The organism is Mycobacterium sp. NGS64 (assembly GCF_059812245.1).
Genome location: NZ_JCALCI010000008.1, coordinates 1 through 57,671 on the forward strand (window position 1 = coordinate 1; position 57,671 = coordinate 57,671).

43 protein-coding genes are annotated in these 57,671 nt (G+C 67.4%); 15 read left to right on the forward strand and 28 right to left on the reverse strand.

The features are described 5' to 3' along the window. The 11 genes from AC5Y4S_RS25030 to AC5Y4S_RS25080 form a co-directional block, all read right to left on the reverse strand. Window positions 1-1,033, reverse strand: a 1,033-nt coding sequence (locus tag AC5Y4S_RS25030; protein ID WP_500035280.1) for a PE family protein, incomplete at its 3' end; no start/stop codon positions are given. A gap of 607 nt (window positions 1,034-1,640) precedes the next feature. After that, on the reverse strand, window positions 1,641-3,056 hold the full coding sequence (locus AC5Y4S_RS25035; protein WP_500035281.1) for a PE family protein: 1,416 nt from the start codon (window positions 3,054-3,056) through the stop codon (window positions 1,641-1,643). A 328-nt stretch (window positions 3,057-3,384) separates the two neighbouring features. Next, complete coding sequence (locus AC5Y4S_RS25040) at window positions 3,385-4,416, reverse strand: PE family protein (RefSeq protein ID WP_500035282.1); 1,032 nt, start codon at window positions 4,414-4,416, stop codon at window positions 3,385-3,387. Window positions 4,417-4,771: 355 nt separating this feature from the next. Then, entirely contained in the window at window positions 4,772-6,298 is a 1,527-nt protein-coding gene (locus AC5Y4S_RS25045) for a PE family protein (protein WP_500035283.1), read from the reverse strand. A 348-nt stretch (window positions 6,299-6,646) separates the two neighbouring features. Further along, complete coding sequence (locus AC5Y4S_RS25050) at window positions 6,647-8,197, reverse strand: PE family protein (protein ID WP_500035284.1); 1,551 nt, start codon at window positions 8,195-8,197, stop codon at window positions 6,647-6,649. Window positions 8,198-8,476: 279 nt separating this feature from the next. After that, the gene (locus AC5Y4S_RS25055) at window positions 8,477-9,868 is read right to left on the reverse strand and encodes a PE family protein (RefSeq protein WP_500035285.1); all 1,392 of its coding nucleotides are present in this window, start codon (window positions 9,866-9,868) and stop codon (window positions 8,477-8,479) included. 138 nt (window positions 9,869-10,006) lie between these two features. Beyond that, complete coding sequence (gene pheT, locus AC5Y4S_RS25060; protein WP_500035286.1) at window positions 10,007-12,493, reverse strand: phenylalanine--tRNA ligase subunit beta; 2,487 nt, start codon at window positions 12,491-12,493, stop codon at window positions 10,007-10,009. Beyond that, complete coding sequence (pheS, locus tag AC5Y4S_RS25065; RefSeq protein WP_500035287.1) at window positions 12,493-13,536, reverse strand: phenylalanine--tRNA ligase subunit alpha; 1,044 nt, start codon at window positions 13,534-13,536, stop codon at window positions 12,493-12,495. Before pheS ends, pheT begins: the two co-directional genes overlap by 1 nt. Window positions 13,537-13,660: 124 nt before the next feature. Beyond that, window positions 13,661-14,467 (reverse strand): rhomboid-like protein, encoded by an 807-nt coding sequence (locus tag AC5Y4S_RS25070; protein ID WP_500035288.1) that lies wholly within the window; start codon window positions 14,465-14,467, stop codon window positions 13,661-13,663. A gap of 18 nt (window positions 14,468-14,485) precedes the next feature. Further along, on the reverse strand, window positions 14,486-15,409 hold the full coding sequence (locus AC5Y4S_RS25075; RefSeq protein WP_500035289.1) for an adenylate/guanylate cyclase domain-containing protein: 924 nt from the start codon (window positions 15,407-15,409) through the stop codon (window positions 14,486-14,488). A 100-nt stretch (window positions 15,410-15,509) separates the two neighbouring features. Further along, entirely contained in the window at window positions 15,510-16,457 is a 948-nt protein-coding gene (locus AC5Y4S_RS25080; RefSeq protein WP_500035290.1) for a PE family protein, read from the reverse strand. A 320-nt stretch (window positions 16,458-16,777) separates the two neighbouring features. Here AC5Y4S_RS25080 and AC5Y4S_RS25085 point away from each other — a divergent pair, with 320 nt between their 5' ends. Continuing rightward, window positions 16,778-17,836, forward strand: coding sequence for an oxygenase MpaB family protein (locus AC5Y4S_RS25085; protein WP_500035291.1), 1,059 nt, complete (start codon window positions 16,778-16,780; stop codon window positions 17,834-17,836). Between the two features lie 104 nt (window positions 17,837-17,940). Here AC5Y4S_RS25085 and AC5Y4S_RS25090 read toward each other — a convergent pair whose 3' ends face one another. From AC5Y4S_RS25090 to infC, 5 genes are all read right to left on the reverse strand, one after another. After that, entirely contained in the window at window positions 17,941-18,846 is a 906-nt protein-coding gene (locus AC5Y4S_RS25090) for a PE family protein (protein ID WP_500035292.1), read from the reverse strand. A gap of 207 nt (window positions 18,847-19,053) precedes the next feature. Continuing rightward, window positions 19,054-19,842, reverse strand: coding sequence for a TrmH family RNA methyltransferase (locus tag AC5Y4S_RS25095; protein ID WP_500035293.1), 789 nt, complete (start codon window positions 19,840-19,842; stop codon window positions 19,054-19,056). 9 nt (window positions 19,843-19,851) lie between these two features. Next, window positions 19,852-20,247, reverse strand: a complete 396-nt coding sequence (gene rplT / locus AC5Y4S_RS25100) for a 50S ribosomal protein L20 (RefSeq protein WP_068111278.1) — start codon at window positions 20,245-20,247, stop codon at window positions 19,852-19,854. A 57-nt stretch (window positions 20,248-20,304) separates the two neighbouring features. Beyond that, window positions 20,305-20,499: a 50S ribosomal protein L35 gene (gene rpmI / locus AC5Y4S_RS25105; RefSeq protein ID WP_067012098.1), complete on the reverse strand. Its 195-nt coding sequence runs from the start codon at window positions 20,497-20,499 to the stop codon at window positions 20,305-20,307. Window positions 20,500-20,562: 63 nt separating this feature from the next. After that, window positions 20,563-21,171 carry a translation initiation factor IF-3 gene (gene infC, locus AC5Y4S_RS25110; protein WP_081665070.1) on the reverse strand — a complete coding sequence of 203 codons (609 nt, stop codon included), beginning with the start codon at window positions 21,169-21,171 and terminating at the stop codon, window positions 20,563-20,565. 404 nt (window positions 21,172-21,575) lie between these two features. Here infC and lysX point away from each other — a divergent pair, with 404 nt between their 5' ends. Both lysX and AC5Y4S_RS25120 read left to right on the forward strand, forming a co-directional pair. Continuing rightward, the gene (lysX, locus tag AC5Y4S_RS25115) at window positions 21,576-24,911 is read left to right on the forward strand and encodes a bifunctional lysylphosphatidylglycerol synthetase/lysine--tRNA ligase LysX (RefSeq protein WP_500035294.1); all 3,336 of its coding nucleotides are present in this window, start codon (window positions 21,576-21,578) and stop codon (window positions 24,909-24,911) included. A 79-nt stretch (window positions 24,912-24,990) separates the two neighbouring features. Continuing rightward, window positions 24,991-26,463, forward strand: a complete 1,473-nt coding sequence (locus AC5Y4S_RS25120) for an alpha/beta hydrolase (RefSeq protein ID WP_500035295.1) — start codon at window positions 24,991-24,993, stop codon at window positions 26,461-26,463. On the opposite strand, the gene AC5Y4S_RS25125 is transcribed toward AC5Y4S_RS25120, so the two are convergent. Beyond that, window positions 26,444-27,148 carry a dienelactone hydrolase family protein gene (locus tag AC5Y4S_RS25125; RefSeq protein ID WP_500035296.1) on the reverse strand — a complete coding sequence of 235 codons (705 nt, stop codon included), beginning with the start codon at window positions 27,146-27,148 and terminating at the stop codon, window positions 26,444-26,446. The genes AC5Y4S_RS25120 and AC5Y4S_RS25125 overlap by 20 nt on opposite strands. A gap of 128 nt (window positions 27,149-27,276) precedes the next feature. Here AC5Y4S_RS25125 and AC5Y4S_RS25130 point away from each other — a divergent pair, with 128 nt between their 5' ends. Next, entirely contained in the window at window positions 27,277-27,942 is a 666-nt protein-coding gene (locus AC5Y4S_RS25130) for a TetR/AcrR family transcriptional regulator (protein ID WP_500035297.1), read from the forward strand. A 65-nt stretch (window positions 27,943-28,007) separates the two neighbouring features. Next, a complete protein-coding gene (locus tag AC5Y4S_RS25135) occupies window positions 28,008-30,137 on the forward strand; it encodes an Rv1355c family protein (protein WP_500035298.1) in 2,130 nt (709 codons plus the stop codon). 5 nt (window positions 30,138-30,142) lie between these two features. Here the strand turns inward: AC5Y4S_RS25135 and AC5Y4S_RS25140 are convergent, their stop codons facing one another. Next, window positions 30,143-30,994 carry a class I SAM-dependent methyltransferase gene (locus tag AC5Y4S_RS25140; RefSeq protein ID WP_500035299.1) on the reverse strand — a complete coding sequence of 284 codons (852 nt, stop codon included), beginning with the start codon at window positions 30,992-30,994 and terminating at the stop codon, window positions 30,143-30,145. Window positions 30,995-31,220: 226 nt separating this feature from the next. On the opposite strand from AC5Y4S_RS25140, the gene AC5Y4S_RS25145 reads away from it, so the two are divergent. After that, complete coding sequence (locus tag AC5Y4S_RS25145) at window positions 31,221-32,591, forward strand: cytochrome P450 (RefSeq protein ID WP_500035300.1); 1,371 nt, start codon at window positions 31,221-31,223, stop codon at window positions 32,589-32,591. Between the two features lie 568 nt (window positions 32,592-33,159). After that, the gene (locus AC5Y4S_RS25150; protein WP_500035301.1) at window positions 33,160-35,067 is read left to right on the forward strand and encodes a putative bifunctional diguanylate cyclase/phosphodiesterase; all 1,908 of its coding nucleotides are present in this window, start codon (window positions 33,160-33,162) and stop codon (window positions 35,065-35,067) included. Window positions 35,068-35,074: 7 nt separating this feature from the next. Here the strand turns inward: AC5Y4S_RS25150 and AC5Y4S_RS25155 are convergent, their stop codons facing one another. Continuing rightward, the gene (locus tag AC5Y4S_RS25155; RefSeq protein ID WP_500035302.1) at window positions 35,075-35,674 is read right to left on the reverse strand and encodes a class I SAM-dependent methyltransferase; all 600 of its coding nucleotides are present in this window, start codon (window positions 35,672-35,674) and stop codon (window positions 35,075-35,077) included. Window positions 35,675-35,902: 228 nt separating this feature from the next. After that, window positions 35,903-36,619, reverse strand: coding sequence for a hypothetical protein (locus AC5Y4S_RS25160; protein ID WP_500035303.1), 717 nt, complete (start codon window positions 36,617-36,619; stop codon window positions 35,903-35,905). Between the two features lie 613 nt (window positions 36,620-37,232). Between AC5Y4S_RS25160 and AC5Y4S_RS25165 the strand changes: the two genes are divergently transcribed. Genes AC5Y4S_RS25165 through AC5Y4S_RS25175 form a run of 3 tightly spaced genes read left to right on the forward strand, consistent with a single transcriptional unit; the run spans window position 37,233 to window position 39,102 of the window. Next, window positions 37,233-37,661, forward strand: a complete 429-nt coding sequence (locus tag AC5Y4S_RS25165) for a DUF6653 family protein (RefSeq protein ID WP_500035304.1) — start codon at window positions 37,233-37,235, stop codon at window positions 37,659-37,661. A 9-nt stretch (window positions 37,662-37,670) separates the two neighbouring features. Then, the gene (locus AC5Y4S_RS25170) at window positions 37,671-37,910 is read left to right on the forward strand and encodes a PspA/IM30 family protein (RefSeq protein ID WP_500035305.1); all 240 of its coding nucleotides are present in this window, start codon (window positions 37,671-37,673) and stop codon (window positions 37,908-37,910) included. 1 nt (window position 37,911) lies between these two features. Continuing rightward, the gene (locus AC5Y4S_RS25175; RefSeq protein WP_500035306.1) at window positions 37,912-39,102 is read left to right on the forward strand and encodes a winged helix DNA-binding domain-containing protein; all 1,191 of its coding nucleotides are present in this window, start codon (window positions 37,912-37,914) and stop codon (window positions 39,100-39,102) included. Between the two features lie 41 nt (window positions 39,103-39,143). Here the strand turns inward: AC5Y4S_RS25175 and uvrA are convergent, their stop codons facing one another. Continuing rightward, window positions 39,144-42,047, reverse strand: a complete 2,904-nt coding sequence (uvrA, locus tag AC5Y4S_RS25180; RefSeq protein WP_085191146.1) for an excinuclease ABC subunit UvrA — start codon at window positions 42,045-42,047, stop codon at window positions 39,144-39,146. Window positions 42,048-42,166: 119 nt separating this feature from the next. Between uvrA and AC5Y4S_RS25185 the strand changes: the two genes are divergently transcribed. Continuing rightward, window positions 42,167-42,853, forward strand: a complete 687-nt coding sequence (locus AC5Y4S_RS25185; protein ID WP_500035307.1) for an MBL fold metallo-hydrolase — start codon at window positions 42,167-42,169, stop codon at window positions 42,851-42,853. A gap of 120 nt (window positions 42,854-42,973) precedes the next feature. Here AC5Y4S_RS25185 and AC5Y4S_RS25190 read toward each other — a convergent pair whose 3' ends face one another. Next, window positions 42,974-43,414, reverse strand: coding sequence for a universal stress protein (locus AC5Y4S_RS25190; RefSeq protein ID WP_068107190.1), 441 nt, complete (start codon window positions 43,412-43,414; stop codon window positions 42,974-42,976). Between the two features lie 308 nt (window positions 43,415-43,722). Here AC5Y4S_RS25190 and AC5Y4S_RS25195 point away from each other — a divergent pair, with 308 nt between their 5' ends. Together AC5Y4S_RS25195 and AC5Y4S_RS25200 are read left to right on the forward strand one after the other, a co-directional pair. Then, a complete protein-coding gene (locus AC5Y4S_RS25195; protein ID WP_500035308.1) occupies window positions 43,723-45,306 on the forward strand; it encodes a mannosyltransferase in 1,584 nt (527 codons plus the stop codon). 39 nt (window positions 45,307-45,345) lie between these two features. Next, on the forward strand, window positions 45,346-46,065 hold the full coding sequence (locus AC5Y4S_RS25200; protein ID WP_500035309.1) for an MgtC/SapB family protein: 720 nt from the start codon (window positions 45,346-45,348) through the stop codon (window positions 46,063-46,065). A gap of 2 nt (window positions 46,066-46,067) precedes the next feature. Here the strand turns inward: AC5Y4S_RS25200 and AC5Y4S_RS25205 are convergent, their stop codons facing one another. Beyond that, window positions 46,068-47,465, reverse strand: a complete 1,398-nt coding sequence (locus AC5Y4S_RS25205) for an MFS transporter (protein ID WP_500035310.1) — start codon at window positions 47,463-47,465, stop codon at window positions 46,068-46,070. Further along, window positions 47,462-49,630, reverse strand: coding sequence for an excinuclease ABC subunit UvrB (gene uvrB / locus AC5Y4S_RS25210; protein WP_500035311.1), 2,169 nt, complete (start codon window positions 49,628-49,630; stop codon window positions 47,462-47,464). Before uvrB ends, AC5Y4S_RS25205 begins: the two co-directional genes overlap by 4 nt. Before the next feature lie 60 nt (window positions 49,631-49,690). Between uvrB and AC5Y4S_RS25215 the strand changes: the two genes are divergently transcribed. Further along, entirely contained in the window at window positions 49,691-50,164 is a 474-nt protein-coding gene (locus AC5Y4S_RS25215; RefSeq protein ID WP_500035312.1) for a hypothetical protein, read from the forward strand. A 63-nt stretch (window positions 50,165-50,227) separates the two neighbouring features. Here AC5Y4S_RS25215 and AC5Y4S_RS25220 read toward each other — a convergent pair whose 3' ends face one another. The 3 genes from AC5Y4S_RS25220 to AC5Y4S_RS25230 form a co-directional block, all read right to left on the reverse strand. Beyond that, window positions 50,228-51,451 carry a hypothetical protein gene (locus AC5Y4S_RS25220; protein ID WP_500035313.1) on the reverse strand — a complete coding sequence of 408 codons (1,224 nt, stop codon included), beginning with the start codon at window positions 51,449-51,451 and terminating at the stop codon, window positions 50,228-50,230. A 3-nt stretch (window positions 51,452-51,454) separates the two neighbouring features. After that, window positions 51,455-51,730 (reverse strand): hypothetical protein, encoded by a 276-nt coding sequence (locus tag AC5Y4S_RS25225; protein WP_500035314.1) that lies wholly within the window; start codon window positions 51,728-51,730, stop codon window positions 51,455-51,457. 122 nt (window positions 51,731-51,852) lie between these two features. Then, the gene (locus AC5Y4S_RS25230; RefSeq protein ID WP_500035315.1) at window positions 51,853-53,910 is read right to left on the reverse strand and encodes a serine/threonine-protein kinase; all 2,058 of its coding nucleotides are present in this window, start codon (window positions 53,908-53,910) and stop codon (window positions 51,853-51,855) included. A gap of 176 nt (window positions 53,911-54,086) precedes the next feature. On the opposite strand from AC5Y4S_RS25230, the gene AC5Y4S_RS25235 reads away from it, so the two are divergent. Next, window positions 54,087-56,777 (forward strand): ATP-binding cassette domain-containing protein, encoded by a 2,691-nt coding sequence (locus AC5Y4S_RS25235; RefSeq protein ID WP_500035316.1) that lies wholly within the window; start codon window positions 54,087-54,089, stop codon window positions 56,775-56,777. Window positions 56,778-56,784: 7 nt separating this feature from the next. Here the strand turns inward: AC5Y4S_RS25235 and AC5Y4S_RS25240 are convergent, their stop codons facing one another. Next, on the reverse strand, window positions 56,785-57,531 hold the full coding sequence (locus AC5Y4S_RS25240) for an SDR family oxidoreductase (RefSeq protein WP_500035317.1): 747 nt from the start codon (window positions 57,529-57,531) through the stop codon (window positions 56,785-56,787). Between the last annotated feature and the right edge of the window lie 140 nt (window positions 57,532-57,671).

Sequence of the window (57,671 nt, forward strand, 5' to 3'; positions counted from 1 at the left end):
GCAGCGTCAAATTCAGCGCCGCATTCAAGGCCGCGTTGATGTCCGCCCCCAAATTGGGCAGCGTGATCGCCGGCAACCCCGGGAACGGCGGCAACGTGAAGCTCGGCAACCCCGGCAGCGTCAAGTTGATCGGCGGCAGCGTCAACGCCCCGGACAACACCGCGTTCAACGCGGCGTTGATGTCCGCACCCAGGTTCGGAATCGTCAGGGCCGGCAGACCCGGCAGCGACGCAAGGAAGTTCGCCGCCAGCGTCTCACCGGTCTGAAGCGCCCCGTTGAGACCCACCCCGAGGTTGCCGGCCAAATTACCCAGTCCGTTAATTCCAGCGGCGAGGTTGGCGGCCAACCCATTCAGGCTGCCGCCCAGGCTGGCCGACAAGGCCGCGTTGAGGTCAAGGCCGAAGTTGGCGTTCAGCAGCGCCTGAAGGGCGGCGTTGGCCTGAGCAATGAGCGGACCACCCATGGCCGACAGGGCAGCGCCAGCATTTTCAAGGGCGACTCCGGCCTGGACGATGGCGTTGCCGGTTTGGACTAGCCCGTTGCCGAGACCCGACAGGAACAGGCCACCGGTCTGGAAAGCGATTCCGCTGAGCCCGGCGCCGAAGAGCGTTTCGACGGTGCCACCAAGCCCGGCTCCCAGGCTGCTGGTCAAGCCGGCCGACAGCGACGCGTTGATCGCGGCACCCAAACCCGAAATCGCGCCACCGATCTCGGCGGCAAAGTTCCCGCCGCCCGAGAGCATCGCGGCGCTGTTGGCAACCTCGGCCGTCGCATATGCGGCCGCCCCACCGCCCAACGTGTTGACGAACGCGTTGTGAAACGCCGCCGCCTGGGCGCTGAGCGCTTGGTACTCCTTACCGAAGTTCCCGAAAAGCGCGGCGATGGCGGCCGATACCTCGTCGCCCGCTGCGGGCGCCAAGCTTGTGGTCGGGGCGATTATCGCCTGGGTGACCTCATCCAGGGACGAGCGAATACCCGCAAGATCTTGGGCTGCCACCTCGACAAGATCGGGAACTGCAACGACGAAAGACATGTTCATCTCCCCACGCGAATGAACGACATATACGTTTGTAAGCCTGAATTATCGAGGCAAGGCGAGCGTAATGGTGTGCCACACAAGCACATTCGAGAATGACTGTTTTCAACAGGGTCTGGCGCGTCTATTTATGGTTATGCGCGACCCGAATGCCCCCGATGTCTGGTCCGAACGAAACTTAGCATACCGTAGGCGCGGCGGTCGCGATACTTAAGGTACAAAGCCCTTGCTATTGAACAATTTTCAGTCCGTTCGCCCCTCCCTCGTCGTTGCATTTGGGCTGCAGCTCACCACGTTTGGCGTGTGCCGAATAAGGAGGTTTCCGGACGGCGACTGTTTTAAACATCGCAACGCGATTTTATCCATTATTGGTATTCGCGTACCGAAAACAAGAGAATGACAAGCCGTTTCCGCGACCGTCCGTCGCGACGTTCGGTTGAACAGGGGCACGCCGAATTGTCCGGTCGAGCGGTAGGGAACCGCCGGACCACCGGCAGGGGCCAGGCGTGCCGCCGCACGTCAAGGTAGACCAAACTGGTATCCGCGTACCGAAAATGCTGGAACGACAGGGGCTTTCCGCCAACACCCGTCCCGGGACCCCGAACTAGAAGGTTGGGAGAGTGATCGAGATCACCGGCGGGGGCGACGCGGGCGCGCCGATCGCCTGGGCGAGCTGTTGCGGTGCGTAATTCACAAGGAAGGGCAGCAGACCGCTGAAGGGCGTGCTGCCGCCCCCGATGCTGACGTTAACGGGGGGCAGAACGGTGTTGCCGAGCAGCGTCACCGTCGCCGTCACGGGGTAGTAGCCGGGCGCGTGAAGTATTCCGTCGAGCGGGAAGTCGGCGACCACCGTGACGTTTGCGATGTTTCCGATGGCGGCCCCGGTGAGACTGGATAGGTTGAGCGCGTAGGGATATGTCGCCTGGCCGTTCAAGAAACCGTTGAGGATGAAGGCGGGTGCATCAACGAGCGCCGCGAATGCCGCGGGGGCGTTCCCAGCCTGGACGGCCATCGCGAACGTCGCCACACTGTAGGCGGCAGCATCGATCGTGGCGGCGGGCGGTCCCATCAGGCTGGCGGCGAACACCATCGGCAGCCCGACGGCGTTGTCCAGCGTCACGTCGGTCGGGACCGTGAGCGACTGCACCACCAGTGATGAAGTGACGCCGGTATTCGTCAGCGTCCCAACGACATTGGCGACGTTCTGGGCGATATGACTGGGTATGGCAGCCACGGACTGGTAGTCGCCGGTCTGCAGTGCCGTCGCAATAGTCTGGCCGTAGCTCATCTGGTTGGCGACGACCTGCCGCAGGAACGGAAATGGATCGGCCAACCAACCGCCCACCAGACTCTGAAGGTTGTTCGCCGTGTTGTAGACGAGCGCTTCGTATGGTCCCGCGATCCCGGTGAAGTAGGGGCCCGAGCTAGCTTGGATGTTCAACAGCCCTGGAAGTAGCGAATTCGCAACGCCGGCCAAGGGATTCGTAGCGCCGGTAAGTGTTGTGGGCAGCGCGGGAAGGGCGCTCGTCAAGAGGGTTCCCAGACTGCTTCCGAGTGAGCCCTGGTTTCCTAGCGGGCCCACGACGCCGCCGAGTGAACCCACGCCGCCCAAGAGCGGCCCGCCCGACGTTCCACCGCCAAGGATTCCGCCCAGCAGGCCGGCGGCGCCGACGCTCTCGGCACCGCCGACCCCTGCCTCCACGGGCGCGGTGACGGCGTTGCCCACAGCCTGTTCGGCGTTGGCGAGCTCGGCGCCCGCATAGGCGGCCGAGCTCGTGTTCATCAGTTTGACGAACTCAGCATGAAACGCTTGGGCCTGGGCGCCAAGCCCTTGAAATTGCTGGCCCACCTTGGCGAACATCGCGCAGACGAGAGCCGATACCTCGTCCGCCGCGGCGGGCTGTATCGCCGTCGTGGGGCCCGCAGCCCACGCCGTCGCGTCGACCACCGAGGCCCGGATACCCGCCAAATCACCGGCCGCCGCCTCAACTGCCTCCGGCACCGCGATCACAAACGACATGCCCTGCCACCTCGATTCATCGGCACGGGCTACCCGGGGAAACGCAAAGTAAACACGAGTTGAATAGCCGATTTGATTCGGCAAACCAAAAATTTGTGTTGACGTCAATAAATTGAGGACGCCCCGCTCCCTGGAGCGAGCGACCAGTGCAGCGTGGCGTCAGCTCAACGCGGCATGGCCGAAACCGGTTCCGCGACAACATGGTCCAAGAGCCGGACGATCCTCTTCCGGTGGCGAGTCATGCGCCGCTGACGCCGCGGAAGCAACCCGCCAAATTCGGGCCGCCGAACATAGACGTGCGTTCGGCATGCGCCGGGAGGCACGTCAATTAGCCGCCGAAGGACGACGCAAGCAGTTGGGGCGCGTAATCCAGCAGGGCGGGAATGATTCCGCCGACGGGCGGGCCGCTGACGCTGATCGAAGTCCCGAGGAGCGACGCCGTCGTCGTAAACGGTTGCACGGGCACGAGGAGCCCGGAGAAGGGGACGTCGGCCGTCAGGCCAGGCGCCAGCAGCACGGGCAGCGTCTGCTCGCCGTTGAGGAAAGCGTTGGCGATGTTGGCGGGGGCGTCGACGAACGCGGTGAACGCCGCCAGTGGGTTGCCCGTGCCAACGGCCTCGAGAAACGCTGCGCCGCTTAGTGATGCCGCGAGGCCGGCGTTGACCGGCGCGCCCAACGCGTCAAAAGCCAGCAACTCCGGCAGTCCCAGGCCGACGGCAAACGATGGCGGATTAATGGACGTCACGGTCAGCGAGACGGGAACGATCAGGTCGCGGAAAAGGTTGGCGGAGCCCAGCGCGAACTGCCCGCCCGTGCTCAGCACGGGCAGCGGGTTGCCGGTCTGCAACGCCCCGAGGAACAGCTGCGGGTTGACGTAGGTGCTCATCGCCTTGAACACGGCGGGCGCAGTGACGGTGGTCCAGGTGTTGCCGATGCCCTGCAGATTGGCGGCCGTATTCGCGGCCAGGCTTTCGTACGGGCCCGCGATTCCGAGCGCGTCGCTAGTCGCGGCGGCCGCGCCTCCCCCGATCAGCCCCTGCACCGGAGCGTTCACTGCGCTCGCCAGGGCCTGCTCCGCGTTGGCTGCTTCCGTGGTGAGGTAAGCCCCCGCGCCGGCGTTCATCAGGTTGACGAACTGGGCGTGAAACGTCTGCGCTTGCGCATTGATGGCTTGATACTCCTGGCCGAAGCTGTCGAACAGCGCCGCGATGGCGCCCGACACCTCATCCTGGGCCGCAGGCACCACCCCGGTCGTCGGGCCGGCGGCGGCGGCGCTCGCCTCGCTGAGCGCTGAGCGGATTCCCGCCAGGTTCTGGGCGGCCGCCTGGACTAATTCCGGCTGCGCAATGACAAACGACATCGCCGTCTCCCATCGGCTCATCAGGAGGATCACCAAATGGTGACCAAGATAAACATGAGGTTAAAGGGACCAGTGTGCGAGCGGAGGAAATTGCGCATTTTCGTGGCATGTGTGGCGTCACGATTTCGCCACGAAAGCGCCCCACCCGAGCCGAGCGGCGCCGATCGAGGGGTGATCGCGAAGTGCGAGTTGCTGGGGCGCGTCGATCAGCAGGCCGGTCCCCCACCGCTTCATACGACGGTCGCCCGACGGCCATCGAGATGATTCTGGGCTTAGTCGCACCCCATTCACCACGCCGAGAAACGGCGGTTTTAGTGCGGCTATACCGCCGAAAGGCCGGCTCGCGACGGCGACGTCAGGGGGTGATGACCGCCGCGAGTTGCGACCTGAAGCTAAGCAGGCCCGGGATGAGGCCACCGATTTGAGTGCCCGGAAGCGGGCCCCCACCCCCGCCGAGCTGAATGGGGCTGAGCGGAGTGAGAAGCCCACCCAAGGGGACCTCGGCCACCGAGTTGAGGGTCAAGAGCGGCTGGCCGGCAACCGTCACCGTGACGGGCAGCGTCGGCAGGCTGATGAACGTCTGTCCATTCAGGAAGCCGTTCGCGATGGCGCCCGGAGCACCAATCAGCGCCGCCGCGGCCCCCAGCGGGTCGCCCGTCTGCACCGCCGTGACAATCGCGAGCGCACTGGAGTTCAGCGCGCTCAGCGCGTTGGCCGGCGCGCCGATCGCGTCTAGCAGGAACTGCAAGGGCAAGCCGAACGTGATGCCGAGGTCCCCTGGGTTAAAGGTCGCCCCGAAGTTGGTGAGTGTCTCAACCACGTTGGTGAAGTTCTGCGCCATCTGCGCGGGGATGGAGCCCGGGGGGAACAGGTTGGCGACGTTCTGCGCCATCTGTCCGGGGATGGCGAGGATCGGTGCGAGGTCTCCCAGCGGGCCGAGCGGGGTGACTGGTAGGAGCGTCGCGGTGGGCGACCCCAGTTGGCTGATGTCGAAGCTGATGGGCTGGAAACCGGGCAGCACGACATTTTCCAAGCCCTGCGCGACGGCGTTCACCGCGCCCTGGATGTCGCCGCCGGCGAGGGCCTGACCGGCCGCCTGGAAGCTGGCGGGCAAGCCGCTCAGCCCGGTGACGAGGTCGGTGCCGGCATTCTGCAGCCCCGTGACGACGGTCTGGGCGTTGCCGATCTGGTTGGTGACCAATTGCTGCAGCAGCGCACCGGGGTTCACCGTCGAAAGGCCCTGGATGCCGGTCTGGATGGCCGCCGGCAAGCTGGCCAGCTCGGCGGGCAGGTTTTGGATGCCGGTCACGATCGACGATCCGATCGTTTGCGCGTAGCCGATCTGGTTGTTGGCGAGCTGGTGCAGGAACGGGAACGGGTTGGCGGTGAAGGTGCTTCCGATCGCCTGCAGGTTCGTGACCGTGTTAGAGACCAGCGCCTGGTACGGCGCCGCCACCGCGGCGCCGAACGAGTTGAGGCCGGTGATCGCCGCGGAGGCACCGCCCGTGGGGAGCGAACCCAGACCGATGGGCGAGCTGGCGATCGCGTTCGAAATCGCTTGCGCGCCAGACTGAATCTCGCCAGCGACGACCTGGGCGGCGTTGGCGGCCTCTGCACTCGCGTAGGCGCCCGCCCCGGCGTTCATCAAGGAGACGAACTGCTGATGAAAGGCCTGCGCCTGGACGGTCAGCGCCTGAAATTCCTGGCCGAAGTTGCCGAACATCGATGCGATCGCGACCGATACCTCGTCCTGGGCGGCCGTGGCGATGCCGGTCGTGGGACCGGCCGCCGACGCCGCGGCCTCCGCAAGCGACGAACGAATACCGGCGAGATCCTGGGCCGCGGTCTGCACCAGGTCCGGCGTTGCGATCACAAACGACATTTCCACTCTCTCCTCGGGCACTAGCTGGATGACCCGTGGTCATCCGATATTCAGTACGAGACCACCGAGGACCCCGCGCCGGCGCGGCGCGAAACCCCACATGAGTCATTCGCTGCCGGTTACCGGCCGGGAACTTACCCAGCAGTAACCCTTGACAGACACGAGCCTAATAAGCCCCCGGCCGCAACGAAAAAGACAATTTGCGTTTTCACAGCTTTCGCTACGGTTGGCGATGTTCTCGGGGTGACGCGCCAAATCCGCAGCTCGAGAGGCCCGCCGGGATGCGACGAAGGGCGGGACGCCGGCCAACTCCGACGCCCCGCCCCTCAACGAATGGGTGACGGCCGATCAGGATGCGGCGATGTCCGCCGCCAGCTGGGCTGGGAAGCTGAGCAGCCCGGGAATCAGCCCACCGATCGGGGTTCCACCTGTGAGTTGGAGCTGCAACGGGAATCCATCCAGATCAACCAAGACCTCGGGGGTAGTGAGCGGAGCGAGGATCCCGCCGAGGGTCAGGTAGGTCGTCGAGGGGAGGGAAAGGCCGAGCAGCGAAACGGTCGCCGGAGGCAACGTCACGACGGTGGTGCCGTTGAGGAAGGCGTTGGCGACGACGGCCGGGGCGTCCAGGAAGGTGGCGGCGAACGCCGACGCGTTCCCGGCCTGCGCCGCGCCGACCAGCGCCGCGCCGGTCGAGTTGAGCGCGCTGAGCGCATTCGCTGGCCCGCCGATCCCGTCCAAGATCAGTTGCAGCGGGATCCCAAAGCTCAGCTCGGCCGTGTTCGAGATGGTCAGCGTTGTCCCCAGGTTGGTGAAGGCGCTGATCAGATTCGTCGCGTGCTGCGCAATTTGCGCGGGAATGGTTCCGGCGGGGAACAGGTTGGCGACGTTCTGCGCCATCTGTCCGGGGATGGCCACGATGGGCGCCAAGTCCCCCAACGGACCTATCGGCACGATATCGGTAACGAGCGTCGATGGATCCGACCCGACCTGAACGCCGTTGAAGCCCGGGAGGAAGGCATTGATGAGGGCTTGGTTGATTGCGCCGTATGCGCCACCGTTGTCCCCGGCGAGGAGGTCCTGGGCGGCCGTCTGGAAGCCCCCCGGCAGTGTTTGGATTCCGGTGACGAGATCATGGGCGGCGCTTTGCAGACCCGTGACGACGGTCTGCCCGTAGCCGATCTGGTTGCTGATCAGCTGCTGTAGCACTGCACCGGGATTGACCGTCGAAAGGCCTTGCAGCGCAGTCTGAATCGTCGCCGGCAAATTGGCCAACGTGGCGGGCAGGTTTTGAATACCGGTCGCGATCGTCTGCCCGTAGAAGATCTGGTTATTGACGAGTTGGTGCAGGAAAGGGAACGGATTGCTCGCCACGGTGTTGCCGATGGCCTGCACGTTGGTGACGGTATTCGAGACCAGCGTCTGGTACGGCGCGGCCACCGCGGCGCCAAACGATCCGATTCCGCTCATCAGCGCGGACGCCCCGCCCGTCGGAAGCGAACCCAAACCAATCGGCGAGCCGGCGATCACTTTCGAAATCGCTTGTGCGCCAGACTGAATCTCCCCGGCGACCCCACCGAGGCTCTGCTCGATCCCGCCGCCCAGCACCGTCTGCGCGGCGTTCTCGGCCTCGGCGCTGGCGTAGGCGCCCGCGCCGGCATTCATCAACGAGACGAACTGCTGATGAAAGGCGTGCGCCTGCGCGCTGACCGCCTGGAATTGCTCGCCGAAGTTGCCGAACATCGATGCGATCGCAAGCGAAACCTCGTCCTGGGCCGCGGTCACGATCCCGGTCGTGGGAGCCGCCGCGGTCGCTGCCGCCTCGACCAGCGACGAACGAATCCCCGCCAAATCCGTGGCCGCGCTTTCGACCAGGTCCGGCGTTGCGATCACAAATGACATATCCACCCTCTCCTCGGCCACTGGACGATGACCAGTGGTCACCCACATGGACACAGCCGAATAAGGCCCCGCGCACGGACGTGCACGAGGCCCCCCTCGACTCTTCTTGCTGTCGCTTACCGAGCAGTAAACTTACCCGCGGGTAAGCAAGACAGACGTGAGTCTAATAAGGCGTCACCTTTTGTCAATACGGGCGCAAGGATTTCCCGAAAATCGTTACGCTTGCGAACCGTTTCGGACGCGGTGCGCCCAACACCGCAGCTCAAGGTAGCCGCACGGCTATCCGAGCGGCGGCGCGCCGATCGCCTGCGCGAGGGTTTCGGGAAGGAAGACCAGCAGGCCCGGCAGGATCCCCCCGAAGGCTGTGCCGCTCAGCGTGATGGATCCTGGCCCGAACGCCGGGATGCTGAGCGAGGCGAACTGCAGGGGCGTGAGAACCCCACCGACCGGGATCGCGGTGATCGTTTCGAAGCCGCCGGGACCGCCGAGCAGGGACGGCAGCGGCAGCGCTGCCTGGCCGTTGAGGAAGCCGTTGGCGATGACGGCGGGGGCATCGATCAGTGCGGCGACCGCCCCCAGCCCATCGCCGGTTTGCACCGCGCCGATGAACGCGCTCGCACTCGATCCGACCGCCTGCAGCGTGGTGATCGGCGGGCCCAGCGCGTCAAGTGCGAGCACCACGGGCAACCCGATGTGCAGGTTGCCGGTGTTGAGATCCAGGGTCTGGGACACATCCGTCAGCGTTGCGAACAAATTGGTCGCATGCTGCGCCACCGTTGCCGGAATCGTCCCGGCCGGAAGCAGATTCGTGAAATTCTGCGCCATCTGCGCGGGGATGCCGAGGATGGGTAGCAGGTCCCCCAACGCGCCGCCGGGCACGATATCAAGGAGCCCGGTGACGGGGTCCACGTTGACGTTGAGGTCCGTGAAGACGGGGGCCAAGAAGGCGCCGCCGACTTGGAGCAGGCCTCCGGTGACGTCCCCGGACATGATGGTTTGAAGACCGGTCTGCAGGTTCGCCGGCAGCGCGGTCAAACCTGCCATGAAATCGTTGTCGGCGTTCTGCAGCGAGGTGGCGATCAACTGGACATAGCCGATTTGTTGGTCCACGACCTGCTGCGCGAGGGACACCGGGTTGATCGACGAGAACGCCGAGATGTTTGCCGGCAAATTGGCCAGCTCGGCGGGCAGGTTCGCCACCGCGCTCTGGAATCCCGTCGCGACGGCCCGGCCATACCCGAGTTGGTTGCTGAGGAACTGGTTCAGGAGCGGCGCGGGGTTCGCGCTGATCACGCTTCCGAGGCTTTGCAAATTGTTCGCCGTGTTCGCGACCAACGCCTGATACGGGGCCGCGACAGTGGCGCCGAAGTCCAGCAGGACTTGCTCGACGTTGGCCGCCTCCGCACTCGCATAGGCGCCAGCCCCAGCGTCCATCATCGAGACGAACTCCGAGTGAAAGGCCTTGGCCTGTGCGCTCATCGCCTGGAATTCCCGCCCGGCATTGCCGAACATCGCGGCGATCGCGACCGACACCTCGTCGCCGGCGGCGGCGGCGATCTCGGTGGTGGGACCCGTCGCGGTCGCGGCGGCCTCGGCCAGCGACGAACCAACACCCGCCAACTGCTGTGCGGCTCCCTGCAGCAGCTCCGGCGCCACGCTCACAAACGACATACCAATCCCCTCGACTGTTTGCCCGATCACCAGTTCTTACTGGCAAGTAAGAACTTTTCGGCGTCGGCCGACGAAGACCATCGGCCAAATGGCGTAGAAAACCGCGCGAGGGGGTCGTAGATCCGGCGGGCGCCGGTCTCAAGCGCGCAGTTCGGCGCCGACCACCTCGGCGGCGCGTCGCACGGCGGCGTCGCGGGCCGAGCTCGCGTCGTCCTCGGTCAGCGTGCGATCCGGTGCCCGGAAGCGCAGTGCGAAGGTCAGGGATTTGCGGTTCTCGCCGATCTGCGGACCGGTGAACACGTCGAACAGCTGCAGGTCTTCGAGCAGTTCGCCGGCCCCCTCGCGAACGGCGTCCGCCACGGCCTGGGCCGGCACGTGCGCCGCCACCACCAGGCTGACGTCCTGGAACACGGCCGGAAACGGCGACACCCGCGGCGCCGGCAGCACGTCGACGATGGGGATCGCGTCGAGGTTCAGCTCCATCGCGCAGGTGCCCTTCGGTAGCGCGGAGCGCTCGATCACCGCGGGGTGCAGCTGGCCCGCATAACCCACGCACGTCTGCCCGACGAGCACCTCGGCGCACCGGCCCGGGTGCCACGGCAGGTGCTGGGCCGCCCGCAAGCGAACGTCAATCCCACTGGCCCGCGCCACGATTCGCACCGCCTCGAACGCGTCCGCGGCTTCCACTCGGCGGCCGGGACCCCAGGGGCCGCGCGGTTCGCGCAGGCCGGCCAGCACCGCGGCGACGTGCTGCGGTTGTCGCGGCAGGGATGCGTCCAGCATCGCGATCTCGGCGTCGGTGGGCCGACGGTCGACCGGGATGAGCTCGACGCCGCGGGTCTCTTCGGTCGGCTGAACAACCTGCGCCAGGGCGAACAGCGCGGCGTCGACGATGCCGCGAGATACGTTGCGCCCCAAGGCTTCCAACAGCGCCGGCAGCAGCGTGGTGGCCAGCGCCGGGCGGTCGGCTTCCAGCGGGTTGAGCACATGCGTGGTCGCGCGCCGCGGGTCGTCGGCGGGCAGGCCCCACAGGTCGAAGATGCCGGCGGGCAAGAACGGCGTCGGCAGAATCTCCACGTAACCGGATTGAGCCAGCGACTTGCCGATCGCGCGGCGCCGCTTCTGGGCCGCGGTGAGGCCCCGCCCTGCCGGGGCCGCCGGCAGCACCGACGGGATGACTTCCAGCCCCTCCAGCCGCATGACCTCCTCGACGAGGTCGGCGGGCTGCAACAGGTCGGGGCGCCAACTCGGCGGCGTCACGATCAGGGTGTCGTCGTTTTCGGCCACCACCGCGCCGATCTGGGTGAGGCGCCGGGCCGTCGTGCCCGGGGCGTAGGCCACCCCGGCTATGCGGTCCGGCAGGTCGACGCTGATCCGGATCCGTGGGAGCGACCAGTCCTCGCGCGGCGGATCGCCCCGCCAATCGGTCAGCGTCGGCGACACCACACCCCCGGCGATCTCGGCGAGCAGCGCGGCGCACCGGTCCAGGGCGGCGACCGAGATGGCCGGGTCGACGGAGCGCTCGTAGCGGCGGGCCGCCTCGCTGGGCAGGTGGAGCCGTCGCTGGGTGCGCGACACGCCCGCCGGGTCCCACACGGCCGCCTCCAGCAGCACGTCGGTGGAGTCGTCGCGCACCTCGGTGGTGGCCGCGCCCATGACGCCGCCGATCGCCGCGGTCGCCTGGTCATCGACGATGAGAACGTCGGCCGGATCGAGCCGCCGCTCGATGTCGTCCAGCGTGACGACGGTCTCGCCGGGCCGCGCGAACCGCACCGCGAGGCCCCCGGTGATGCGATTGCGGTCGTGCGCGTGCATGGGGTGGCCGAGCTCGAGCATCACGTAGTTGGTGACGTCCACCGCGGGCGACGTCGCGCGGATGCCGGCCAGCAGCAGCCGGCGCTGCAGCCACCACGGCGACACGGCGGTCGGGTCGATCCCGGTGACCGGGCGCAGCGCGAACCGGCGCACGCCCGTCTCGGGGTCCACCGTGAGCGGCCACGCCTCCCCCTCGGCCGGCAGCGGTTTGATGTCGGCCGGGTCGACGAAGTTGAGGTCGTAGGCGCACGCGATCTCGCGCGCCACGCCCCGCACCGACATGCAGTAGCCGCGATCGGGAGTGATCGCCAGGTGGAAAACGACGTCGTCGAGGCCGAGCACGTCGGCGCCCGAGTCGCCCGGCGCGGCGGTTTCGGGTGGCAGCACCAGGATCCCGGAATGGTCTGCGCCCATGCCGAGTTCGGCGGCCGAGCAGATCATGCCGTCGGAGCTGCGGCCGTAGGTCTTGCGGGCGGTGATGGCAAAGCCGCCGGGCAGCGTGGTGCCGGGCAACGCCACCACCACCAGATCGCCGACCGTAAAGTTGGTTGCCCCGCAGACGATCTCGCGTGGCTTGTCCTCGCCGACGTCCACCAGGCAGGCGCGGATGGGCTTCTTGAATTCGGTGAGCTCTTCGATGGAGGTGACGCGCCCGACGGTCAGCGGGCCGTCGACCGGGCCGAGGGTGACGACCTCTTCGACCTCGTGGCCGATGCGCACCAGGGTCTGCTCGATGTCGCCGGGGGTCGCGTCCCAGCCCGGGGCGCCGGCCGTCACGACCTCGCGGAGCCAGCTCAAGGGGACGCGCATCAGGCACCCACGCCGAACGGCAGCGAAAACCGGACGTCGCCCTCGACCATGTCGCGCATGTCCGGGATCCCGTTGCGGAATTGCAGGGTGCGTTCCAGGCCCATGCCGAAGGCGAAGCCGGAGTAGACGTCGGGGTCAATTCCGGCGGCGCGCAACACGTTTGGATGCACCATTCCGCAGCCGCCCCACTCCACCCAGTCCGCGCCGCCCTTCTTGTTGGCGAACCACACGTCGAACTCGGCGGACGGTTCGGTGAACGGGAAGAAGTGCGGCCGGATGCGGGTGCGCGCAGTCGGCCCGAACTCGGCGCGCGCGAACGCGTCCAGCGTCCCACGCAAGTGCGCCATCGACAGGCCGCGGTCCACGGCCAGGCCCTCGACCTGGTGGAAGACGGGCGTGTGGGTGGCGTCGAGTTCGTCGGTGCGGAACGTGCGGCCGATCGAAACGATGTAGACGGGCAGCTCGCGTTCCAAGAGCGTGCGGACCTGGACCGGCGACGTGTGGGTGCGCAGCAGCTGGCGGGAATCCTCGGGCGCGACGTAGAAGGTGTCCTGTTCGCTGCGGGCGGGGTGGTCGGCCGGGAAATTCAGGGCGTCGAAGTTGAACTGCTCGGTTTCGACCTCGGGTCCCTCGGCCAGCTCCCATCCCATCGCGATGAAGGTGTCGGCGATGTGTTCGGCCAAGATCGTGATCGGGTGCCGGGCACCCGGTGGCTGTCGGGTCGACGGCAACGTGACGTCGATGCCCTCGGCGACCAGGACCGCGGCGTCGCGCTCGGCGCGCAGTTCCGCCAGCCGTTCGTCGTAGCTGGTTTGGACCTCGGCGCGTGCGGCGTTAATTTGTTTGCCGTACTCGGCGCGCTCAGCTTTCGGGAGGTTGCCCAGCGCCTGTCGCGCCAGCGCCAGTGGCGAGCGGTCCCCCAGGTGCTCGGTCTTGACCCGCGCCAGCGCGTCCAGATCGTCGGCGCCCGCGATGGCCCGGCGGGCGGCCGAGACCGCCTCGGCCAACGCTTCCGGCGACAGGTCGACGGGTTGATCGCCCACGCGGCGGCACTCTCCTTGCTGACGAGGCTGTTGAACGCGCCGGCATGCGCCCAGCGCAAGTGCCGATCATAGGTGATTCGGTGCGCGACGCTCGGTGCGTGCCGGGCCGTTGGCCGGCGGGTGATTAGCCGGTCGCGACCGGCTCCGGAGCCGCGTCAACCGGCAGAACCGGCACCACACCGCGTCCGGTGACGAATTGATAGGCCTTGTGGGCCGCCAGCGCGCCCAGCACCCCGAACACCGGCGCGGCGGCCATCGTCCCCCAGTGGTGCGCCAGGATCAGGAAACCGAAGCCCGAGGACGCCGCAAGCATCACGAGCCGCGTCGGCGTCCAGTGGATCGGCTGCCGGAACCGGGCGGACACCAGCACGCCCAGCACGACGGCCGCGGTGTGGCCCGCGTCGGTGAAATCGCCGCCGATGATCGCCGAGGCCAGGCCCGCCGCGACCCACCAACCGACCCACGCCGCGCGCCACCGCGCGGGGATCACCGCCGTCATCGCTCCAAGCACCGCCAGGGCGCCGTAGCTCATCCCGACATCGCTGGCCCGGGTGATCGACACCGGCATCCAGCCGAACTCGACCGCCGCGGCGAGGGCGGCGGCCACCAGCAGGGTGGCGCCGATGTGGCCGACCAGGAACGCCACCACCAGCCGGATGGTGCGCAGGTGCAGCTCGGCGAGCGCGAGCAGGCAGGTCAGGAACGGCAACCAGAAGTACAGCGGTCCGGCGTCGACGACCAGCGCGCTGCCCAACAGAGTCCCCACGTGGCCGTGGGCCAGGTTGTGCAGGTTGGTGCTGGCCCGCTGGACGAGCACGTCATGCGCGTGCGGGCCGAGCGCGATCAGCGCGCAGCTGATGGCAAGCAGCGCCGCCACATACCCAACGGTGAACCGAACCCGGGCAAGCCGGGAGAAGATGCCCCCAATCATTGCCATCCATTATGTGGACTAATTTGTTTCGGAAGTGTGATCAAAGGCTGTTAACTCCCTAAGAGTCTTGAGGCGATATATCCCCAGGTCAGCGGGGACGCCAGCGGGTTTACCCGCGAATACGGGCTTACGTGCACGCTTGGCGACGATGCCCAACGCGTCCAGCTCGGTTTGCGGTATCTGGTCCAACGTCGAGCTCGACACCATGATTCCACCTTTGGTGGCGCGTTCCATAACGCGTGCGGCGACGTTCACATCGACGCCGAGCCAGTCCGCGGCCATTCGCTGCGGCCGGCCGGTGTGGATCCCGACCCGCATCCGCGGCGTGTAACCCGCCACCTCAACCGATTTCAGCGCCTCGTTCGCGGCCAGCGATGCCCGCAAGGCGACCGTCGGATCGCGGAACACGGCCATGAGCCCGTCACCCATGCGCTTGACGATGTGACCCCCGGCGTCGAGCAACGGCGGCTCGACCGCCCGTGCCACTCGTCGCAGCAGGGTGAGGGCCGCCTCGTCGCCCGCTTGCAGCGACCATGTCGAGAAGCCGACGAGGTCGGTGAAGACCAGCGTGACCTCCGGATTCGCCGGTCGTCGGGAAACGGTCTCGGTCAGCGCCTGCCACACCTGCAACACACCGAGGCTGAGCTCGCGCGACGCCGCGTCCCGATCCCCCAGCAAACGGTCGGCGGCGCGGGCCGCGGCCCGCGGACCGCCCTCGCCCGCGGTGGACAACGGGTCGCCGAATTCCGGATCTCCCGGCAACAGCCGTCGCGCTCGGCGCAGAAACGACACCACGCCGGGGCTGTGATTCGTGGAGTGCAGCCAGCGCGCAGGAGACCGCCGCTCCGAAGCCGGGGGCGCCGTCGCCACCGCTTCGCGGTCAGTCTTCAGATCGGTCTCCGAGGCCTCGCCCGGGTCCGGATCGCGCGGCGCGAGTTCCACTTGGCCAGGTTAGGTGCTGTCAGGAGAAGCGGGCAATGACAGCCGCCACGTCTGTGTCACACCTCGCAACAGACGCCCTCGCCAAACGCCGGGACGCCGGTTACAGACCGACCAGGCTCGCGATTCCGCCCAGCACGTAGGGAACGAAGCCATTCGTGCTTCCAATGGGAAGGTTGTTCACGCCGAGAACCCGGTAAGTAGTCCCCCCGGCCGTGACGTCAAATGTTGGCCACGATGCCGTTATCGGCTGCGGGGAGGCAAAAACCCCATTGAAGGGAATGCTGAGCGTGCCGACCGGCCCACCAAAGGCCGTGGTATCGATCGGGATGTTGACCGTCGTGGAACCGATCGTAATGGCGGTCAGATAGTTGCCGGGAGCGCTAACGAGCGTCAATGCCGCTCCCGGAAAGTTCCCCGATTGCAAATCGCCGATAAGTGTATTGACACTGTTCATCAGCGAGGCGTTGCCGGAGACGCCGGGACCCGCGGTAGCGCTGAGAAGCGAAAGCAGCTGAGGCGCGTTGAAGCTCCCGCCCGTGACTTGGAATTCCGTCCCCGGACCGGAGGGGCCCGGCAAGACGTTTCCGGCCACCGTCACGTTCGCGGTACCGATCAGCGCGTTGGTCGCGTTAGCGAATCCCGAGAACGGGCCGTTCTGACCGATCGGGGGCAGGCTGCCGCCAAACGAGACCGATACGGCGCCAAGGGGAGTGCTGATGTTAGTAAGGGCGCCCGATACGGTCTGGACCGGGGCGGTCACCACGCTCGCCAACGTTTGCTGGACATTCACGGCCTCGGCGCCGACGTACTGACCGGCCCCGGCGGTTAATGCGCCCACGAAGTTGTCGTGATAGGCCGCTGCCTGCGCCCCGAGGGCCTGGAATTCGTCGCCGGCCCTACCGAATAACGAGGTGATCGCCGCCGAGACCTCGTCGGCGCCCGGCGCCGCGATCGCGGTCGTCTGGGCCATCGCCTCGGCCTGGGCCGAGCGCAGCGAAGATCCGATATTCGCCAGATTTGCGCTTGCCGCAGTAATTAGGTCCGGCACGACACTTACGAATGACATAGCACCCTTTCGCCGAATAGCTCGCGCGCGGAACGCCAGCCGCGCGGTGGAGTAATAGTAACTGCGAAGGCCCTTTTTCACAGAGGGCCGAAAGTCCTTCTCGACATCAATTCGCCGAAGCCGCGGCAAAATTGACCCGGTCGAATTGCCGTAGCGACAGAAGTTCGCACGATGCGCTCGCGCCGACCCCATCATCACGCGTTCGCACACGTTCGGTAGCACTTGCGCCACGCGGCCGCGAAATCGTAGACAACGTGCGTTGTCAAAGTTATCGTGAGCGCAGTTAGGCGCAGGAGGCCGAGATGACTGCCATACCAACGACATCCGCCGATCCGCTCGGACCCGATTCGCTTACCTGGAAGTATTTCGGCGACCTCCGCACCGGCATGATGGGCGTCTGGATCGGCGCGATCCAGAACATGTACCCGGAGCTGGGGGCGGGCGTCGAAGAGCATTCCATTCTGCTGCGCGAGCCGCTGCAGCGAGTGGCGCGTTCGGTGTATCCGATCATGGGCGTGGTCTACGACGGCGACCGCGCGGCCGAGACCGGCCAGCAGATCAAGGCCTATCACCGCACCATCAAGGGTGTCGACGGCACCGGGCGCCGTTACCACGCGCTCAACCCCGACACGTTCTACTGGGCGCATGCCACGTTCTTCATGCTGATCATCAAGGTGGCCGAGTACTTCTGCGGGGGCCTGACCGAGGCCGAGAAGCGTCAGCTGTTCGACGAGCACGTGCGGTGGTACCGCATGTATGGCATGAGCATGCGGCCGGTACCCCGGTCGTGGGAGGAGTTCCAGGAGTACTGGGACCGGGTGTGTCGCGAAGAGCTGGAAATCAACCAGGCGACGCTGGACATCTTCAAGATCCGGATTCCCAAACCCAAGTTCGTGCCGATGCCCACGCCCATCTGGGATCAACTGTTCAGGCCGCTGGTGGCCGGCCAGCGCTGGATCGCGGCGGGCCTGTTCGAGCCGGCGGTTCGCGAGAAGGCGGGCATGCACTGGACCCCGGGCGACGAGGTGCTGCTGCGCGTGTTCGGCAAGCTCGTCGAGCTCGCCTTTCTGGCCGTGCCCGACGAGATCCGGCTGCACCCGCGCGCGCTGGCCGCCTACCGCCGCGCCGAAGGGCGGCTACCCAGCGACGCGCCGTTGGTGGAGGCGCCGTCGTTCGTGGCACCCCCGCGCGACCGCCGCGGGCTGCCGATGCACTACTTTCCGCCGCGTTCCCGCTTCGCTCCGCGTACCCCCCTGGACCCCGCCAAGTTCCTGATGGAGCGCGCCGGATCGTTGGTGCACGGCACGCTCTCGCTGACCGGCCTGCGGCCCGCCCGGGGCCGCAGGCCCAGGGCCGCGTGAGCGCGCCCGGGTCGAAGCTGTAAACCGAAGAGGTCGACCGCCACGCCAAGGGGCGTCGTTGATTTCACACCTTGGGACGGCCGAGGTGCGCCGCGAACTGCCGGTTAGACGGCGGTGCTCATGATGCCGGCGAACAGGCCCCCGAACTCGGTTCCGCTCAACGGGAAGGAGGTCACCGTCCCGTCAGTCGAGGTGAGGCTGAACGTGACGGGTTCAAGTGGGGCTAACAGCCCTCCAAAGGGGATGCTCACCGACCCAGTCGAGTATCCCGAACCCGAAGGCGCCGGCTGGGTGAACGTCACGGTTTGCTCGCCGTAGAGGAAGCCGTTGCCCACGTTTGCGGGAGCAGTGACGAGCGCGGTAATGGCCGCCACCGGGTTCCCCGTCTGCACCGCACCGACGAATGCCGCACCACTCGCGTTGAGTGCGGCTACCCCGTTGATCGGCGCACCTAAGGCATCAATGGCCAGCGCGAGCGGTGCGCCCACCTCGAGGGATCCTGAGGTAATGGTGACTCCCAGAAGCGATTCGTTCCCGTACAGCGTCAGCACCACCGGACCGAGCGGGGTGAGTGTATTGATGATAGGAATGGCGATCTGTGGATCGAGCAAACCGGTGAGCAGGCTCGTGCCGCTGGATTCCAGGGCGCTGGCCAGAGCGCCCAAGCCGCCGCCATCGGCCAACGCCTCGACGGGTCCGGTCACCGCGTTCAGCAAAGTCTGCTGGGCATTCGCGACCTCGGTGCCGACATACATGGCGGGGGCGCTGGTTAATGCGCCCAAAAACTGGTCATAAAATGCCTGGGATTCAGCGCTGAGCGCCTGGAATTCCTGTCCAACGTCGCCGAATAGGCGCGCGATCGCAATCGACAGCTCGTCCTGAGCCGCGGGCGCGATCGCGGTCGTGGGGCCAGCTGCCGTCGCGCCGGCCGAGCTCAGCACGGAGCCGATACCCTCCAACTCCCCGGCCGCGGCGGAGACGAAATCCGGTACCACGCTTACAAACGACATAGTCGGTCCCCCTTGGACTCGCGACTGCAATCACGAAATCGAGCAGTGAGTGTACTGGCGGGCGATCCTTCGCTGGTGCACAGCAATGCGGTGCCGAGGCCGGCGCTGGCCTCACCTTCAGTGAACGTGCGACTAGGTACCCGCTGGTGCTCCTCGACAAACCGGCTGAGCCGGAAACTCCATCACAACTGCGCCGGCCGCGTGGGCTCAGCGGAAGCGGCCGAGCGCCTGAGCGCTCTGGTACAGGCAGATGGCCGCCGCGGCGGCCACGTTGAGGCTTTCGGCGCCGCCGGCCATCGGGATGCGTACGCGGCGGTCCGCCGCCGCCGCGAGCTCGGCCGACAAGCCGTGTGATTCGGCTCCGAACAGCCAGGCCGTCGGCGCGGCGAGGTCCGCCTCGTCGAGCCGGGTCTCGCCGTCCACCGTCGTGGCCAGCACCTGCAACCCGGCGGCGCGCATCGCGGCGACCGCGCCGACGGCGTCGGGCGCGGAGACAACCGGGATCGAGAAGATGCTGCCGGCCGACGCGCGCAGGCACTTGCCGTTGTACGGGTCAACGCTGTGCCCGCCGAGCACCACCGCCCCCGCGCCCATCGCGTCGGCGATGCGAATCAGGGTGCCCGCGTTGCCCGGCTCACCGATCTCGATGGGAACGGCAACCAGCCGCGGCGACTCCGTCAGCACGTCCTCGATGGAACTCACCGGCATGTCGCAAACCGCCACCAGCCCCGTCGGGGTGACCGTGTCGGACAGCGCCTTTGCGGCGCGCTCCGTGACCAGGTGGACCGGGCACTGCTGCGAGGCGAGCAGCGCCGCGTGCCGCTGCGACGCGAATTCGGTGACGAACACGTCGCGGACCAGCCCGCGTGCGGCCGCGGCCCCGACCAGGTTCGGCCCCTCGGCGAGGAACCGGCCCGCCCGGCGACGCCCGACATGCCGATGCAATTTGACCGCCGCGGCCACCCTGGCCGAGCGTTCGGTGAGCGGTGCCGGCATCGCCGGCAGTTAGGCGGCCTCTCCGGAATCCGAGGGGGCGTTGACGTCTTCGGGCAGCGCCGCCCGGGCGACGTCGACCAGCGCGGTGAACGCCGCCGGATCGGTGATCGCGATGTCGGCAAGGTTCTTGCGGTCCACCTCGACGCCGGCGGCCTTCAGGCCCTGGATCAGGCGGTTGTAGGTGATGTCGTTGGCGCGTGCAGCCGCGTTGATCCGCGAGATCCACAACTTGCGGAACTCGCCCTTACGCGCACGACGGTCGCGGTAGGCGTAGTTCAGCGAATGCAGTTGCTGCTCTTTGGCTTTGCGATAGAGCCGGGACCGCTGGCCGCGATAGCCCTTCGAGGCCTTTAAGACGCTGCGCCTCTTCTTCTGGGCGTTGACCGCCCGCTTCACGCGTGCCATGGATGTTCCTACTCTCGTTCTGGCAGTAAATGGTTCTAATGGTCGGGTGCCGGCTGTCTAGCCGTTCAGGAGCTTGTTGACGCGCTTGGTGTCGTTGGCCGACACCGTGGTGCGGCCGTCCAGCCGCCGGGTCCGGGTCGACGGCTTGTGCTCCAGCAGGTGCCGGCGGTTGGCTTTCTGGCGCAGGATCTTGCCGGTGCCGGTGCGCCGGAACCGCTTCGACGACCCGCTGTGGGTCTTGGCCTTGGGCATGTTTCCTCTACTTTCAGTACTTTTCAGCACCTTCGGTACTGGCTGGTACTCGGTCGTGTCAGGTCAGTTGGGCGACGGGGTGGCGTCGGCTCCCGCATCGGTGTCGGGTGCCGCGCCTCCCCCCGGTGCTTCTGGGTGGCGCGCCCGCGCGCGGGTCTTGGCGCCGCGGTGCGGTGCCAGCACCATCGTCATATTGCGGCCGTCCTGCTTGGCGGACGTTTCGACGAATCCGTAGTCGGCGACGTCCGCGCCCAGGCGCTGCAGCAGTCGGTAGCCCAGCTCGGGCCGCGACTGCTCACGTCCGCGAAACATGATGGTGACCTTGACCTTCGATCCCGCCTCCAGGAAGCGGATTACGTGGCCCTTCTTGGTCTCGTAATCGTGATCGTCGATTTTCGGTCGCAGCTTTTGCTCTTTGACGACGGTCTGCTGCTGGTTCCGGCGGGATTCGCGCGCCTTTTGCGCCGCCTCGTATTTGAACTTGCCGTAATCCATGATCTTGCAGACCGGAGGTCTGGCGTTCGGGGCAACTTCGACGAGGTCGAGATCGGCGTCCGCGGCGACGCGCAGTGCGTCCTCGATGCGCACTATGCCTACCTGCTCTCCCCCGGGTCCGATCAATCGAACTTCAGGTACGCGGATGCGCTCGTTGACGCGGGTCTCAGTGCTGATGGGGCCTCCCTTGTTGGGCTTCTTTTCCTTATGGCGGCCGCAGCGGTAGAACACCACACCATCAGCAAAAAGGCCCTGCACAAGCAGGGCCCAATGCCGACCGATCGCCGCTGGAACTGCTCCAGCCGCCCGCGCAGCACGCGGAACAGGCATTCACGATGCCTGTGACCGGACCGCTGAACCTTGAGAAAACTCGTGGCCAACGGTGGGAGTGGGACTCCACTTACTGTCCCCGGCGTTCACCGGGATGGTCGCAGTCGATAGTTTAGCAGCCATGACGCGTCTTCCTGCACGTCTGCGGCCGGACGGGCGTCCGGCACGCGTCGCATCCCGACCAATTGCTGCCCGCCTCCCCTGGCGCTTCGCCAGGATTTTCACGGCTTGACGGCATATCCTCGCGGTCTGTGACCCTCGCTACGTCCCGCTTCGGCCCGCGTTCGGGCAGCCAGCCGAGCTCCCGGTATCGCTGGGTGCCGGCGGCCGCGGGCTGGACCGTCGGCGTCATCGCCACGGTGTCACTGATCGCGAGCGTGTCGCCGCTGATCCGGTGGCTGATCAAGGTCCCGCGCGAGTTCATCAACGACTACCTGTTCAACTTCCCCGACACCAGCATCGCGTGGTCGTTCGTGCTGGCCCTGCTGGCGGCCGCCCTGACGGCGCGCAAACGCATCGCCTGGGTGTTGCTGCTCGGCAACATGGTCCTGGCCGCCGCTTTGAACGCCGCCGACATCGCCGCGGGCGACAACACCGCGGCCGAGTCGTTCGGGGAGAACCTCGGCTTCGCCGTGCACATCGTCGCGATCGTGCTGTTGGTCCTGTCCTATCGGCAGTTCTGGGCCAAGGTGCGCAAGGCCGCGCTGTTCAAGGCGGCCGCGGTCCTGGTCACCGGGCTCGTGATCGGAATCCTGGCGTCCTGGGGCCTGGTCGAGATGTGGCCGGGCACCCTGGCGCCCGATTCGCGCTTCTGGTACGTCGTCAACCGGGTGGTGGGGTTCTCCATCGTCGATCCCGACGCGTTCACCGGCCGCCCGCACGTTCTGCTCAACGCGATTTTCGGATTGTTCGGAGCGCTCGCGCTGATCGCGGCGACGATCGTGCTGTTCCAGTCCCAGCGCGCCGACAACGCGCTGACGGGCGAGGACGAGTCCGCGATCCGCGGCCTGCTCGAGCTCTACGGCAAACAGGACTCCCTCGGATATTTCGCCACCCGCCGCGACAAGTCGGTGGTGTTCGCCCCGAGCGGTCGCGCGGCCATCACCTACCGGGTCGAGATCGGGGTCTGTTTGGCCAGCGGCGACCCGATCGGTGACCCGAGGGCGTGGCCGCAGGCGATCGACGCGTGGTTGGGGTTGTGCCAGACCTACGGCTGGGCGCCGGGTGTGATGGGCGCCAGTTCGCAAGGGGCCCAGGCCTTCCGGGAGGCCGGGCTCAACGCCCTCGAGCTGGGCGACGAGGCGATCCTGCGGACGTCCGACTACAAGCTGTCCGGCCCCGACATGCGCGGGGTGCGCCAGGCGGTGACCCGGGCGCGCAGGGCCGGGCTGACGGTACGCATCCGGCGACACCGCGACATCTCCGCCGACGAGATGGCCGAAACGATCTCGCGCGCCGACGCCTGGCGCGACACCCAAACCGAGCGCGGCTTTTCGATGGCGCTGGGCCGGCTCGGCGATCCGGCCGACGGCGACTGCCTGCTGGTGGAAGCCATCGACCGCGAGGGCCGCGTGGTCGCGATGCTGTCGCTGGTCCCGTGGGGAAGCACCGGCGTCTCGCTGGACCTCATGCGGCGTTCCCCGCAATCGCCCAACGGCACCATCGAGCTCATGGTCAGCGAGCTCGCGCTGAACGCCGAAGCCCTTGGCATCATCCGCATTTCGCTGAACTTCGCAATGTTCCGCTCGGCATTCGAACAGGGCGCGCAGCTCGGCGCCGGTCCGGTCGCCCGGTTGTGGCGCGGGTTCCTGTTGTTCTTCTCGCGATGGTGGCAGCTCGAGACGCTGTACCGCTCGAACATGAAGTACCAGCCCGAGTGGGTTCCCCGGTACGCGTGTTACGAAGACGCGCGGCTGATCCCGCGGGTCGGCGTCGCCTCGGTGATCGCGGAGGGTTTCCTGGTCCTGCCGTTCAGTCGGCGCGAGAAGGTGCACACCGGGCATCATCCCGCGGTGCCGGCCAGGCTGGCGGAGTCCGGGCTGCTGCACCACGACGGGTCGACGCCCGACGTGAGCGATCTGCAGGGCCGGGTGAAGGCTGCCGAGGCCGAGGAGTCGAGGTTGCGCCTGCCCGAGCAGGTACGGGTGCGCTTGGCCAAGCTGAAGATATTGCAGCGCAACGGCGTTGACGCCTACCCGGTGGGGTGCCCGCCCAGCCACTCGATCGCCGCCGCGTTGGACGCCGACGATCAGGAAGACGTGTCGGTGGCCGGCCGCATCCTGAGGATCCGCGACTACGGCGGAGTGCTGTTCGCCCAGGTGCGTGACTGGTCGGGCGAAATGCAAGTGCTGCTGGACAATTCGCATCTCGGACGCGGCCGTACCGCCGATTTCACCGCGGCCATCGATCTCGGTGATCTGGTCGAGATGACCGGGCACATGGGCTTTTCAAAAAAGGGAACCCGCTCGCTGATCGTGCGCGACTGGCGGATGATCGGTAAGTGCCTGCGCCCGTTGCCGAATAAGTGGAAGGGGCTGACCGATCCCGAGGCGCGGGTGCGGACCCGCTACGTCGACCTGGCGGTCAACCCGGAGTCGCGCGAGCTGATCAGGGCCCGCAGCGAGGTGTTGCGCTCGGTTCGGGAAACCCTATTCGCCAAGGGGTTCATCGAGGTCGAGACGCCGATCCTGCAGCAGATCCACGGCGGGGCCACCGCCCGGCCGTTCGTCACCCACATCAACACCTACGACATGGACCTGTTCCTGCGCATCGCGCCGGAGCTGTATCTGAAGCGGCTGTGCGTCGGCGGCGTGGAGCGGGTGTTCGAGCTGGGCCGGGCGTTCCGCAACGAGGGCGTCGACTTCAGCCACAACCCGGAGTTCACGCTGCTGGAGGCCTACCAGGCGCACGCGGATTACAAGGTGTGGATCGACGGCTGCCGGGAGCTGATCCAGAACGCCGCGCAGGCCGCCAACGGCGAGCAGACCGTGCTGCGTCCCCGCGCGGGGAGCGACGGCCGCCTCGAACCCGTCGACATCTCCGGCACGTGGGCGGTGAAGACCGTGTACGACGCCGTATCGGAGGCGCTGGGCGAGCACATCGATCCCGACACCTCACTGGCCGCCCTGCGCAGGATGTCCGACGCCCTGCACATTCCGTATCGGGCGCATTGGGATTCCGGCGCGGTGGTGCTGGAGCTCTACGAGCACCTTGTGGAGGGCAAGACCGAGCAACCGACGTTCTACATCGACTTCCCCAGCTCCGTGTCGCCGCTGACCCGGCCGCACCGCAGTCAGCGCGGCGTTGCCGAGCGGTGGGACCTGGTGGCGTGGGGCGTCGAGCTGGGGACCGCCTACAGCGAGCTGACCGACCCGGTGGAGCAGCGGCGCCGCCTGCAGGAGCAGTCGCTGTTGGCCGCCGGCGGGGATCCCGAAGCGATGGAGCTCGACGAGGACTTCCTGCAAGCCATGGAGTACGCGATGCCACCCACCGGCGGACTCGGTATGGGCATCGATCGGCTCGTCATGCTCATAACCGGCCGCAGCATCCGCGAAACCCTGCCGTTCCCGCTGGCCAAGCCGCATTAGCCCGGCCCGCCACTGCCAGCGGACGCACAGGGAACATCCGGTCAAAATGTTCCGGGAGTGTTAACGATGGCTCACACTGATGCACGTGACCGCCCCGACGCCCCTCGCCACGGCGCAGCTGGCCGGTAATTTCACCTCCCTGATGCACGGGTGGATACCCGCGACGATCCAGATCGGCACCGCCGTCGTCCTGGCGGTGGCCGTGGGCTGGCGGTCGCGGCGATGGCGGGCGGTGTGGCTGCCACTGGCCGGCGCCGCCGGGGGCGCCGCGGCCTACCTGACGCACTGGTACGTCGTCGACCGCGGCCTGTCCGACGAACCGGCACCGTCGGCGCTGTGGGTCTGGGTCGCGTTGGCCGGCGTGGCCGCGGCGGTGCTGGTGGTGGGCTGGCGCAGCGCGCCGCCGTGGCGGCGCGGCGTGACGCTGCTCGCCGTGCCGTCGTGCTTGCTCTGCGCGGCGCTGGTGCTCAACGCGTGGGTCGGCTACTTTCCGACCGTGCAGGCGGCATGGAGCCAACTCACCGCCGGTCCCCTGCCCGATCAAACGGACCCGGCCACCCTCAGCGCGCTGGCCGCCAAGCGGACCCGCCCACCGCACGGCAGCGTGGTGCCGGTGGTGATCCCTTCGGACGCATCGCATTTCAAGCACCGCGGGGAACTCGTGTACCTGCCGCCGGAGTGGTTTACCAGCAGCCCGCCGCCGGCCCTGCCGACGGTGATGATGATCGGCGGACAGTTCAACACCCCCGCGGATTGGACGCGGGCGGGCAGCGCGGTCAGGACGATCGACGACTTCGCGGCCGCTCATGACGGCAAGGCGCCGGTGTTGGTGTTCGTCGACGCCGGAGGGGCCTTCAACAACGACACCGAATGCGTGAACGGCGTGCGCGGCAGCGCCGCCGATCATCTGACCAAAGACGTTGTCCCCTACATGGTTTCGAAGTTCGGCGTGAGCGGCGACCGATCCAACTGGGGCATCACCGGCTGGTCGATGGGCGGGACGTGCGCCGTTGATCTGGCCGTGATGCACCCCGAGATGTTCAGCGCGTTCGTCGACATCGCGGGTGATTTCTTCCCGAATGCCGGCAACAGGTCCCAGACCATCGCCCGGCTGTTCGGCGGAAATGCCGAAGCCTGGGCCGCTTTCGACCCGGCCACCGTGATCACCCGGCACGGCAGCTACCGCGACCTGGCCGGCTGGTTCGCGATCTCGTCGGACGGCCCGCCGGCGCCGCGCCAGGACGTGGCCGTAACCGACTCCGGCGCAATGCGTCTCGCCGCGGCCAACCCGGGTAACCAGACCGCGGCCGCGTACTCGCTGTGCGCACTCGGCCGCGCCAACGGCATAGATTGCGCAGTCGTGCCCCAGCCGGGCAGGCACGACTGGCCGTTCGCCGGCCGCGCCTTCGCCGCCGCGCTGCCGTGGCTGGCCGGCCGGCTGGGCACCCGGGAGACGCCACGCACGGCCCTGCCCCCCGCTTCCCCGCCCCCGGCGTTACCCACCCCGGTAGTGGTTCCGGCTCAGCGTTCCGCTACCGCAGGTGTTCGTTGAAGAACGTGACGATCCGCCGCCAGGCGTCCTCCGATTCGGGTTCGGAATAAGCCATCCCGGCCAGCCCGGCAATTATGCGGATCGACCCGGGAACACGGTGGTCGTTCATGAAGCTGTGGCCGACGTTGGGGTATTCCTTGATGTCACGCGGTACGTCACCCTCCGCCAATACGGCCTCGAGCCTGGCCGCGGTGCCGCGCCGCACGATGGGGTCGTTGGCGCCGAAGCTCGCGACCACCGGGCACGACTCGCGCAGCGCTTCGACGTCGTCAGGCAGCAGCCCGTAGTTCGGCGCTGCCGCGTCGAACACGGCGCGGGGGGCCAGCTGCATAACGAACCCGGCGCCGATGCAAAACCCGACGAGCCCGACCTTGCCGGAGCACCGTTCGTCGCCGACGAGGTGATCGCGAGCTGCAACCAGGTCGTCGTGGGCGGCGCCGCGGCCGGTCACATGGGCACGGATGGTGCTCAGCATGCACCTGATCTTTGGCCCGCGGCCGTAGAGGACCGGAGCCAGCGCCAGATAGCCGCTGTGGGCCAAGCGATCCGAGATCTGCCGCAAGTTCGCGGTCATGCCGAGTACGTCCTGAACGACTACCACACCGGGCCATGGCCCCGGGCCCTCGGGGACCGCGAGATAGCCGGGCAAGTGGCCGTCGGCGACCGAATAAGTGATATCACCCATGGCTCGGTGTTCCCCAAATACGGTGTCGACCGTGCACCGCTCCCGCGGCGCGCATAGCCGTGACGATACGAAGATATGGTAATCCGATACCGCCATATCGTGGCACGGTGCCGGTGTATTGTCCGGCCGTGGAACCTCCCCGGCTGTTTCCCTACGACCCGCCGCCTGCGCCCGAGCCGTCCGCGAAGGAGCGGATTCGCGACGCCGCGCTGAGCTGCTTTGCCGTTCGCGGTATCGCCGCCACACCGCTGCGCGCGGTCGCCGAGACCGCGGAGGTTTCGATTGGGCTGGTGCAGCACCACTTCCACACCAAGGCCGCGTTAACCGCTGCCGTCGACCAGTACGTGCTGCAGGTGGTCGGTGAGGCATTGGAACCCACAGCGCCGCCCGAGCCGCCGTCCGACGTGCTCGAGGAAGCCGGCAGCCGGCTGACGGCGCTGATGGTCCAACGTCCCGACGTCATGACCTACCTGGGGCGCGCGCTCGCCGAGGGCGGCGCATTGGGTTCGGTGATCTTTACCGGGCTGGCGGCGATCAGCGCAGGCCAGGGTGACCACTTCCGGCGACAGGACATCCTCCGACCCGACCTCGATCCCGATTGGGGGGTGCTCAACCCGCTCATCCTGCGGATCGGCGCAATCATGCTGCACCCGTACATCGAGCTCTACCTCGGCGAGTCGTTCTTCACCGAGCCGCAGCTGCGACGCTGGGATGCCGCCGTTACCAGCCTGATACGGCGGGGCCAATTCGCCGAGGAAACGGAGACCCCGGGCAACGACGTCATCGCTTGGTGAGCGGCGGTCCAGCGCGGTGGTGAGGCGCCCGCGGTCGCCGGTCAAGTGCTATACACGAAAACACCATGGACGAGCCCGAGGTAACCGCGCATAGCGCGCTAGTTCTCGACCCCGACGAGCCCGACGACGCTCTGATGTTGGAGCGGCTCCGAGCCGATCCCCTCGTCGAGGTTCTCGACCGGCTCGATGCACAACTGGCCAATCTGCGCAGCGTTCGGCCGGCACCGGATTCGGAGCTCCTCGGCGAACGGAGCCGGTGGGCTTACTACCCCTGGCGGCGGACCGTCGTCGCGGTGCTGGGCCCGCAGGGGTTTCGCGCGCTACGGCTTGATCGCAACAGAAACAACATCACCATTCGAGAACAGGCCCGGCTCAATTCGCTGACCATTGGCGTCGCCGGCCTGAGCGTAGGCCATGTCATCGCTCACACCCTGGCGCTACAGGGATTATGTGGCACGATTCGGCTGGCAGATTTCGATCATTTGGAACTGTCAAATCTGAATCGGGTGCCGGCCACCGTGTTCGATCTCGGGTTGAACAAGGCGCATGTGGCGGCACGCCGGATCGCCGAGCTCGATCCCTACCTGGCGGTGGACGTGTTCGAGGCGGGACTCACCGCGGACAACCTCGAGGCGTTCCTGGATGGACTCGACATCGTTGTCGAGGAATGCGATTCGCTCGACATCAAGGTCGGCCTGCGCTTGGCATCGCGCGACCGGCGTCTCCCCGTGCTCATGGCAACCAGCGATCGCGGAAGGGTCGATGTTGAACGCTTCGATCAAGACCCTGACCGTCCGATCCTGCACGGGCTGCTGGGCGACCTGGACATCAAGCTGCTGCCGGGCATGAGCATCCGGGAAAAAATTCCTTACATGCTCCGTTACGACGAAGCCGATCGTGTATCGCCCCGCACTGCCGCATCACTGATCGAGATCGACCGATCGCTCTCGACCTGGCCCCAGCTGGCGTCCGACGTCATCGTCGGCGCTTCGGCTTTAGCCGAAGCCGTACGCAGAATCGGGCTGGGCGAAGAACTGAGATCGGGTCGGTGCCGCATCGACATGGGCTGGGAACTCGATCAACTCGACGAAGTCGAGCCGGCCCACCATCGCCCCGAGCCCGATGACGGGCATCGCAGCGACGCAGCGCCTTCGATGGTCAGCGATCCTATTGTCGCTGCCGCGATGCGCGCCCCCTCGGGCGGAAACAGCCAGCCATGGCGTATCGACGCAGAACCGACCAAACTCACCATAAGCATTGCGACGGAACATACTTCGACCATGGACGTAGGGTTCCGCGGCAGCGCTGTCGCATTGGGCGCAGCCCTGTACAACGTCAGGATCGCCGCCGCCGCCCGCGGGATGCTCGGGCCGGTGAGCGTCTCCGAAGACGTGGCCGGCTCTCCCCTACAGGCCGCGATCGACTTCGGAAACGGTAGCGACCCCACCCTCGCCGACCTCTACGAACCGATGCTCGCGCGCGAGACCAACCGCCATCGCGGAACGCGTCAACCGCTCGACGACCAGACGATCAAGTTGCTCTCGACCGCGGCAGAGCGGGAGGGCGCGCGCCTGCACCTGCTCACCGAGCGGGACGACCTGTCGCGGGCCGCAACGATTTTCGGTGCGGCCGACCGAATCCGGTACTTGACACCACAGCTGCACAAAGAGATGTTTGCGGAACTGCGCTGGCCCGGTGACCCCGATCCCGACGTCGGTATCGAGGTGCTCAGCCTCGAACTCGACGACAGCGACTTGGCACTATTTGATGTCGTCCGGCGGCCCGACGTGATGGCTTGCCTTGCGGACTGGAACGCCGGCGGCGCGCTGGGCGACGGCATGCGCGACCAAGTCCTCGACAGCTCGGCACTGGCGGTGATCACCGTGACGGGGGAGCGTCTTACCGACTATGCCCGTGGTGGGTCAGCCGTTGAGGCGGTATGGATCCTCGCGCAGCGTGAGGGCCTCGCCGTCCGGCCGTTGTCACCGGTCTTCTTGCATGCTCGAAACGCTGACGATCTCCACGAGTTATCCGCCGACTTCGCCAGCGAATTAAAGCAATTGCAAAGCGATTTCGTCCGCCTAACCGCGACCGGTCCCGAGGAATCGATCGTGCTGGTCTTGCGGTTGACCACCGCACCACCTGCGTCGCGACCGAGTCGCCGCAGTCTGAGCCGAGTCCGTTCCCGGCGGTAGCCGACTCAGAACGGTTTCGCGGTAAATCCCCAGCGCAACAAGGCCGCCTCGCGGCGGGCCGGGCCGCGTAACCGGGCATCATGCGTGCCGGTTAGAGCGTTCGGTTTGCCGCGCGCACCGAACATCCAGTACGCCTGCAGATAGGGCAACGGTGTCGAATGCCCGCAGTGCATTCCTTGCAGTCCAGCCGCGGCAAGCTCTTTCGAGAGCTCCGCGATGGTGAACGCCGCCGCCTCGCTTGCAATTGCGTCTTGGCGCAGGACAGCCGGCGAGTCGGGGTCTGCGATCGCGAGCATGTTGGGGGCGGCTGTCGGGTCCCGCAGGCGCTGGAAATCGGAGATCCATACCGCGGCCCCGCTGTGGCGTTGGATAGCAGCGATCTGTCCGAGCGCGCCGCGCAACGTGTCGAAATCCGGTAGCTGATGCAGGGTCCACATGCAGGAGATCGCGTCCCACGGAGCCGTGGAAATCCGTCCTGGCAGCGCGGTGATGTCCTCGCGCAGCAGTTCGACACGTTCGCCCAGACCTTCAGCGTCGAACAGCTCGCGCGCCGTGGACAGCATGTTGGGGGCTAGATCGACGGCGGTCGCCCGAACATCGGGCCGTCGGCGCAGGACGGCGCTGAGCGCACGGCCCGAGCCGACGCCGAGATCGAGCAGCGCGCCGCCCGGTGGAAGGAGCGCATCGAGCGCACGAGCGCAGAAATCGTATATAGCGACTATTCCTGGGTTGGACGCGCCGCCGGTGTGGAACTGGGCAACGGATTCCGGATCGTCCACCACCATTGGCTCGGGAATGCGCTCGCGCCCCGCGGGATGCGAGCGCTCGCGCAAAACGACGCCCGGTACCCGCCACATCGGCCGAATTCTCTTCACCCTCAACCTCTCATGAGTCCGTGTCATCGATTTCGAGCCGCACGGTCATACATGATTATGAACTCGACCCATGTTTTCCACTGGCCGCACGTCGTCTTTCGATCTTCCGAAAACACGTTCAACGACTTGCCCGGTCAGCCGGGATCGGTAAGCTTTGCCTGCGCGGTCCTTTGATCGATGTAGGCAACGTTGTCCGCGGGAGGTAGGCGTGGTTCAGACCCTTGCGAGTGACGGACTCAAATCATTACCGCTGCCGCCGGTGAATCCCATGCCCTATCGTCAGCGTCTTGCGGCGGTGCGGGAATTCAGCACGGGTACCGAGCGGCTGCGTGATGCCGGCGGGCGAGTGAGCTTTTTCAGGTTAGGGCCGCGATGGCTGATGCCGCCGATAGTGTTGGCAACATCTCCGGAGGCTATTCGCGACATCCTCAGCACCAAAGATGATTCCGTGGACAAGACGACCCCGGTATTCGAGCAGGTGCGCCACATCATCGGCGCCAGCCTTACTGATCTTCCCTTCGAGCCGTGGAAGTCACGTCGGCGCACCCTGCAGCCGGTGTTCACCAAACAGCGTGTGAACGAGTTCGGCGGTCACATGGAGCAGGCAGCACAGTCCGTGAGCCAGGGGTGGCGCGAGGACGCCGTGATCGATTTGGACGCCGAGTGCCGCACGATCACGCTGCGCGCGCTGGGCCGGTCGGTGCTCGGGCTCGACCTGGAACAACGCGCCGACGACGTTGTTGAGCCGCTACGGGTGGCGTTGGCCTACGCGGTCAGGCGCGCGACGAGCCCGCTACGCGCCCCTCGCTGGTTGCCCACTCCCGCGCGTCGGCGCGCGCGAGCGGCAAGCGCGAAACTTCATGCCCTGACGCAGGAGATTTTGCGCGACTGCCGCGCCGATCCGACGCGGGTCGCACCACTGGTCCACGCGCTCATCGCCGCCGAGGATCCAGAGACCGGAAAACGGTTGACTGATGAAGAGATTTGCGACGAACTGGTCATGTTTATGTTCGCTGGCCACGACACCACAACCACGGCGTTGACGTACGCTCTGTGGGCTCTGGGACACCACGCCGACTGCCAGGACCGCGTCGCGGCAGAAGTCGCGGCCCTGCCGGATCGGCCGCTGACGTCCGACGACATGGCACGGCTGGGCTATACGGTCCAGGTCATCCGGGAATCGCTTCGCCTGTGCCCCCCGGCGCCCACGGGCACACGTATGGCGTGCCGGGACGTGGAGGTGGGCGGTTACCGGGTGCCGAAGGGCACCATGCTCGTTGTCGGGAGGATGGCCGTACAACGCGACCCGCAACTCTGGAAGGACCCGCTCCGATTCGATCCCGACCGGTTCAGCCCTGAGAACTTCAAGGCGCTCAATCGTTGGCAATACGTGCCATTCGGCGGCGGACCGCGCTCGTGCATTGGCGACCATTTCGCCATGCTCGAAGTGACCCTCGCCTTGGCGACGCTCATCCGCGGGTTCGAAATCCGCTCTCTCAACGATGAATTTCCGCTTGCATTGCACTTCACGATGATTGCCGGTGGTCCGATTCCTGTCCGCGTTCGACCGCGTCGCTAGCGGTATCGGGCACCCAAGCGCATCGACGGCTTCCATATCGAAGTGCTCAGCCCGGGGGAACAACGACGGGGCGGGGCAACACCTGATCACCGACAAAAACGCCACCGCCTGTGCAGCAACGATTCTGGCCCGGGCACTGCGCAGCCGCGACCGCCCCGTTTCGCCGCTGAGCTAACCGTCACCGGCGGCACCGATGCATGCTGCGGCGCTGCCCTGGAGCTGACACGATCTCCGAGGTGCGCCGCCGGAAATCCAGCCCGTCGATGCGAGACAGGGTGCGCCCCCCAAATGTCACAATCCACCTGGCACAACAGCCGCAGCAGAGCGCTCGGTCCGTAATATACGGATGTTGAACAGCTTCGCGCCGGCTGTGATGGGTGTCACCGAGCAGCAGCTCGAATCAGACGACGGGGGTGCGGCGGCCGTCCCCTAGGGGTCATCTGGGCCAGCTGCCTGCGGTGAACCGGCTCGGGTGGCGCATGGATCTGCCAGAGTGATTTCACACAGACGCGTGACGCGGCAAACAAAAACTGCCTCCCCGCACTAGTAACAGCTACGGTAAGGGCAAATGTCGGGCACCTTGGACTACTTGGTCACTGCGGCCGCCGCCGAGTTGATGGCGGCCACCGCGGCTGACTCGGCCGCGATCAGCGAACGAGTGCTCGGCAACCTGGTTCGCGACCTGGGCGTCGATTTCAGCTTCCTGCGACACAACGACCACACCATCCGCGCCACGATCCTGATCGCCGAATTCCCGCCCCGCAATGCCGACCCGGACCCGATCGGCATCGTGTATTTCGCCGACGCCGACTCCATCTTCGCTCGGGCCGAACACCTCAAGACGCCAGATGTGATGCGGCCCCGGCCGGACAACGCCGACTATCAGCACAACATCGAAGAGGGCACCGGTGCTCCCACCGTCTCCCTCGCCGCCGTTCCGCTGCTATCCGGCGACGTCACCACCGGCACGCTGGCCTTCGGCAAGCTCGGAGACCGCGAATGGCTGCCGGAAGAACTCAACGCCCTGCAAGCCATCGCCGCGCTGTTCGCCCAGCTGCAGGGCCGCACCGTCGCAGAAGAACGACTCCACTATCTTGCCGAACACGATGACCTCACCGGCCTGCTCAACCGCAGGGCGCTGATCGAGTACCTGGACCAGCGGCTGGCCGAGGGGCAGCCCGGCCCGGTCTCGGTGGTGTTCATTGCCTTGGACCGCTTCAAGGTCATCAACGACCACCTGGGGCAAAACGCCGGCGACCGGTTCATTGAGGCCTTCGCCCAACTGCTCCGAGAGGCCACGGACGTCCCGGCGGCCATCGCCCGTTTCGGCGGTGACGAGTTCGTCGTCGTACCCACGGCAGCAATGGACATCGAGGCCGCCGAAGTGTTTGCCCAGTCGCTGCACGACCTAGTCCACAAGCAGGTCATGATCGACGATGAGCTGCTCACCCGTACGGTCAGTATTGGCGTCACGTCGGCTCTACCCGGGCAGGACAGCACCTCGGACCTGCTGCGCCGGGTCGACCAGGCCCTCCGGTCGGCGAAAAATTCCGGCGGCGACAGGGTCGTCACTTTCAGCCCGGAGATGTTGAGAACGAACATGATTCGCAACGACATCGAACTGCACCTGGAAGGGATGGTCGACAGCCGTACCGGCGCTATGGTGCTCCATTACCTTCCGGAGTTCGACATGCGAACCGGTGAAATCCTCGGCACCGAGGCGTTAATCCGTTGGCAACACCCCACTCTCGGACTGTTGATGCCCGATTCGTTCATCCAAGTGGTCGAATCGATCAACCTGGGCGCCAAACTCGGCCGTCTCGTAATGCGTGCGGCGTGTGCGCAGTTCGGGCTTTGGCAGTCACGCGACGTCGGGCGCGGTGCGGTGTTGCGCATCAATGTATCGCCCGTGCAGCTCGTCACCGATGGCATCGTCGACACCGTTGCGACCACACTCAACGAGTTCGGCCTCGACCCGCAGACGGTATGTCTGGAGATCACCGAAAGCGTGGTGGTCCAAGACATCGACGCCACACGCAAGACGCTCTTCAGATTGAAGGAGATCGGAGTACAGATCGCCATCGATGACTTCGGCACCGGCTACAGCGTGCTGACGTATCTGAAATCGCTGCCCGTCGACACCCTGAAGATCGACAAGGGGTTTGTCCGCAATCTTGACACCAACGCCGGCGACCTGGCGATCGTGCGCTCCACGATGGCCCTGGCCGACGCCTTCGGACTGGACGCCGTCGCCGAAGGCGTCGAAACCGTGGCCGCGGCCAAGACATTGCTCGGCCTGGGCTGCTACCGGGCGCAAGGCTTTCTGCTCTCCCGCCCGCTGGACAGCGCCGCAATGGAGGCGCTGCTCGCCAAACGCGTCGTGCCGATGGACTTCTCCGACGGCGCGGCCGCTGCACCGGATAAGGGCTCCGCCACCGAGAACGTGGTTGAGATCCGCGGTAAGCAGAACTCTTGATCGCCGCCTACGCGCGGCGCTGAAACAGGTAGTAGCGCGACGGGTTCTTCTGGTCGAGCTCTCGTTCGTCGCCCGCGGAGACCAGCGTCCAGCCCGGGGTGAATCGGCGCTCTATTTCGGCATCGTCGATGCCCGGCACACCGATCCTGCGGCCGGGAGGAAACGCGGCGATGTAGAGCCACGCGTCGGGCGCCGCCACAGCAGAGACTTCCCGGACGTAGGCGTCGCGATCGGCGCCGCTCATGTTGTGGATGCAGGCGTTGTCGACGATCAACTGAAAGCCCGCACCGATTCCGGCCCGACTCAATTGCGTCACGTCGGCGCGCACAAAGTTGACCGAAACATCGGCGGCGCGAGCTTTGGCGCGGGCCTTGTCGAGCGGCTTGGCCACATAGTCGACGGCAGTTACCTGCCAACCGTGCTGGGCGAGGTAAATCGCGCAGTCTCCGGTACCGCATCCGACATCGAGGGCCGATCCCGTGGACAGCCCGGCTTCGCCGGACGTTCCTTCGACCAGGTCTCGTAGACCCTGCCCGATCGGATGGCCCTCCCACGGTGTGAAGCCGATGCGGTAGAAAATCCGAAAGCGGGTGTGTCGCGAGGCCATACACGCAATGATCGCATTCGCGGCGAGCAGCCGCTCTCCGGCCCGGTAATCGCCACGCCTGACCGCCCTTTCGACGATCTCGAGGTCATTACCGGCAACGGTTCATCGAATTCTGTGTAGCACCAACGAAAATAGATGCGCCGCCCCGTCGCGATAGTCCCAACGTTGCCGCCAACGAGATCACCGCCGACGAGGACGTGCAGATGACCCGCTGCGGCCCGGTCTCTCCTAAGCCGAAATGCGACCGAGAATTTCGGCGTTGTGGGCGCACATCAGCTTGAATTGTTCGGGTTCGGCGTGCGTCGCGATGGTACGGCGGTCCCACCACATCACCTTGGTGCGGTAGTCCTCGGTGGGATAGGCGGCCGCCGGTATCCCAGAGGCCACGACGCCGCCGGAGGATGCCCACTGTTCCAACACGTGAGCCGCTGCGGTGGCCATGATGAACTGGACATCCAGCATCGTCATCACCGGCAGCGCGTTACGCGCCAGCACCCGGGACAGCACCCGGCTGCTGTAATCCTGGGAATTGGTCCAAGCGCTTTTGACTTCGACAACGCCGAAGGGGATCCGGTTGGCGATCATATGGCTCAGCACGGCACGTCCCGGATTGCCGGCCCACTCGTCGAGGGCGTGGGACTGCTCAGGTGCGCGCAGGGGACCCACGAGGCGGTGACCGCCGACCACCCGGCCGTTTGGATCGACCACCGTGAAGAACAGCGTCGTGTCGGCGCCATCCCGAATCGCGTCGAGATCGAGCACCCACTCCAAGCCGTGACGACGGTAGCTGCGGACCGCGCCGTCCAGGTATTGCTCCCATAGGCTGGGCTCCGCCTGTGGCGTGGCCGCGGTGACCCAGCATCCTGTCGCCAGATCGCGCCAGCCTGTCCCGCCATCCAGCCACGAGCCGTGAATCGCCTGACCAGTGAGCTGAGCCGCTTCCATTGGTATCCCTTCGCTTGTTAACCATGACGGCCCGACTATTTCGTCGGCGCGCTTTGAATTATTTCCCAAAATGTGCGCACGATAAATAACCGACAGTATTTATTCTGTTGAGATCGTTTGTCGTGGCCAAACTGTTAGCGTTACCGATGAGTAATCGGCAACGAGCCGAAAGTTTGCGGTCGCTGATGCAGTATGGCCCCCTGTTAGTGGAAGCGGTAGTCACTCCGCCGGCCCCGTCCGGGTCGGCTGTGGCATTGCCCGCCGACCCGGGTCGGTCCGCAGGCTGCGATGACCTTCAGTTACCGCAGCCAGGGCCGTTCCCACTCAGATGATTCAACCAAACCGCCCTGGGGCTTCTACCTGTGGATTCCCTGTGTCGCGGCCGCCGAAGAGCCGCGGGTTTGCTACCGCCGCCCGAGGTAATGGAGCGCGTTTTCCGCCCACTTTCTCGGGTTTCCGACGATTTTCCGCGCGCAGGCACGGCGGCGGCGAAGAAGCAAAATTCCACAGCCAAAGCGATTTTGCGGGCTGATGTTTGGCAACTGATCGCTTTTAGTCGGGCAGCGGCAGGTGGCTCTTACCGAACCCCGGGCATGAGGGCAGACTCGACGTCGTGACCGGGCAGTGGACCGTGGCGCGCGTCCGGCGCGCCATATTCGCGCGGCATTGCAACCCGTGGAGCGCCTGGACTCGCTGGGCGACCACGCCGCTGACGCTCGTGCCCGTCTGGACTCGGCGATGGGGACACGCGGCGTGGGTCGCGGTGTGGTTCGCCGTCAACCCCGTCGTCTTCGGCAAGCCGGCGCATGAACGGGCCTGGTCGACGCGGGCGATGCTGGGCGAGGAACTCTGGATCAGCCGTCGGCCCCGGGACGCGGCGATGCTGGTCAGCGCCCTGACATCCGCGTCCGCGGTGGGCGCCGTCGCCGCCGCCCGCCGCCATCGACTGGGACCGGCCGCGATCGCCACCGCGGTGCAGATGGCCCTGACGCTGGTGTATTGGCAGCAGATGGTGCGCTATCTGGACCGCGAAGCGCAGTAGCGTGGCGGCATGCCCGACGAACCGACAATCCCCGAACCCGACCCCGGGTACGACAGCGCCGGCGTACCGACTTTCGAATCCGTCCGGGAGAAAATCGAGTCCCGGTACGCAACGGCGGAGGGCGCGGCGGAACTCGATGCCGACACGGCCGAGGGCCGCTCGGTAGAGGAGCAATACGAAGAGCGCCAGCGCGCCGCAGCCGAGCGGCTGGCGCAGATCCGGGAGTCGATGCGCTCCGACGAGCGTTGAGGTGCGTGCGTTCACGGTCGATGAGCGGCGTAACCGCCTGGCGCGCAGGCATTTTCTGGGCGCGGGCGACACATTGCCGATCACCCGGGTGATCGCCGGGCTGCTCGGCCTGCACGCGAGCGATCCCGCCACGCCCTACCTGTCGCTGTGGGCGCGATTGCTGGGCTTCGCGACCGCCGATCTCGAGGAGCAGCTGTACCGAAAACGCTCTGCGGTCAGGCATTTGGCGATGCGCCGCACACTGTGGCTGGTGCGCAGCGATGACCTGGCGACGATTCAGTCGGCCGCCAGCGACCGGGTCGCCGACAACGAACGTCGACGGCTGGCCGCCGACGTGCGCAAGGCCGGTGTGGCCGCCGACGGCGACCGCTGGCTCGACCTGGCCGGCGCCGCGGTGGTGCGCCACCTCGCCGCCAACGGACCCGCCAGCAGCACCGAACTGCGGGCGGCGCTCCCCGAGCTGGCCGGGACGTACGACCCGGCCCCCGGAAAGCGTTGGGGCGGCGAGGTTCCGCTCGGTCCCCGGGTGCTGACCGTGCTGTCGGCGCGGGGCGAAATCGTGCGCGGGCCAAACGACGGCGCCTGGACCACGTCGCGGCCGCGTTGGGCCACCACCGCGCACTGGCTCGGCGAGCTGGGCGAGCCGCCACCCGACCGCGAGGCCCGGGCGGAGCTGACCCGGCGCTGGCTGGCAACCTTCGGGCCGGCGACCGTCGCCGACGTCAAGTGGTGGTTCGGCACCACGCTGACCGCGGCGCGCCACGCCCTGGCCGACGTCGGCGCGGTGGAGATCGAGCTGCACGGCAGCGGCGCCGGCTGGGTGCTGCCCGACGACCTCGACCCCGAACCCCCCGCGCCGCCGTGGTGCGCGCTGCTGCCGGGCCTGGACGTCACGACAATGGGCTGGTTTCAGCGCGATTGGTACCTCGGCGAACACCGCGCCCAGGTTTTCGACACCAACGGCAACGCCGGCCCTACCGCCTGGTGGAACGGCCGCGTGGTGGGCGGGTGGTATCAGGACGAGGGCGCCCGCGTCCGGCTGCAGCTCCTCGAGGACCCCGGCCGCGACGGGCGGCGTGCCCTGCAACGGCGCGCCGACGAACTGACCTCGTGGCTGGACGGCGTGCGGATCAGCCCGCGTTTCCCGTCGCCGCTGTCGAAAGCCGGTGCCGCCGCGCTTCGCGAAACTTAAATGGCTGCGGCGTTTTTCGGCGCGTCGGGTGCGAAACCGGCTCAGGCGGTGACCTTGCGGCGCCCGTTCGACCGCCGCGCGGGCGCGGGGCTGCCCACGACGTCGGCCAGGAACTTGCCCGTGTAGCTTTCCGGCACCGCCGCGATGTCCTCCGGAGTCCCTTCGGCGACAACAGTTCCGCCCTCGGCGCCGCCCTCGGGCCCCATGTCGACGATCCAGTCCGACGTCTTGATGACGTCCAGGTTGTGTTCGATGACGATGACCGTATTGCCCTTGTCCACAAGGCCGTTGATCACGCTCAACAGTTTGCGGATGTCGTCGAAATGCAGCCCGGTGGTGGGCTCGTCGAGGATGTAGATGGTCCGACCGGTCGAACGCTTCTGCAATTCCGCGGCCAGCTTGACCCGCTGCGCCTCACCGCCGGACAGCGTCGGCGCGGGCTGGCCGAGCCGGACGTAGCCCAGCCCGACGTCGACAAGCGTGCGCAGATACCGGTGGATGCCGCTGATCGGCTCGAAGAACTCCGCCGCCTCCTCGATCGACATGTCGAGCACCTCGGAGATGGTCTTGCCCTTGTAGTGCACTTCCAGGGTTTCCCGGTTGTACCGGGCGCCGTGGCAGACCTCGCACGGCACGTACACGTCAGGCAGGAAGTTCATCTCGATCTTGATGGTGCCGTCGCCGGTGCACGCCTCGCAGCGACCGCCCTTGACGTTGAACGAAAATCGGCCGGGCTGATAACCGCGGACCTTCGCCTCGGTGGTGGCGGCGAACAGGGTGCGGATCTTGTCGAACACCCCGGTGTAGGTCGCCGGGTTGGACCGCGGCGTGCGGCCGATCGGCGACTGGTCGACGCGCACCAGCTTGTCCAGGTGGTCCAGCCCGGTCACCCGGGTGTGACGGCCCGGGACTTGCCGGGCGCCGTTGAGCCGGTTGGCCAGCACCGCGGCCAGGATGTCGTTCACCAGTGTCGACTTGCCCGAGCCCGACACCCCCGTCACCGCGGTCAACACGCCGAGCGGGAAGGACACGTCGATGCCGCGCAGGTTGTGCTCCCGCGCGCCAACGACGGTGAGCTTGCGCTTGTGGTTGACGGGCCGCCGGATGGCGGGTATCTCGATCCTCTCCTTGCCGGACAGGTAGGCGCCGGTGATCGAGTCCTTGTTGGCGAGTAGCTCAGCATAGGTTCCGCTGTGCACGATCTGGCCGCCGTGCTCGCCGGCCCTCGGGCCGATGTCGACGATCCAGTCGGCGTGCGCGATGGTGTCCTCGTCGTGTTCGACGACGATCAGCGTGTTGCCCAAATCCCTTAGGCGGGTGAGGGTTTCGATGAGCCGGCGGTTGTCGCGCTGATGCAGGCCGATGGACGGCTCGTCGAGCACGTAGAGCACGCCCACCAGACCGGACCCGATCTGGGTCGCCAGCCGGATGCGTTGCGCCTCACCGCCGGACAGCGTGGCCGCGGCGCGCGACAGCGACAGATAGTCCAGCCCGACGTCGAGCAAAAACCCGAGCCGCGACTGGATTTCCTTCAGCACCTGCCCGGCGATCGCCTGTTCGCGCGCCCCGAGGGTGAGCGCGTTCAGGAAGTCGGAGCAATCCGAGATCGACAGCTCGGACACCTCGGCGATGGACTTCTTGCCGTGCCGGCCGGCTGCGAGCGTGACGGCCAGGATCTCCGGCTTGAGCCGGGTGCCCTCGCACACCGGGCAGGGCACGTCGCGCATGAAGCCCTCGTAGCGCTCCTTCATCTGCTCGGATTCCGTCTGCGCCATCTTGCGCTGCAGGAACGCCAGCACGCCCTCGAAATCGGCGTAGTAGGACCGGGTGCGCCCGTACCGGTTGCGGTACCGCACGTGCACCTGGTGGTCGGACCCCTCGAGGATGGCCTTGCGGGCCTTGGCCGGAAGCCTGCGCCACGGCGTGTCGACGTCGAACCCCAGCTCCTCGCCGAGCCCGGCCATCATCCGGGTGAAGTACTCCGCGGTGTGGCCCGTCGACCAGGGCGCCACCGCGCCCTCGGCCAGGGTGCGCTCGGGGTCGGGGACCACCAGGTCGGGGTCGACCTCCTTGCGGATGCCCAGGCCGGTGCACTCGGGGCAGGCGCCGTAGGGCGAGTTGAACGAGAACGACCGCGGTTCCAGGTCGTCGACCGCAAGCGCGTGCCCGTTGGGGCAGGCCAGCTTCTCGGAGAACCGCTGTTCGCGGTTGTGCGCGTCGTGCTCGTGATCGACGAACTCGAGCACCACGATGCCGTCGGCCAGGTTCAGCGCGGTTTCCACCGAATCGGTGAGCCGCTGCTTGGCGCTGGCCTTGACGGTCAGCCGGTCGACCACCACCTCGATGTCGTGCTTCTCCTGCTTCTTCAGCTTCGGCGGATCCGTCAGCGAATGCACCACGCCGTCGACCCGCACCCGGCTGTAGCCCTGCGCGTTGAGCTTCTCGAACAGGTCGGCGAACTCGCCCTTGCGGGTGCGCACCACGGGCGCGAGCACCTGGAACCTGGTGCCCTCCGGCATCACCAGCACCTGGTCGACGATTTGCTGGGGCGTCTGCCGGGCGATGCGCTCGCCGCAGACCGGGCAGTGCGGTGTGCCCGCGCGGGCGTAGAGCAGCCGCAGGTAGTCGTAGACCTCGGTGATGGTTCCGACGGTCGACCGCGGGTTGCGGTTGGTGGACTTCTGGTCGATCGACACCGCCGGGGACAGGCCCTCGATGAAGTCGACGTCCGGCTTGTCCATCTGGCCCAGGAACTGGCGGGCGTACGCCGAGAGCGACTCCACGTAGCGGCGTTGGCCCTCGGCGAAGATGGTGTCGAACGCCAGCGACGACTTGCCCGATCCGGACAGCCCGGTGAACACGATCAACGAGTCACGCGGCAGGTCGAGGTCGACGCCGCGCAGGTTGTGCTCGCGGGCGCCTTTGACGATCAGGCGGTCAGCCACGCTGCCTTCTTTCAGGAACTATCAACGAATCTTTGATGCTGTCGCCGTTGATGCGCACGGCGCATTCCATGCTATGTGCCCATACCGACAAGCGATCGATGACCAGTAACGTGGCCGCTATGACCGTCTCGGTTGAGCCAAGCGACAACTACACCGGACACGTCGACCCTGGTACCGCGGCCCGCCGGACCCTACCCGGCGCCACGATTCTAAAGGCGTCGGTGGGCCCAATGGACAACAACGCGTATCTGGTGACGTGTTCCGCGACCGGGGAAACCCTGCTGATCGACGCGGCCAACGACGCCGACGTGCTGATCGACCTGATCCGCCGGTACGCGCCGAAGTTGTCGCTGATCGTGACCAGCCACCAGCACTTCGATCACTGGCAGGCGCTCGAGGCGGTCGCGAAGGCCACCGGCGCCCCGACCGCCGCGAACGAGATCGACGCCGAGCCGCTGCCGGTCAAGCCCGACCGTTTGCTGGCCGGTGGCGACACCGTCCGGATCGGCGAGCTCAGCTTCGACGTCATTCACCTGCGCGGGCACACCCCCGGCTCGGTCGCGCTGGCCCTCGATGGGCCCGCGACCGGCGGGGTCACGCAATTGTTCACCGGGGACTGCCTTTTCCCCGGCGGTGTCGGAAAGACCTGGCAGCCGGGAGATTTCGCCCAGCTGCTCGACGACGTCACGACGCGGGTGTTCGACGTCTACGACGACTCCACCGTCATCTACCCGGGCCACGGGGACGACACCGTGTTGGGCGTCGAGCGCCCGCACCTGGCCGAATGGAAAGAGCGCGGCTGGTAAGCCTTACGTCGGTGAGTGTGTGCTGACGGCTTTCCGTATGCGCTGACGGCGGGGTTTCGGCGATTTTTCCGCCCTGGGCTCACACTAAAAGCCCTGGATACACACCCAAACGCCGCGCCGCTACGTGGTGTGCACGATCAGCACGTCGACCTTGGCCCGGCGCGAGACGTTGGCCGGCACCGATCCCAGCAGGCGTCCCGCGATCGTGCTCAGGCCGACGTTGCCGACGACCAGCAGATCGGCTTTTTCGTCCTCGGCGAGCTTGACCAACGCGTCGACCGGGGCGCCGACGATCGACCGGTCTTCCACGTTCTTGGCGCCCGCGTTGTGCGCCCGCTCCTTGGCGTCCTGCAGGATCGCGTAAATCGGCGCGGTCCCCGACACCTTGTAGCTCTCGTCCCGCAGTGCGTCGGCGGCTCGGGTGTCCTCGTGTTGGGGCAGGTACGCCGACGCGATGATCAGCTTCGCGTCGTCCCCCGCGATCTGCGCCGCCCGGTCCACCGCGCGAAACGACGAATCCGAGCCGTCGGTCCCGACCACCACGGTTCGATAGGCACTCATTTACCCTCCCAGTTTCGGTTGGTCAGCCAACCCAAGACAGTATCGCGTTTGCCCGATGGAAAGGAGAAAGAATTCCGACCGGGCGTGGCGTGGCGCTACGGGCATTTACCGGGGCCGCGCGGCACCGGCGGCCTATTTGCCCGCGGGTTGAGAGGGCCGTTCGAGCAGGGCTGACGCCGAAAGCCTTGCACAAGCCCGCTTTTGGTGAACCGCAGGCGCCCGTCGCAAATGTGAGCAAGCACCCTACCCTCCCCCACCAGGCTCGCGGCGAGCCAGTTCACTTGGCGCCCCTTACAGTGACAAGCATCATGGCCATGTCCACCGCTGAGCAGTGCGCTTCCGACGCCCCGGACGTCGCTGAGGAGGCGGTGCCGGCGCGCCCGCGCGGCAGGTTGCTGGATCCGTGGGCGATCGCCGTGTTCGCCGCCGTTGTCAGCGCTGCGTGGGCCTGCAGGCCGTCGTTGTGGTTCGACGAGGGAGCCACCATCTCGGCGTCGGCCAGCAGGACTTTGCCCGAGCTGTGGAAGCTGCTGGGCCACATCGACGCCGTTCACGGGCTGTATTACCTGCTCATGCACGGTTGGTTCGCGATATTTCCGCCGACGGAGTTCTGGTCGCGGGCGCCGAGCGCCATTGCGGTCGGGGCCGCGGCCGCGGGCCTCACGGTGTTCACCAGGCGGTTCGTCCCCGGGCGCGTCACGGCGCTGTGCGCGGGAGCTGTCTTCGCCATCCTGCCGCGCACCACCTGGGCGGGGATGGAAGCGCGCTCGTATGCCTTCGCGGCCGCCGCGGCCATCTGGCTGACCGTGTTGCTCGTCGCCGCCGTGAGGCGCAACCGGCCGCAATTGTGGGTGGGCTACGCGCTGGCGTTGATGCTGTCGATCCTGCTCAGCCTCAACCTGGTCCTGTTGGTGCTGGTGTACGCGGTTTTGGTGCCGCTGCTGGCGCCGAAGGAATCCCGCAGGACGCGGGTTATCTGGTGGGCGGCCAGCTCGGCCGTCGCCGTCGGCGCCATGACGCCGTTCCTCGTCTTCGCCCATGGCCAGGTGTACCAGGTCAACTGGATCTTTCCCGTCAGCTGGCACTACGCCTTCGACATCAGCCTGCGGCAATACTTCGACCACAGCGTCCCGTTCGCGATCCTCACGGCGGTGCTCCTCGTCGCGGCGATCGTGGCGTGGCGGAGGGGCGCCCGCGGTCCGGGCGGCGACCTGCGCGTGCTCCTCGTCATCTGCGCCGTGTGGATCGTGCTGCCCACCGCGCTCGTCGTCATCTACTCGGCCGTCATTGAACCGATCTACTTTCCCCGCTACCTGATCCTCACCACGCCCGCGGTGGCCGTCGTCATGGCCGTCTGCATCGTCACGCTGGGCCGCAAACCGTGGCCCGTCGTGGCGGTGGTCCTGGCGTTTGCCGCCGCCGCGGTGCCGAACTACCTGTTCATCCAGCGCTGGCCGTACGCCAAGGAGGGCTGGGATTACAGCCAGGTGGCCGACCTGATCAGCTCCCAGGCGGCGCCCGGGGACTGCCTGATGGTGGACAACACCGTGCCCTGGCGGCCCGGGCCGATCCGGGCACTGCTGGCCACCCGGCCGGCGGCCTTCCGCTCGCTGATCGACGTGGAACGCGGCGCCTACGGGCCGAAGGTCGGCTGGCTGTGGGACGGTCACGTCGCCGTGTGGCTGACGACCGCCAAGATCAACAAGTGCCCGGCCATCTGGACCATCACCAACAGGGACGGCTCGCTGCCGGGTCACCAAGCCGGACCGTCGCTCCCGCCGGGAACCGCCTTCGGCCGCTCCCCGGCGTACCGGTTCCCGAGCTACCTCGGGTTCCGCATCGTCGAGCGTTGGCAGTTCCATTACTCGCAGGTCGTGAAGTCGACGCGGTGACGGGCGCGTAGAAGCGCAATCCGTGGGTAGTTGACGGACATGCAGATACTGCTGGCCAACCCGCTGCTCGGCGGTGACGTGCAGGGCGCGCGCCACGTCATCGAGCTGTTGGCCGCCTTCGGCCTGACGGCGCTCATCGGCCTGGAGCGCACGGTTCAGGGCAAGAGCGCGGGCCTGCGGACCCAGACCATCGTCGGCACGTCGTCGGCGTTGATCATGCTGGTCAGCAAGTTCGGCTTCTTCGACATCGTGCACGAAGGGACCGTCGCGCTCGACCCGTCCCGCGTCGCAGCCCAAATCGTCTCGGGCGTCGGCTTTTTGGGCGCCGGCATCATCATCACGCGACGCGGCGCCGTGCACGGGCTCACGACGGCGGCGGCGGTGTGGGAATCGGCCGCGATCGGCATGGCGGTGGGCGCCGGGTTGTTGCTGCTGGCCATCGCGGTGGTGGCGCTGCACTTCGTCAGCGCGCTCGCGTTCAGCGCCGTCGAGCGCCAGCTCACCGCCCGGCTGCGCGGGACCCGCCGGCTGACCATCATCTACGAGAACGGCCGGGGCGTGCTGCGGGAGCTGCTACGGATCTGCGGGCAGCGGGAGTGGCAGCTCACCGAGCTCGATGCCGACGCCCACGACATCGATGACGGCGAGGTCAGGGTGACGATGACTCTGTCGGGCGCCAAGATGGGCAGCGCCTCCGAGGTTTTCGCCGACGTCGACGGGGTGGTTGCCATCCTCCGCGGCGGCGAAGAACCCGACTGAGCTCAGCGACTGCCGCGGACCGCGCGGTACGACGCCACGACACCGGCCCCCGTCAACGCGGTGAACACGGCGAACAGCCAGCGGGCCGCCGTCGCGTCGCCGCCCTGGGCCGTGTTGACGACGACACCGGCCACCCCGGCCCCGAATGCCCCCGAGATGAGCTGCACGGTGTTGATCGCCGCGGCCGCCGCGACGCCTTCGGCCGGGTCGTCGACGGAATCCATTGCGCGCACGGACAAGTGGGGCCAGGCCATGCCGATCCCGATCCCCGCGACGAGCAACCCCAGCGTCCAGGCCGCGACGGTCCCGGCCGTCGCGTTGTCGCGCTGGGTGAGCGCACCCAGCGCCAGGCCCGACGCCACCACCACGGGCGCCGCCGCGATCACCCGCCCGATCGCCCGCGGGCTCTCCAGCGACGCGCTGACGATCTCGGAGACCGTCCAGCCGACCGCCAGCGCCGCGCCCAGGAATCCGGCTGCCAGCGGCGACAGGTGGGCCAACCGCTGACCGAACAGCGGCACGTAGGTGTCCACCATGGCCCCGATCATCAGCAGGCCCATCGCCAGGTAGATCCACTTCAGGGGCCCGGGCCCAAACACGCTGGGCGGCAACACCGCCGCGTGCATCCGCCAGTCGACGACCGCGAACAGCCCGACCAGCACGACGGCGGCGGCGAGCAGTCCGGCGGTCGCGGCGAGGTTGTGCGGGATCTGGGCGACGCTGACCGCCAGGGCCGCCGCGCCGATCAGCACCAGCGACCACACCGGCACCCGCAGCCGCGGTGTCTCGGCGCTCTCACCGGCGTGACCGGCCGGCAGCGCGATCGGCACCAGCGTGGCCATCAGCCCCGTCAGACCAGTCATCGCGACGAATGCCCACCGCCACAACCCGAACTGGGCGAACAAGCCGCCCGTGGCGGGACCGACCACCGTCGCGACCCCCCACATCGCCGAAACCAGCGCCGAGGCCCGGGTCCACAGCGAGCGGGGCAGCGCCGCGTTGATGACCGCGTAGCCCAGGCCGGCCAGCAGGCCGCCGGCCACGCCCTGCAGGGCGCGCGCCCCGATCAGGACCTCCATGTTGGGGGCCGCCCCGCACGCAAGGCTGGAGACACCGAACACGCCGAGCCCCAACAGGAATGACGAGCGGGCGCCGATGCGCACCAGCATCGGATTGACCATGGTCGCCGCGACCACCGACCCGACCAGGTACAGCGTGGTCACCCAGGCGTAGAGGCGGCTGCCGCCGATCTCTGCGACGGTGTTCGGCAGCAGGCTGATCGTCAGGAACTCGTTGGTGGCGTACAGCGCGACGCCACCGGCCAGCACGACCGAGGTGCCCAGGTACTTGGCGCCCAGCAGTTCGCGCCAGCTGCCGGTGAGGGTGTCGGTGTGCGTCACTTCAGGCCGGCGGCGTCCATCCCGCGCAGTTCCTTTTTGAGGTCGGCGATTTCGTCGCGGAACCGGGCCGCAAGCTCGAACTGCAAATCGCGTGCGGCGGCCATCATCTGCGCGGTGAGGTCCTTGATCAGGTCGGCCAGTTCGGCGCGCGGCATGTTCGCCGTGTCGCGGCCCTCGAAGACACCGGCGCTGACCGCGCGACCCGGCTCCCCCTGGGCGCGCCGGCCGCGTGACATGCTGCGCCCGGAGCCGATTTCGACGGTTTCGCTGTCGTCGGCTTCGGCGTAGACCCGGTCGAGGATGTCGGCGATCTTCTTGCGCAGCGGCTGCGGGTCGATGCCGTGGGCCTCGTTGTAGGCGACCTGCTTCGCGCGTCGCCGTTCGGTCTCGTCGATGGCCTCTTTCATCGAGTCGGTCATGGTGTCGGCGTACAGGTGCACCTCGCCGGACACGTTGCGGGCGGCGCGGCCGATGGTCTGAATCAGGCTGCGCGTCGAGCGCAGGAAGCCTTCCTTGTCGGCGTCGAGGATCGCCACCAGCGACACCTCCGGCAGGTCGAGGCCCTCGCGCAGCAGGTTGATGCCGACCAGCACGTCGTAGTCGCCGAGGCGGAGCTGGCGCAGCAGCTCCACCCGGCGCAGCGTGTCGACCTCGGAGTGCAGGTAGCGCACCCGGATGCCCATTTCGAGCAGGTAGTCGGTGAGGTCCTCGGCCATCTTCTTGGTCAGCGTCGTGACCAGCACCCGCTCGTCGGCGGCGGCGCGCTTGCGGATCTCCCCGATCAGGTCGTCGATCTGCCCCTTGGTCGGCTTGACCAGCACCTTGGGGTCCACCAGGCCGGTGGGGCGGATCACCTGCTCGACGAACTCGCCGCCGGTCTGGCTGAGCTCGTAGGGCCCCGGCGTGGCCGACAAGTACACCGTCTGCCCGATCCGGTCGGCGAACTCCTCCCAGGTCAGCGGCCGGTTGTCGCACGCCGACGGTAGCCGGAACCCGTACTCCACCAGGTTGCGCTTGCGGGACATGTCGCCCTCGTACATCCCGCCGATCTGCGGCACGGTGACGTGCGACTCGTCGATGACCAGCAGGAAGTCCTCCGGGAAGTAGTCGAGCAGCGTGGCCGGCGGCGAGCCCGGTCCCCGGCCGTCGATGTGCCGGGAGTAGTTCTCGATGCCCGAGCAGAACCCGACCTGGCGCATCATCTCGATGTCGTAGTTGGTGCGCATCCGCAGCCGCTGGGCCTCCAGCAGCTTGCCCTGACGCTCGAACTCGGCGAGCCGCTCAGCGAGCTCCTCCTCGATGGTGGAGATCGCGTGGGCCATCCGCTCCGGCCCGGCCACGTAGTGGGTGGCGGGAAAGATCCGCAGCGAGTCGACCTGGCGAACCACCTCGCCGGTCAGCGGGTGCAGGTAGTACAGCGCCTCGATCTCGTCGCCGAAGAACTCGATGCGGACCGCCAGCTCCTCGTAGGACGGGATGATCTCCACGGTGTCGCCGCGCACCCGGAACGAGCCGCGGGTGAAGGACAGGTCGTTGCGGGTGTACTGGACGTCGACCAGCAGCCGCAGCAGGCCGTCGCGGGGCACCTCGACGCCGACCTGCAATTCGACCGAGCGGTCCAGGTAGGACTGCGGCGTGCCCAGGCCGTAGATGCACGACACCGAGGCCACCACCACCACGTCGCGCCGCGACAGCAGCGCCGACGTCGCGGAGTGCCGCAGCCGCTCCACGTCGTCGTTGATGGAGCTGTCCTTCTCGATGTAGGTGTCGGTCTGCGCGATGTACGCCTCCGGCTGGTAGTAGTCGTAGTACGACACGAAGTACTCGACGGCGTTGTGCGGCAACATCTCTCGCAGCTCATTGGCCAGCTGAGCGGCCAGCGTCTTGTTGGGCGCCATCACCAGCGTGGGGCGCTGCAGCCGTTCGATCAGCCAGGCGGTGGTGGCCGATTTTCCGGTGCCGGTGGCGCCGAGCAGGACCACATCGCGCTCCCCCGCCCGGATGCGGCGCTCCAGCTCCTCGATGGCCGCGGGCTGGTCGCCGGCCGGTGCGTGCGGGCTGACCACCTCGAAGCGGCCACCGGCGCGCACCAGCCCTTCGATGTCCTCGGCGGCCGGCCGGTATTCCGAGTGCGCGACGATTGGGTGTTCAGTGGCAAAGGCCATGGCACCAGGGTAGAGGCGGGTACCGACAAGTGTCCCGGTGCTGGTCTTAGGATCGATCCGATGACAAGTTCGTCTGAGCCGGTGGCGGTCGACCTCAATGAGAGGGAGCGCAAGTTCATTTGGCATGCGCTCTATGAGTGGCAGAATTCGGCGGCCTGGAAGCCGTTTCCCATCGAGGTGCTGGGATTGTCGAATTGGGACGAGTTCGACGAGCTAACAGGACGTCTTGCTCACGCCGTGACAGAGGGACAGTCGCTGACCACGTTGGATTGGGCGCGGGTGCTATATCTGACGGAAAGTTCTTGGGCCAGCAGCCTCGTCGGTGCAGCCCTTGACTTCTCGATTGTCACTGGGTTTTCCGATGCTGAAGGGCTGAGTTTGCTCCGGGGACTGCAGCGCAAGATCGGCGGCATCGACCAGGCCGAGGCGCTGTTTCCTGGAGGCGGGCGGCCCCGTCCCGTCGAGGACTGGGAACGCGAGAGCGAGCAAATTATTCGTGAGCAAGAGGGGCGAGAGTATCCCTCTGGCCTATGACGCGCGCCGCGCCGGATTGTCCACCCAGACCAAACCCAAGAACTCGAACCGACGGGTTTTGCTTCATTCGCCGTGATCCCACGGGTCGGGGTCCAGATCGCCGAGCACTGGCGGGTGGTGATGACCGGCGTGGGGCGGCGGCTCCAACCTAGGTCCGAAGGGTGTGGCAGGCCCGCCACCAAAAGCGGGGCCCCTGCCACCTTTCGCTGGAGGCGGTTGCGACTCCACCGGCGGCGGGGGCACTTCCCGAGGAGCGGGTGGGGCCTGCGGTGCGGGCCCAGGAGGCGCCATTTCACCGGGTGTGAGTGGCGGGAGCCGTCCCGGCGCTGGAGACGGGAGCGGCTCGAGTGCCCTGGTTTGCTGGTCGAAGTATTCCAGCGGCGTCCGCCATTTACTGGTTGGAGTCGGCTGCGGGCGATAGGCGGTTCCGTAGTCCGCGTTATTGGGGTCAATGAAAACGACCTTGCCATCACGCAGGAGCACCACTCCGCCAGACTTCAGGCTGGTACCGACCTGGCTATTCGGGTCGTTCATCGTGTTGTAGATCCACCGGGCGAGATCTTGCTGAGTCATTCCCGGAAAGTCACCTTTGTGCTGTTCCCAGGCATGACCTTGGGCGATTTCACTCGCTACCTGCGCTTTCTGCTCTTCGCTCCAGCCGGCGAACGGATTGCCCCGCGGCCCGGGTGGTGGAGGTGGGTCCTGTTTGAAGGTGTGGCGGTCCACGGCTTGGATTTTGGAATCCCGCGACGTACCGGGATCCCGCGGAAAGGTGTCGCGGATTCCGGACACGGCCGCGGCGACTTTGGAGGCGACCTGTTCATCGAGCCCCACCAATTGGACGGCGCGTTGTCGGATGTCTGCGGCGAAGATCTGCGCCTGGGCTAGCCGGGCGGCCCGCTGTGCGGCCGAACCGCCGCTCGACCGGTCCGTGACCGACATGTCTTCGCGCACATCGAATCCGGCGGCGTTGGCGTTCTGTACCGCGTAGCGCAACTGGGAGCGGGCCGCATACAGATCCGAGGCCCCGCTGCGGGCCACTTTCGCCGCCGCTTGCAGTTGGTCGGCTGCCGTGCTGGTCCTCAACATGTCAGCGTGGGTAGCCATGCGCAGCGCGTCGGCGCCGTCACCTTGCCAATCGACGTCATGCGCGTCCCGCCACACCTGATTGGCTAGGCCATAACTGTGTCCACCGACGGCCTCCCAGTGGTCGGCCGCCGCCGTGAGATGGTCGGTGGGCCAGGCCAACAGCCCCGAAAGGTCGGGAAACCCCGCGACCGCGGACATTCGCTACCCGCCGATCACCGTGGACATCTCGTTGACCGCGTCCGCCTCGTTGGCGACGTATCGGGCGTCAGCCTCAGACACGTGAGTCGCGTGGTCACCCACGCGCGCGGCCAGCGCAGCCGTGAATGCGGTGACCTCCGCATGGGCTGCGGCCACTGCCGCGGCGCTGGCCTGGTACGACAGGCCGAGCCGCGCCGGAGCTGCCATTTCGTCCAGCTCGCCCACCGACGCACCCCACCGACCGGCCATCGCCTGCACACCAGCGACGTCCACACGCATATGTGGAAGTTTATTCGGACCGTCGGGCCGCGAAAGTCAGTCACGGCCACACGAGGGCGCGTAAATGTACGCCGAATACGGCGTGTCGGCGTACAGACACGGACGCTCGCGGCCGAAGAAAGCTACGCCCCCGGGCGCGTCCAGGTGCGGGTGACCGGGTCGCACTCCAGCAGGTAGCCGTCGCTGGAGGTGGACATCGCGAAGACCGAGGTGTTCGGGCGGTTGCAGGAGCTGCCGGTGGTGTGCACCCCCATCGTGATCGGCGCCTTGGCCCACGTGTTGCCCTCGCAGACGACCTGCTCGCTGTTGGTCGGGTCGTAGGCGAGCTTGTCGGCGTCGCTGCACGACCCGCCCAGGACCGGCGCCCCCGGGTGCGGCGGTGTGGTCGAGGCGCTGATCACCTGGGCGGGATCGGCCACCGGCACGGACGGCGGGGCGTCGCCGACGCGGGTGGCCACCACTGGCACCCGCACCACCGCGCCCTGCGCGCCGCACTCGTCGGACAGGGCGGTTTGCGTGACCGTGCCGCGCAGCGTGCCGTCGGATTGCGGCGCCAACGACCCGGCGACGCTTTCCTGTTGGGTCGCGCTGACCTGTCCGTTCGGCTCGGTGCAGCCGGCCCGCTCCTGCTGGAACCCGCCCTGCCAATAGCCGCCGATGAACCGCAGCGAGTAGGTGTGACCGCCGTCGACGGTGCTGGCCACCTGGTGGTTGGTGTCGTCGAGCTGGGTTCCGGTCGCCGCGCACCCGTTGGCGGTGCACACCGAGCGGAACGCCCACCAGCTGGCGGCCGGGCCGTCGTGGCGGATCGGGATGCCGTTGGTGGTCTGCTTGCTGCGGTCGTAGGTCAGCTTGTAGGTGCCGTTGAGCACCGGCCCCCCGGGCCGCGCGGGCGCCGCGCTCGGCGCCGGCACGGAGGGTCGGGACGCGAGCGCGGGCACATTGGGCGTCGGGCTCTCCGGCTGAAACGAGTACAGCGTCGACCAGGTTGCCGCGATGGCGATCAGCACCGCGCACACCAACGCGGTCGCCCACCGGGCCCGGGATGAGAACCGGTGCAACAACCGCCGCCGCGGCGACGCGTCACCCGCCTGGTCGCCGGCCCGCTCGTCGGAAACCAGCTCGCCGACGGCGGCGGCGAACACGCGGCACCGCTCGAAGCGGTCCTCGGGGCGCTTGGCCAGGGCCGTGAGGAACACGTCGTCGAGGTAGGCCAGGTCGGGGCGGTAGTCGCTGAGCCGCGGCGGATCCTCGTGCAGGTGCTGGCTGATCACCGCGATCGGGTTGGAGTGCTGGAAGGGCGGCGCACCGGTGAGCAGATGAAATGCCGTGGCCGCCAACGCATACTGGTCCGCGCGGCCGTCGATGTTGGACCCGGTTAACTGTTCCGGGGCGGCGTAAGCCACCGTCCCCACCGCGACGTTGGTCTCGGTGATGCCGCTGATATTGGCGAGGTGGCGCGCTACGCCGAAGTCCGCCAACAGGATTCGGCGTTCCCCGTCCTCGGGATGGGTGAGCAGGATGTTGGCGGGCTTGACGTCGCGGTGCAGCAGCCCGCGGTCGTGGGCATAATCCAGCGCCCCCGCGACCGCCTGCAGGATCGCGCACACCTCGTCGATGGGCATCCCGTCCGGGTAGCGCTCCTTGACCAGCCGGGCCGCGTCGGTGCCCTCGACGTAGTCCATGGAGATCCAGAGCTGACCGTCGAATTCGCCGCGGTCGTGGACGCCGACGATGTGCGGGTGCCAGAGCGTCGCCGCCAGGTCGGCCTCGCGGTTGAACCGCTCGCGGAACTCGGGATCGGCGGTGACGGCCTCGGCCAGCACCTTGATCGCATCGCGACGCGGCAGCCGCGGATGCAACGCCAGGTAGACCTCGGCCATGCCGCCGGCGCCGAGCTGCCGCAGGATCGTGTAGCCGGCGAACGCTGCACCGCTGCTCAGCGCGAGGCGCGATGCGCTGGCCTCCGGGCGGGACTCGACGGCCGGGGACTCCACGGCCGGGGGCTCGGCGTTCGGGGTCGAGGTGACGGGCGGAATGCGGCGAAACAGGTGCGCGACGGTTGCCGAGGGACCCGAATGGAAGCCCGCGCGCAGGGCCTCACGCGCCAGGCGCGGGTTGCTCAGCAGCCGTCTCCCGGCGTCGATCCGCCGGGTCGTGCCCTTGTCTTCGTCCGTCAATCGCTGCCCCCTCGTTGCTCTGCTTTCACTCCCCTCACGTCCGAATGATGCCGGATCTCGTTGGGCGATGGGTCTCAGGAGGCTATGAGCACGCTATGAGTGGCCGAATCGAAATAAAGCCAAATCACAGGCGAGTCCCATGGAGAGCACTCAAACCGCGGACCGATACTTGAGTAGTGAATCGACCCGCCCCGCCTGTCCTGACAATCCGGCACGACGGGTCCCAACGCTCGTTCGCGGCCGGCCACGAGGTCGTCGTCGGGCGTGACGCGAACGCGGACTTGCGGATTCCGGATCCCCGGATCTCCCGCGCGCACCTGATCGTGCGGTTCGACCAGGGCCGCTGGCTGGCGATCGACAACGGCTCGCTGAACGGCACCTACGTCAACGGCTACCGGATGCCGGTCATCGACATCCACGACGGCCAGAGCATCAACGTCGGCAACCCGCAGGGACCGCGGCTCACGTTCGCGGTCGGACCGCAGCAGGGCCACGCCAGCGGACCGCCCCCACGCAGGCCGACGCGGGACTCCGGGCCGCCCACCGTGGCCTGGTCCGCGCTGCCGGAGCGGACGAACCCCACGGCGCCGCCCGTCCCCCGTCGGGGCCAGACCGGCAGCCAGCCCAGGCAGCCCGCGCCGCGTCCGATGCCGCCCCAGGGCCCGCCCCGGCAGCCACCCAGGCCACCGGGGCCACCGGGGCTATCGAGGCCACCGGGGCCACCGCAGCCGCGCCAGGCGCCGCCGCCCAGGCCACCCGACAGGACGCCACCCGACCAGGTGACCACCGTCAACGCCGAGCCGGCGCTCCAGCCGGACGCGCCACCGCCCGCCGAGTCCACCGTGATCGACGCCAGGACGGCCGACGTCTCCAACCTGGCCACGAGGTTCGTGAAGTTGCTCTCGCCACGCCTGTCGGCGGCCGCGGGCACGGCCGGCGCCAAGACGATCGGCCGCGCGGCCGAGAGCGACATCGTCGTCTACGACGTCCTCGCCTCGCGTCATCACGCCACGCTGATCCACACCCCGCTCGGGACCGAGATCCGCGACAACAGCATCAACGGCACCTTCGTCAACGGCACCCGGGTCGGGTCGGCGATCCTGACCGACGGCGACGTCGTCACCATCGGCAACGTCGACCTGGTGTTCCGGGGCGGCACCTTGGTCGAGGGCGGCGCCGCCGCGGCGCGCACCGGCGGCCTCGAGGTGCGCAACGTCCGCTACGTCGTCGACAGCGGCAAGCAACTGCTCGACGACATCTCGCTGACCGCCCGCCCGGGCACGCTGACCGCCGTGATCGGCGGGTCGGGCGCCGGCAAGAGCACGCTGGCCCGGCTGATCGCCGGCTACACCAGCCCCACCTCGGGCTCGGTCAGCTTCGAGGGCCACGACATCCACGGCGAATACGCGTCGTTGCGCAGCAGGATCGGCATGGTCCCCCAGGACGACGTCGTGCACCGCCAGCTCACGGTCAACCAGGCGCTGGGCTACGCCGCCGAACTGCGGCTGCCGCCCGACACCAGCAAGGCCGACCGCGCCAAGGTGGTCGCCCAGGTGCTCGAGGAGCTCGACCTCACCAAGCACGCCGACACCCGCGTCGACAAGCTGTCGGGCGGTCAGCGCAAACGGGCCTCGGTCGCGCTGGAACTGCTGACCGGGCCGTCGCTGCTGATCCTCGACGAGCCGACTTCGGGCCTCGACCCGGCGCTCGACCACCAGGTCATGACGATGCTGCGCCAGCTGGCCGACGCCGGGCGCGTGGTGATCGTGGTGACGCACATGCTGTCCTACCTGGACATCTGCGACCAGCTGCTGCTGGTGGCCCCGGGCGGCAAGACGGCCTACTTCGGCCCGCCCGACCAGATCGGTGAGGCGATGGGCACCACCAACTGGGCCAAGATCTTCACCAAGGTGGGTGCCGACCCCGAGGAAGCCAACCGGCGGTTCCAGGAGCGGGCCGAGGCCCAGCGGCGGCCCCAGAAACTGCTGCCCACCCGGACCGACGAGCCCGGCGACCTGGGCGCGCCGGTGCACACCAGCGTGCGGCGCCAGATTTCCACGGTCGCGCGCCGGCAGGTGCGGCTGGTCGTCGCCGACCGCGCGTATTTCGTCTTCCTGGCGTTGTTGCCGTTCATCCTGGGTTCGCTGTCGCTGACCGTGCCGGGCAACCACGGATTCCACGTGCCGGGCCCGGGCGCCGGGACACCCGACGAAGCCGCGCAGATCCTGGCCCTGCTGCTGCCGGCCGCGGCGTTCATGGGCACCGCGCTGACGATCCGCGACCTGGTCGGCGAGCGCGCCATCTTCCAGCGCGAGCAGGCGGTCGGGCTGTCGACCACGGCCTATCTGCTCGCAAAAACGGCGGTGTTCTGCGGGTTCGCCATCCTGCAGTCGGCGATCGTGACCGCGATCGTGGTGATCGGCAAGAGCGCCCCGACCCGCGGCGCCGTTCTCCTCGGCCACTCGACCGCCGGGGCCACCGTCGAACTCTTCCTGACCGTGGCGGGCACGTGCGTCGCCTCGGCCATCCTCGGGCTGGCCATCTCGTCGCTGGTCCGATCCAGCGAGCAGATCATGCCGCTGTTCGTGGTGACGGTGATGGCGCAGCTGGTGCTGTGCGGCGGCATGGTCCCGGTGACCGGCCGGCTCGGCCTCGACCAGCTGTCCTTCGCGATGCCCGCGCGCTGGGGCTACGCCGCGGCGGCGTCGACGGTCGATCTGCGGCACCTGGTGCCCGACACGCTGCTGTCCCAGGACCGGTTCTGGGAGCACACCTCGAAGGTCTGGCTGATCGACATGGGCATGCTGGCCGCGCTGTCGGTGTTCTACGGCGGCTTCGTGCGGTGGAAGATCCGACTGAAGCGTTAGTCCGACCCTAGATCTGCTCCGCGCCACCGTCGACGAACAACTCGCTGCCGGTCATGAAACTGCTTTCGTCCGACGCGAGGAAAAGCACCGCCGCGGCGACCTCTTCGGGCCTGCCCAGGCGGCCCATCGGGACCTTGGCTGCCTCGGTTTCTCGTAGCTCCTGCTCTCGTCCCGCCGGCGCCAGTCCCAGCAGCCCCGGCGTTTCGACCGGTCCGGGAACGATCGTGTTGACCCGGATCCCGCGGCCCACGAGTTCGGCGGCCCAGGTCCGCCCGAAGGAGCGGATCGCCGCCTTGGTCGCCGCGTACACGCTGAACGCCGGGGTGCCGTTGTAGGCGGCGGTCGATCCGGTCAGCACGATCGACGAGCCGCGGTTGAGCAGCGGCAGCATGGCTTGCACGGTGAACAACGTGCCGCCCACATTGGTCATGAAAGTGGAGGTGAAATGTTCGACGGAAATGTCGCCCAGCGCCGCGAATTCTCCGCCGCCAGCGTTGGCGAAGAGCACGTCGAGGCCGTCCCCGCGGGATGCGATGGCCTCGGCGACCGCCGCCACGTCGTCGAGGTTGGCCACGTCGGCGCGGATGCCCGTCGCCCGGTCACCGATCGAGGCCACCGCGGCGTCGATGGTGTCCTGACTGCGACCGGTCAGGAAGACGTGGGCGCCCGCGTCGGCCAGCCGCTGCGCGGTCGCCAACCCGATGCCCGAATTCCCGCCGGTGACCAGCGCTGTCTTTCCGCTGAGGTCGCTCACTGACCGTGCCCCTCCCAGTAGCCCCCTTGGCCGTACTCCCCTCGACATCGTGGTGCCTGCCAACGGCCCCGGCAACTAGAGTGGGTCAATCCATCCCCCCAAGCACGAGACGTTCGACCTGGTCGCCCGCACCAACACCG

Coding starts and splice junctions, on each gene's coding strand:
- rplT (WP_068111278.1), bottom strand. CDS start 20,247: ATGGCACGCGTGAAGCGGGCGGTCAACGCCCAGAAGAAGAGGCGCAGC.
- AC5Y4S_RS25070 (WP_500035288.1), bottom strand. CDS start 14,467: ATGATTGGGGGCATCTTCTCCCGGCTTGCCCGGGTTCGGTTCACCGTT.
- rpmI (WP_067012098.1), bottom strand. CDS start 20,499: ATGCCCAAGGCCAAGACCCACAGCGGGTCGTCGAAGCGGTTCCGGCGC.
- AC5Y4S_RS25220 (WP_500035313.1), bottom strand. CDS start 51,451: ATGTCCGCGGTCGCGGGGTTTCCCGACCTTTCGGGGCTGTTGGCCTGG.
- AC5Y4S_RS25050 (WP_500035284.1), bottom strand. CDS start 8,197: ATGTCATTTGTGATCGCAACGCCGGACCTGGTCGAAAGCGCGGCCACG.
- AC5Y4S_RS25120 (WP_500035295.1), top strand. CDS start 24,991: ATGCACGTGACCGCCCCGACGCCCCTCGCCACGGCGCAGCTGGCCGGT.
- AC5Y4S_RS25225 (WP_500035314.1), bottom strand. CDS start 51,730: ATGCGTGTGGACGTCGCTGGTGTGCAGGCGATGGCCGGTCGGTGGGGT.
- AC5Y4S_RS25125 (WP_500035296.1), bottom strand. CDS start 27,148: ATGGGTGATATCACTTATTCGGTCGCCGACGGCCACTTGCCCGGCTAT.
- AC5Y4S_RS25040 (WP_500035282.1), bottom strand. CDS start 4,416: ATGTCGTTTGTCATTGCGCAGCCGGAATTAGTCCAGGCGGCCGCCCAG.
- AC5Y4S_RS25140 (WP_500035299.1), bottom strand. CDS start 30,994: ATGTGGCGGGTACCGGGCGTCGTTTTGCGCGAGCGCTCGCATCCCGCG.
- AC5Y4S_RS25160 (WP_500035303.1), bottom strand. CDS start 36,619: ATGGAAGCGGCTCAGCTCACTGGTCAGGCGATTCACGGCTCGTGGCTG.
- AC5Y4S_RS25190 (WP_068107190.1), bottom strand. CDS start 43,414: ATGAGTGCCTATCGAACCGTGGTGGTCGGGACCGACGGCTCGGATTCG.
- AC5Y4S_RS25085 (WP_500035291.1), top strand. CDS start 16,778: ATGACTGCCATACCAACGACATCCGCCGATCCGCTCGGACCCGATTCG.
- AC5Y4S_RS25090 (WP_500035292.1), bottom strand. CDS start 18,846: ATGTCGTTTGTAAGCGTGGTACCGGATTTCGTCTCCGCCGCGGCCGGG.
- AC5Y4S_RS25045 (WP_500035283.1), bottom strand. CDS start 6,298: ATGTCGTTTGTGATCGCAACGCCGGACCTGGTGCAGACCGCGGCCCAG.
- uvrB (WP_500035311.1), bottom strand. CDS start 49,630: ATGGCCTTTGCCACTGAACACCCAATCGTCGCGCACTCGGAATACCGG.
- AC5Y4S_RS25150 (WP_500035301.1), top strand. CDS start 33,160: ATGTCGGGCACCTTGGACTACTTGGTCACTGCGGCCGCCGCCGAGTTG.
- AC5Y4S_RS25195 (WP_500035308.1), top strand. CDS start 43,723: ATGGCCATGTCCACCGCTGAGCAGTGCGCTTCCGACGCCCCGGACGTC.
- AC5Y4S_RS25200 (WP_500035309.1), top strand. CDS start 45,346: ATGCAGATACTGCTGGCCAACCCGCTGCTCGGCGGTGACGTGCAGGGC.
- AC5Y4S_RS25155 (WP_500035302.1), bottom strand. CDS start 35,674: ATGGCCTCGCGACACACCCGCTTTCGGATTTTCTACCGCATCGGCTTC.
- AC5Y4S_RS25135 (WP_500035298.1), top strand. CDS start 28,008: ATGGACGAGCCCGAGGTAACCGCGCATAGCGCGCTAGTTCTCGACCCC.
- AC5Y4S_RS25095 (WP_500035293.1), bottom strand. CDS start 19,842: ATGCCGGCACCGCTCACCGAACGCTCGGCCAGGGTGGCCGCGGCGGTC.
- AC5Y4S_RS25215 (WP_500035312.1), top strand. CDS start 49,691: ATGACAAGTTCGTCTGAGCCGGTGGCGGTCGACCTCAATGAGAGGGAG.
- AC5Y4S_RS25055 (WP_500035285.1), bottom strand. CDS start 9,868: ATGTCGTTTGTGAGCGTGGCGCCGGAGCTGCTGCAGGGAGCCGCACAG.
- AC5Y4S_RS25035 (WP_500035281.1), bottom strand. CDS start 3,056: ATGTCGTTTGTGATCGCGGTGCCGGAGGCAGTTGAGGCGGCGGCCGGT.
- AC5Y4S_RS25185 (WP_500035307.1), top strand. CDS start 42,167: ATGACCGTCTCGGTTGAGCCAAGCGACAACTACACCGGACACGTCGAC.
- pheT (WP_500035286.1), bottom strand. CDS start 12,493: ATGCGCGTCCCCTTGAGCTGGCTCCGCGAGGTCGTGACGGCCGGCGCC.
- AC5Y4S_RS25170 (WP_500035305.1), top strand. CDS start 37,671: ATGCCCGACGAACCGACAATCCCCGAACCCGACCCCGGGTACGACAGC.